The organism is Butyrivibrio sp. AC2005 (genome assembly GCF_000424145.1).
Lineage (GTDB): Bacteria > Bacillota > Clostridia > Lachnospirales > Lachnospiraceae > Butyrivibrio.
In genome coordinates this window covers 57,672-115,342 of record NZ_AUJI01000014.1, presented here as the reverse complement: position 1 = coordinate 115,342, position 57,671 = coordinate 57,672, and the positions used below count along the sequence as shown (strand labels likewise).

53 protein-coding genes (2 of these 53 cut by a window edge) are annotated in these 57,671 nt (G+C 41.9%); 44 read left to right on the top strand and 9 right to left on the bottom strand.

The genetic code is table 11. The features are described from left to right. The 6 genes from G602_RS0105265 to G602_RS25320 all read left to right on the top strand — a co-directional run. A protein-coding gene (locus tag G602_RS0105265) for a sensor histidine kinase (RefSeq protein ID WP_026658020.1) crosses the window boundary here: on the top strand, positions 1-401 show its 3' end. 925 nt of this gene lie to the left of the window's left edge; 401 of the gene's 1,326 nt are visible here — the last part of the coding sequence; its start codon lies beyond the left edge, outside the window; the stop codon is at positions 399-401. 80 nt (positions 402-481) lie between these two features. Then, the gene (locus tag G602_RS0105260) at positions 482-1,174 is read left to right on the top strand and encodes an HD domain-containing protein (protein WP_026658019.1); all 693 of its coding nucleotides are present in this window, start codon (positions 482-484) and stop codon (positions 1,172-1,174) included. 27 nt (positions 1,175-1,201) lie between these two features. Then, entirely contained in the window at positions 1,202-1,420 is a 219-nt protein-coding gene (locus tag G602_RS0105255) for a hypothetical protein (RefSeq protein WP_026658018.1), read from the top strand. 80 nt (positions 1,421-1,500) lie between these two features. Next, complete coding sequence (locus tag G602_RS0105250; RefSeq protein WP_026658017.1) at positions 1,501-1,698, top strand: helix-turn-helix domain-containing protein; 198 nt, start codon at positions 1,501-1,503, stop codon at positions 1,696-1,698. Between the two features lie 25 nt (positions 1,699-1,723). Beyond that, entirely contained in the window at positions 1,724-1,957 is a 234-nt protein-coding gene (locus G602_RS0105245; protein ID WP_242835490.1) for a hypothetical protein, read from the top strand. Positions 1,958-2,035: 78 nt separating this feature from the next. Continuing rightward, positions 2,036-2,842 (top strand): PD-(D/E)XK nuclease family transposase, encoded by an 807-nt coding sequence (locus G602_RS25320; RefSeq protein WP_044931133.1) that lies wholly within the window; start codon positions 2,036-2,038, stop codon positions 2,840-2,842. 363 nt (positions 2,843-3,205) lie between these two features. Here the strand turns inward: G602_RS25320 and G602_RS0105235 are convergent, their stop codons facing one another. Beyond that, positions 3,206-3,559 carry a helix-turn-helix domain-containing protein gene (locus G602_RS0105235; protein ID WP_026658015.1) on the bottom strand — a complete coding sequence of 118 codons (354 nt, stop codon included), beginning with the start codon at positions 3,557-3,559 and terminating at the stop codon, positions 3,206-3,208. Between the two features lie 121 nt (positions 3,560-3,680). Between G602_RS0105235 and G602_RS28605 the strand changes: the two genes are divergently transcribed. The 14 genes from G602_RS28605 to G602_RS25280 all read left to right on the top strand — a co-directional run bounded on the left by G602_RS28605 (position 3,681) and on the right by G602_RS25280 (position 17,461). Beyond that, entirely contained in the window at positions 3,681-4,793 is a 1,113-nt protein-coding gene (locus tag G602_RS28605; protein ID WP_049945069.1) for a hypothetical protein, read from the top strand. After that, a complete protein-coding gene (locus tag G602_RS32175; RefSeq protein WP_330369038.1) occupies positions 4,783-5,286 on the top strand; it encodes a Bro-N domain-containing protein in 504 nt (167 codons plus the stop codon). Before G602_RS28605 ends, G602_RS32175 begins: the two co-directional genes overlap by 11 nt. After that, a complete protein-coding gene (locus G602_RS32170) occupies positions 5,256-5,672 on the top strand; it encodes a hypothetical protein (RefSeq protein ID WP_330369037.1) in 417 nt (138 codons plus the stop codon). The genes G602_RS32175 and G602_RS32170 overlap by 31 nt, the downstream gene beginning before the upstream one ends. Before the next feature lie 14 nt (positions 5,673-5,686). Next, complete coding sequence (locus tag G602_RS0105220; RefSeq protein ID WP_026658013.1) at positions 5,687-6,445, top strand: class I SAM-dependent methyltransferase; 759 nt, start codon at positions 5,687-5,689, stop codon at positions 6,443-6,445. Between the two features lie 5 nt (positions 6,446-6,450). Further along, positions 6,451-6,906 carry a GNAT family N-acetyltransferase gene (locus tag G602_RS30870; protein WP_196808592.1) on the top strand — a complete coding sequence of 152 codons (456 nt, stop codon included), beginning with the start codon at positions 6,451-6,453 and terminating at the stop codon, positions 6,904-6,906. A gap of 546 nt (positions 6,907-7,452) precedes the next feature. Beyond that, the gene (locus tag G602_RS0105205) at positions 7,453-8,715 is read left to right on the top strand and encodes an MFS transporter (protein ID WP_026658011.1); all 1,263 of its coding nucleotides are present in this window, start codon (positions 7,453-7,455) and stop codon (positions 8,713-8,715) included. Between the two features lie 87 nt (positions 8,716-8,802). Next, positions 8,803-10,347, top strand: a complete 1,545-nt coding sequence (gene abc-f, locus G602_RS25300) for a ribosomal protection-like ABC-F family protein (RefSeq protein WP_044931166.1) — start codon at positions 8,803-8,805, stop codon at positions 10,345-10,347. Between the two features lie 31 nt (positions 10,348-10,378). After that, the gene (locus G602_RS25295; protein ID WP_044931130.1) at positions 10,379-11,029 is read left to right on the top strand and encodes a flavin reductase family protein; all 651 of its coding nucleotides are present in this window, start codon (positions 10,379-10,381) and stop codon (positions 11,027-11,029) included. Between the two features lie 77 nt (positions 11,030-11,106). Continuing rightward, positions 11,107-11,868, top strand: coding sequence for an MBL fold metallo-hydrolase (locus G602_RS25290; protein ID WP_049945068.1), 762 nt, complete (start codon positions 11,107-11,109; stop codon positions 11,866-11,868). A gap of 96 nt (positions 11,869-11,964) precedes the next feature. Continuing rightward, the gene (locus G602_RS0105180; RefSeq protein ID WP_044931127.1) at positions 11,965-13,791 is read left to right on the top strand and encodes an alpha-galactosidase; all 1,827 of its coding nucleotides are present in this window, start codon (positions 11,965-11,967) and stop codon (positions 13,789-13,791) included. A 24-nt stretch (positions 13,792-13,815) separates the two neighbouring features. Continuing rightward, positions 13,816-14,202, top strand: a complete 387-nt coding sequence (locus tag G602_RS0105175; RefSeq protein WP_026658009.1) for a hypothetical protein — start codon at positions 13,816-13,818, stop codon at positions 14,200-14,202. A gap of 94 nt (positions 14,203-14,296) precedes the next feature. Then, positions 14,297-15,457, top strand: coding sequence for a GGDEF domain-containing protein (locus G602_RS0105170; protein WP_026658008.1), 1,161 nt, complete (start codon positions 14,297-14,299; stop codon positions 15,455-15,457). Positions 15,458-15,472: 15 nt separating this feature from the next. Next, positions 15,473-16,204, top strand: coding sequence for an HD-GYP domain-containing protein (locus G602_RS25285; RefSeq protein ID WP_044931124.1), 732 nt, complete (start codon positions 15,473-15,475; stop codon positions 16,202-16,204). Between the two features lie 3 nt (positions 16,205-16,207). Further along, positions 16,208-17,461: an extracellular solute-binding protein gene (locus G602_RS25280; protein ID WP_044931121.1), complete on the top strand. Its 1,254-nt coding sequence runs from the start codon at positions 16,208-16,210 to the stop codon at positions 17,459-17,461. 46 nt (positions 17,462-17,507) lie between these two features. Here G602_RS25280 and G602_RS0105155 read toward each other — a convergent pair whose 3' ends face one another. From G602_RS0105155 to G602_RS0105135, 5 genes are all read right to left on the bottom strand, one after another. Further along, positions 17,508-19,199 carry a GGDEF domain-containing protein gene (locus G602_RS0105155; protein ID WP_026658006.1) on the bottom strand — a complete coding sequence of 564 codons (1,692 nt, stop codon included), beginning with the start codon at positions 19,197-19,199 and terminating at the stop codon, positions 17,508-17,510. Beyond that, the gene (locus G602_RS0105150; protein WP_026658005.1) at positions 19,192-20,973 is read right to left on the bottom strand and encodes a GGDEF domain-containing protein; all 1,782 of its coding nucleotides are present in this window, start codon (positions 20,971-20,973) and stop codon (positions 19,192-19,194) included. The genes G602_RS0105155 and G602_RS0105150 overlap by 8 nt, the downstream gene beginning before the upstream one ends. A 153-nt stretch (positions 20,974-21,126) precedes the next feature. Further along, positions 21,127-21,942 carry a TPM domain-containing protein gene (locus tag G602_RS25275; RefSeq protein WP_049945067.1) on the bottom strand — a complete coding sequence of 272 codons (816 nt, stop codon included), beginning with the start codon at positions 21,940-21,942 and terminating at the stop codon, positions 21,127-21,129. A gap of 16 nt (positions 21,943-21,958) precedes the next feature. Beyond that, positions 21,959-23,044 carry a zinc finger domain, LSD1 subclass gene (locus G602_RS0105140; protein ID WP_044931117.1) on the bottom strand — a complete coding sequence of 362 codons (1,086 nt, stop codon included), beginning with the start codon at positions 23,042-23,044 and terminating at the stop codon, positions 21,959-21,961. Positions 23,045-23,089: 45 nt separating this feature from the next. Then, complete coding sequence (locus G602_RS0105135) at positions 23,090-24,313, bottom strand: SPFH domain-containing protein (RefSeq protein ID WP_026658003.1); 1,224 nt, start codon at positions 24,311-24,313, stop codon at positions 23,090-23,092. A gap of 223 nt (positions 24,314-24,536) precedes the next feature. On the opposite strand from G602_RS0105135, the gene G602_RS0105130 reads away from it, so the two are divergent. The 10 genes from G602_RS0105130 (at position 24,537) to G602_RS0105085 (ending at position 36,444) form a co-directional block, all read left to right on the top strand. Beyond that, positions 24,537-26,123: an ASKHA domain-containing protein gene (locus G602_RS0105130; protein ID WP_155829695.1), complete on the top strand. Its 1,587-nt coding sequence runs from the start codon at positions 24,537-24,539 to the stop codon at positions 26,121-26,123. A gap of 117 nt (positions 26,124-26,240) precedes the next feature. Then, entirely contained in the window at positions 26,241-28,478 is a 2,238-nt protein-coding gene (ftsH, locus tag G602_RS25270; RefSeq protein ID WP_081675840.1) for an ATP-dependent zinc metalloprotease FtsH, read from the top strand. A gap of 54 nt (positions 28,479-28,532) precedes the next feature. After that, a complete protein-coding gene (gene uvrC, locus G602_RS0105120) occupies positions 28,533-30,410 on the top strand; it encodes an excinuclease ABC subunit UvrC (RefSeq protein WP_026658001.1) in 1,878 nt (625 codons plus the stop codon). Positions 30,411-30,458: 48 nt separating this feature from the next. Further along, complete coding sequence (gene hprK, locus G602_RS0105115; RefSeq protein ID WP_026657999.1) at positions 30,459-31,397, top strand: HPr(Ser) kinase/phosphatase; 939 nt, start codon at positions 30,459-30,461, stop codon at positions 31,395-31,397. 27 nt (positions 31,398-31,424) lie between these two features. Beyond that, positions 31,425-32,399, top strand: coding sequence for an ROK family glucokinase (locus G602_RS0105110; RefSeq protein ID WP_044931114.1), 975 nt, complete (start codon positions 31,425-31,427; stop codon positions 32,397-32,399). Further along, entirely contained in the window at positions 32,396-33,328 is a 933-nt protein-coding gene (gene murB / locus G602_RS0105105) for a UDP-N-acetylmuramate dehydrogenase (RefSeq protein WP_026657997.1), read from the top strand. The genes G602_RS0105110 and murB overlap by 4 nt, the downstream gene beginning before the upstream one ends. Beyond that, on the top strand, positions 33,325-34,188 hold the full coding sequence (gene rapZ, locus G602_RS0105100; RefSeq protein ID WP_026657996.1) for an RNase adapter RapZ: 864 nt from the start codon (positions 33,325-33,327) through the stop codon (positions 34,186-34,188). Before murB ends, rapZ begins: the two co-directional genes overlap by 4 nt. Before the next feature lie 5 nt (positions 34,189-34,193). Then, positions 34,194-35,138, top strand: a complete 945-nt coding sequence (gene whiA / locus G602_RS0105095; protein WP_026657995.1) for a DNA-binding protein WhiA — start codon at positions 34,194-34,196, stop codon at positions 35,136-35,138. A gap of 36 nt (positions 35,139-35,174) precedes the next feature. Continuing rightward, a complete protein-coding gene (locus G602_RS0105090; RefSeq protein WP_026657994.1) occupies positions 35,175-35,441 on the top strand; it encodes an HPr family phosphocarrier protein in 267 nt (88 codons plus the stop codon). A gap of 103 nt (positions 35,442-35,544) precedes the next feature. Further along, positions 35,545-36,444, top strand: coding sequence for a diacylglycerol/lipid kinase family protein (locus tag G602_RS0105085; RefSeq protein WP_026657992.1), 900 nt, complete (start codon positions 35,545-35,547; stop codon positions 36,442-36,444). Between the two features lie 213 nt (positions 36,445-36,657). Here G602_RS0105085 and G602_RS0105080 read toward each other — a convergent pair whose 3' ends face one another. Further along, the gene (locus tag G602_RS0105080; protein WP_026657991.1) at positions 36,658-37,188 is read right to left on the bottom strand and encodes a peptidylprolyl isomerase; all 531 of its coding nucleotides are present in this window, start codon (positions 37,186-37,188) and stop codon (positions 36,658-36,660) included. Between the two features lie 112 nt (positions 37,189-37,300). Between G602_RS0105080 and G602_RS28600 the strand changes: the two genes are divergently transcribed. The 5 genes from G602_RS28600 to pflB all read left to right on the top strand — a co-directional run bounded on the left by G602_RS28600 (position 37,301) and on the right by pflB (position 44,461). After that, a complete protein-coding gene (locus G602_RS28600; RefSeq protein ID WP_049945066.1) occupies positions 37,301-38,245 on the top strand; it encodes a GNAT family N-acetyltransferase in 945 nt (314 codons plus the stop codon). A 77-nt stretch (positions 38,246-38,322) separates the two neighbouring features. Further along, positions 38,323-40,365 (top strand): Na/Pi cotransporter family protein, encoded by a 2,043-nt coding sequence (locus G602_RS25260; RefSeq protein WP_155829694.1) that lies wholly within the window; start codon positions 38,323-38,325, stop codon positions 40,363-40,365. A 1-nt stretch (position 40,366) separates the two neighbouring features. Further along, positions 40,367-41,032 (top strand): hydrogenase nickel incorporation protein HypB, encoded by a 666-nt coding sequence (gene hypB / locus G602_RS0105065; RefSeq protein ID WP_026657990.1) that lies wholly within the window; start codon positions 40,367-40,369, stop codon positions 41,030-41,032. Further along, on the top strand, positions 41,032-41,757 hold the full coding sequence (pflA, locus tag G602_RS0105060; RefSeq protein ID WP_026657989.1) for a pyruvate formate-lyase-activating protein: 726 nt from the start codon (positions 41,032-41,034) through the stop codon (positions 41,755-41,757). The genes hypB and pflA overlap by 1 nt, the downstream gene beginning before the upstream one ends. Positions 41,758-42,196: 439 nt before the next feature. Then, on the top strand, positions 42,197-44,461 hold the full coding sequence (gene pflB / locus G602_RS0105055; protein ID WP_026657988.1) for a formate C-acetyltransferase: 2,265 nt from the start codon (positions 42,197-42,199) through the stop codon (positions 44,459-44,461). A gap of 187 nt (positions 44,462-44,648) precedes the next feature. Here the strand turns inward: pflB and mgtE are convergent, their stop codons facing one another. Then, positions 44,649-46,004: a magnesium transporter gene (gene mgtE, locus G602_RS0105050; protein ID WP_026657987.1), complete on the bottom strand. Its 1,356-nt coding sequence runs from the start codon at positions 46,002-46,004 to the stop codon at positions 44,649-44,651. A 301-nt stretch (positions 46,005-46,305) separates the two neighbouring features. Further along, positions 46,306-48,297 carry a right-handed parallel beta-helix repeat-containing protein gene (locus G602_RS0105045; RefSeq protein WP_026657986.1) on the bottom strand — a complete coding sequence of 664 codons (1,992 nt, stop codon included), beginning with the start codon at positions 48,295-48,297 and terminating at the stop codon, positions 46,306-46,308. 233 nt (positions 48,298-48,530) lie between these two features. Here G602_RS0105045 and G602_RS0105040 point away from each other — a divergent pair, with 233 nt between their 5' ends. The 9 genes from G602_RS0105040 to G602_RS0105000 form a co-directional block, all read left to right on the top strand. Then, entirely contained in the window at positions 48,531-49,439 is a 909-nt protein-coding gene (locus G602_RS0105040; RefSeq protein WP_026657984.1) for an ABC transporter permease subunit, read from the top strand. A 54-nt stretch (positions 49,440-49,493) separates the two neighbouring features. Next, positions 49,494-50,432, top strand: coding sequence for a carbohydrate ABC transporter permease (locus tag G602_RS0105035; RefSeq protein WP_026657983.1), 939 nt, complete (start codon positions 49,494-49,496; stop codon positions 50,430-50,432). 144 nt (positions 50,433-50,576) lie between these two features. Beyond that, entirely contained in the window at positions 50,577-52,382 is a 1,806-nt protein-coding gene (locus G602_RS0105030; RefSeq protein WP_026657982.1) for a sugar ABC transporter substrate-binding protein, read from the top strand. Between the two features lie 212 nt (positions 52,383-52,594). Next, on the top strand, positions 52,595-52,951 hold the full coding sequence (locus tag G602_RS31790; protein WP_049945065.1) for a type IV pilin protein: 357 nt from the start codon (positions 52,595-52,597) through the stop codon (positions 52,949-52,951). 28 nt (positions 52,952-52,979) lie between these two features. Next, positions 52,980-53,339 (top strand): hypothetical protein, encoded by a 360-nt coding sequence (locus G602_RS0105020; protein WP_155829693.1) that lies wholly within the window; start codon positions 52,980-52,982, stop codon positions 53,337-53,339. A gap of 30 nt (positions 53,340-53,369) precedes the next feature. Beyond that, positions 53,370-55,085, top strand: a complete 1,716-nt coding sequence (locus G602_RS0105015) for a GspE/PulE family protein (protein WP_026657980.1) — start codon at positions 53,370-53,372, stop codon at positions 55,083-55,085. Positions 55,086-55,115: 30 nt separating this feature from the next. Continuing rightward, positions 55,116-56,168, top strand: a complete 1,053-nt coding sequence (locus G602_RS0105010) for a type IV pilus twitching motility protein PilT (RefSeq protein WP_242835489.1) — start codon at positions 55,116-55,118, stop codon at positions 56,166-56,168. A 29-nt stretch (positions 56,169-56,197) separates the two neighbouring features. Next, complete coding sequence (locus G602_RS0105005; protein ID WP_026657977.1) at positions 56,198-57,421, top strand: type II secretion system F family protein; 1,224 nt, start codon at positions 56,198-56,200, stop codon at positions 57,419-57,421. A 1-nt stretch (position 57,422) separates the two neighbouring features. Then, a protein-coding gene (locus G602_RS0105000; RefSeq protein WP_026657976.1) for a prepilin peptidase crosses the window boundary here: on the top strand, positions 57,423-57,671 show its 5' portion. It continues 543 nt past the right edge of the window; only the first 249 of its 792 coding nucleotides appear in the window; the start codon lies at positions 57,423-57,425; its stop codon lies beyond the right edge, outside the window.

Below are 57,671 nucleotides of genomic sequence, written 5' to 3'. Positions count from 1 at the left end.
AAGCACTGTCGGTGAGTGGCGGGCAGCGAGATGTAACCATTGAACTTGAGGGTGATTCACAGATTATCCGCGGCAATAAAGATATGATAAAAGAGCTTGTGGAAAACCTTGGTCAGAATGCAATCAGATACAATAATCCCGGCGGAAAAGTGAAGATTTCAGTGGGGGTTATAGATGGTCAGACATCTCTTACAGTGAAGGATAACGGAATTGGCATTCCGGCATCCGAACAACAAAGAATCTTTGAACGTTTTTACCGCGTGGATAAGAGCAGATCCAAAGCTACAGGCGGAACAGGTCTTGGGCTTGCCATAGTGAAGCATATCGTTGAGCTCCATGATGCGAAGATTGAGCTTGACAGTGCCCCGGGAGTCGGTACAACAATAACTGTAATTTTTTGATATGATCTTAAGTAAACGACATTAGGTAAATGCTAATGTCGTTTTCGATAAATGGAGATGCAGGTAGGAAAGAGAATAATATGAACAGCAAAGTTACTTATGATGACGAGAAGAGATTTCCTCTTTTCCATAGAATTAAAAGTGATCACGATATCAGGGTATATATTGAGGAACAGAATAAATCACTCCATGCCATGGGCTTTACAGAGCATAGTTTTGCTCATATTGGAATGGTGACGAATCGGACAGCGTATATTCTTGATACACTTGGAGCCGATGATCATACCATTGATCTTGCTTTAGTGGCAGCCTGGATGCATGATCTGGGAAATGTTATAAACCGATCTGATCATAGTCAGTCTGGGGCACTTATGACTTTTTATCTACTTGATAAGATGGGAGTTCCTGCAGAGGACATTGCTCCTATCATCAGAGCTATAGGAAATCATGATGAGGGCAGTGGTATTCCTGTTAGTGATATGGCAGCTGCACTTATTCTTGCGGATAAATCAGATGTAAGAAGAAGCCGTGTTCAGGACGATGAGAAGAACTTTGATATTCATGACAGAGTTAATTACTCGGTTAAGAATGCGGAACTGAAGATAAACAGGGATCATACAGCAATAAAGTTAAAGCTGGAAATTGATACGAGATATGGAGAAATAGGTGAATACTTTGAGATATTTATGGAAAGGATGCTTTTGTGTCGCAGAGCCGCATCTTTCCTTAATCTTGAATTTCATCTTATAATAAATGAACAGACACTGCTGTAGTTGACTAATACTTATAGGAGAGCGCGGATGGGAAATACAGAATTTGAACTGGGTGACAGAGTAAAAATTGTTGGAAAGAAAGCATCTTTTTATGGAGAGACCGGCATTGTAACTTCTCTTTTACATAGGGAGCTGGATAAATATATAGGGGTCAATGTTGACGGTGACAATCTCGATCCCACACCGCATTATTATAATCCAGATGAACTTGAAATGATCGGGGGAAGTGAATTTATAGAAGAATAAACGAAATTATAATCCTGGTTTGCATTGATGCAACGCATAAATTGTGATATCATATAGTTACACGGACGAGGTGATATTTTATGGATATTGCGAATGAAGTTAGGAACCTTAGAGATGAAATGGGCATGAACCGTAAAGAGTTCTGCGAATACTATGCCATTCCATATAGAACTATGGTCGATTGGGAAGCTGGTAAACGTAAGATGCCGGAGTATCTTTTGAGGTTGATGGAATATAAGGCGAGGATTGAGCAGTTGATTACATCTGATGGGAATTGATAGTATGGATGCAGGAGATAAATCAGTGCAAAGTATATCATTTGAAAAGATGAATGCTTGTGCGGATATGATACTTACAGATGCTATTGAAGACATGGCTGATGAGGATAATATCTCAATTGAAGAGGCTAGGAACAAACTTTTGAGTTCCAACGCGTGTAAATGTCTTTATAATTTTGACTCCTGTATGTGGATGGAAGGATCTGATTATTTTCTAGATTACTACAGGAGATTTGAGCAAAATCGAAGCGTTGATTGAAGCCTCTTAAGTTCGGCTCAATGAAATTTATAGTCAGGTCGATTGTGATGAAATAATATAAAGAAGGTGGGATTGTACTTGGAAACAGAGCAGCAAAGAAAAGAACGTGAGCGGCAGGAGGATCTACAAAGACTCAGAGGATTACGACCGATAGATGATGATTTCATGAGATGCCTTTTTCGAGAGAATATTCCGCTGACGCAGCATGTACTTAGGGTATTAACCTGTAAGGATAATCTGACGATTACAAATGTAGAAACGCAGGCAGATATGAAACGGCTTGTTGGTGCGAGGTCGATTTGCCTGGATGCCTATGGGACTGATGATACCGGAAAGAAATATGATCTTGAAGTCCAAAGGGCAGATAAGGGTGCAGGAACTCACAGGGCAAGATATCATTCAAGTGCCATGGATATAGATAATCTGGATGCAGGACAGGAGTTTGATGAGCTTCCGGAGACATATACTATTTTTATTACAGAGAATGATATTTATAAGAAGGGATTACCTTTTTATCCCATTGAGCGTGTGAATATGGCAACCGGAGATTTGTTTGGTGATGGTGAGCATATTCTTTATGTAAATGGTGCATATCGCGGAGAAGATGAGATAGGAAAGCTGATGCATGATTTTTCTTGTTCTGATCCTGATGATATGATAAACAAGGATTTAGCAGATAGGACAAGATATTTCAAAGAGACAGAGGAAGGAGTGGAAGTTGTGTGTAAAGTAATGGAAGACATGAGAAATGAAACTTCAGTAAGAACATATATTGAGGCTTGTATTGACTTCGGGATCAAGGACAAAGAAGAAATTATAAAGAAGCTCCTTGAGAAATTTAAGTTCTTGACCAAGACACAGGCCGAAAAATATTTTCCTCAGTGATAAATGCTTTTGGGTACAATTTGGGTACAGTAGCATTTGAACGATACGGATGCGATATAAAAACCGTATCAAATGATACGGAAATAGAATGTAATAAAGCTATAATCATGGTATGAAAGATAAGTGTAAATGAACTTGAATAATACAAATCTGTAATAGAATGAATGATTTGATTACAAAGCAGGTTTGCGGTCAAAATTTTTGACCGCAAATATTATTGGGAAAATGAGACTGCTTGTGTATTATAAATAGTGGATGCGCTGTGGAATCTCGAGATGCCCACGGCCCAGAGAGTTCATGCGTGGACTCTCTTTTTTTATGGAAATAGAGGAAATTTCTATTCCATAAAAACGCTCCGAAGTATCATTTACTTGACGCTTTAGATAATTTGTTGGCATATGTAATTAGTCGATTGATCATGTTATTGTCGGATACTTTGCATATGCGGATTATTTCAAATAGCTCCGGGTCATCTGCTTTAGATATGGTAAATGAAATGGGAGCTGGATCATCAGACTGATCAATCAGATACTCAACAGAAGTATTCAAAACGTTTGCGATGACAGTCAGCGTTTGAAGAGATGGCGTTCTTTCTCCGGATTCATATCGCAAATATGCAGGCTGTGAAAGGTGCATTCTTTTTGCGGCTTCCATTTTGCTGATTCCTGCTGCTTCACGGCATTCTTTTAATCTGGCTTTATTTAACGAAATGTTCATGCTTTTAATCCTTCCTATACATGGTTAAGCTATTTTCTTATCTATTAGATCGATATATCTTGATTATACCAATGGTATGTGTTATCATCAATATACCATTGGTATATTCAAGAGGTTTAACATGGATAAAAACAGTAATTATGATCATAAAACTGAAAAGAGAATTCCGGCTCTTCCATTGACGCTGGCTCTGAAACTAACGGAGGCAGACTGTTACTTGCTGATAGCTGCGCTTGATCTGTATAGCCGAATTTGGATAGGACAATATGATCGGATTGATGATATTTATATTTATGATACAGGTTCTAGGTGGAACAGGGATTCGAGAAGACATAGCCTTTTTCAGGAGATTCGTAATATTCTGATTCCGTCTTTGTTGGGTATGGGCGACTATTCATCCTGTTCTTTAGGAATCTGGAGTGAAAAAACTGATATTAAGGCCATCAATGCATATGATATACAGCAGCGACTTAGATATGAGTTATCGTGGTACAGGAATCCTGAGGGAGATATAACGGTAGACTATGATACACCCATGATCCGAGGAAGTAATGGTGATTTTTCTGTATTTTGCGAGTCTACTGATGAAGGAGTATGTGCTACTTTATATTTGTCCCAGGAGCATCTGATAGTAATGCAAACTTCATTAGAAGTATATGGTTTCCTTATCAATCGCAAAATGCAGGGGGCTTTTAAGTACTATACATCTGATGAAGAGGCATTGTCTCTTGCTGAAGAACTCACAAGGGTTTATAAGGAATATGATTATCTTTCGTTTCCCAATGATGAGAATTATGGAATAGATAGGTATCGTAATCTAGTAAGCAAGACATCAAAGATTATGGAAAAGATTAAGAACGTAGATGCAGAGAAAGAATATACAGATTACATCCGAATGAACATTTCTCCTGCAAATCCTTTTTTGCAGTCAGCCGATGTGCTAAATATACTTGACCAGCCATTTGAGCATTTTAAGAAATATAGGAGGAAGTTTCCTCCCCAAAACGTATTGGAACTGCCTGGCGCAGGATTTTTGACTAAAATGTGCGGGAAAGAGCGCCCTACAACTGACTATTTGCTGGTTTGGTATGAATCTTCAACCAAAACAGAATATTATTTTACGGGAGAGGATTATATAATTAAACATGATGGTAAAATTGACCTGCCAGATGACATAATGCAATTTATTCGAAAAAAGTGCCAAGTGATGAGGAATAATAATCATGGGAAATGATAAAGTTCAGTTATTTGAAGACCAGCCGATAAGGACAGCATGGGTAGAGGATGAAGAGGAGTGGTATTTCTCTATTGTTGATGTGGTGCAGGCGCTTACGGAAAGTGTGGATGGAAGAAAATACTGGAATAAGCTAAAGCAGAGACTTAAAGACGAGGGAAGTCAGTTGGTGACAAATTGTCACCAACTGAAAATGAAGTCTCCTAAAGATGGAAAAAGATATAACACGGATGTAGCTAATGCAGAGCAGCTTCTTCGTATTATCCAGTCCATCCCATCAAAAAAAGCTGAGCCTTTCAAATTATGGCTTGCTCAGGTCGGACGTGAGAGGATGGAAGAGGTAATAGATCCGGAGCTAACAATAGAGCGCGCCCTTGAGACCTATGCTAAGAAGGGTTATTCAAGAGAATGGATCAATCAACGTTTACAGAGCATTCAGGTAAGAAAAGAGCTTACTGATGAGTGGGGCAAGCGAGGCGTAAAAAAGGCGTAGAGTATGCCATTCTGACTGATGAAATTACGAAAGCATGGTCCGGGATGACAACAAGACAGTATAAGAACCTCAAAGGTCTGAAGAAGGAAAACCTCAGGGATAACATGTCAACATTGGAGCTGGTACTTAACATGCTGGCTGAGGCAACAACTGCCGAGATTTCAAAGGAAAAGAAGCCTGAAACTTTTGAAGGAAACCGCATTGTGGCAAATGAAGGCGGAGCAGCTGCCGGAGAAGCAAGAACTGCTGTTGAAAAGAGAACCGGCAAACCTGTTATAACCAGAAAGAATGCAAATGAATTACAGAACCTGGTCACCGGTTTGATAGAGGATATCGGGAAATCCGATGATCAGGAAGAAAACAAAGAAGAATCCAAAAGAAATTGAAAAGGGGAATAAGTTTGGAAGAGTATAGTTTACAACACAAGAAAGCCTGGGAGTTTGATGCATATGATTTTTGGGTAAGGACAGCCGGGACACCGGAGGAAAGAGCAGCTAAGGATAAAGAAAATCCCAGGAAGATGCTCAAGCAATATGCGAACTATTTTGATGCTTTTGATGGCATTAAGGTTGCTAATATATGTGGATCATGCGGAAAGAAGGCGATTCCCATGGCTCTTCTAGGGGCAGAGGTTACGGTTTTTGATATTTCTGAAGCCAATAAGAAATATGCAGTTGAAACCGCTGAGGCAGCAGGTGTTAAAATAGGGTATGAAGTCTGCGATATTATGGAAATAAACATGGATAAATACGCAGGATACTTTGATGTGGTTTTCATGGAAGGCGGAGTATTGCACTATTTTCATGACATAGATGCTTTTATGAAAATAATGAAAAAACTGCTGAAACCTGAGGGGAAGATGATCTGCAGTGATTTTCATCCTTTTACAAAGATTTCGGATATTCTTGGTTTGCAACAACCCACGATGAGCTATTTTTCGACTGATATCTTTGAAGGTGAGATGGCCCATGCAAGGTTTTACGAGGAAGAGATTCGGAAGCAGATTCCAAAGTGCCACTACAGGAAGTACACAATAAGCGAGATAATCAATTCTATTATCGGAAATGGATTTACCTTGGAGAGATTTGATGAGCATCCTTCGTGGGAGAATGAGAAGCTTCCCGGAGAGTTTACTGCTATTGCAAAAAGGAGGTCATAAGACATATGCACAGATTATATGAAAATGATGACATAGTTGTTTTTTGGAATTCTGAAAAGTGTTTTCATGCAAAAAGATGTGTTCACGGTAGTCCCGGATGCTTTGATCCCAAGAGGAAACCATGGATTGACTTAAAACAGGCTGAGACTAAGGAGATATGGCAGGCTATTTCGGAGTGCCCTTCAGGAGCACTTAGCTGTTTGTACAGGCATGAGATTGATGTCAAAATGGATGCAGACAATTGCCGAAGCGTAGCATTTGATGGTGACAAAGAAATAGGAGAATGCAATTACAGGGTTAACGAAGAGGGATGGAATATCTATCATACCGGTGTGCAGGATGATTACAAGGGTAAAGGGATAGCTAAGCGTCTTGTTTATAAAATTCTGGAGGAAGCTGAACGTAATTGTGTGGAAATTTCTGCGACATGTTCCTATGCTAAGAAGGTCATAGAATCTTGAATGTTCTACTTAAAGCATGCGGATATAAGAAAGCTCTATTGATTTGCCGGGGCCAGGCATCAATATTTCAGTCAAATTTATTTTGGAAACTGTTGACAAGGATATAGTTTGGTGTTTGAATAATATTTAGCGTTTGACAAAAACTATTGGAGGTATGAGGAGATGCGGAATAGGTAATATTGATTCATAAATTTGCATTATGCAGTTTGAGAAGGTCACCTGAGGATGGCTTTTTTAATCACGGATCATATTATCTTGAACACATTTTTTCATAGAGCCGATTGGTCATAGATTATCAGTACCGGGGCCCTTGATTTATCAGGGGCGTTTTTAGTTCTGATGCACTAAGTGGAATAATATGCTGCTCAAAAATAAGTGGTGATGTTAAGAGATAATAGATCCGTCTGCATAATGCAGGCGGTTTTTTTTGTGTAGAGCACTTGCTGAGGTATTTTCGAAGCTAGTGCGAACCACTTCCGGACACTTAACGAGGTTTTCTCGAGTTTAGTGTAGCGGAAGTTACAATATTATTTTACAGGAGGACGTATGGAAACGAAAACTAAAACAAAGAATCCCTTATGGACCAGGGATTTTACAATAATAACGCTAGGCAGTGTAATTTCAATGTTCGGAAACAGCATGGCAGGTTTTGCCATGAGTCTTATGGTACTTGATTACACAGGCTCCACAATGATGTATGCGATATATCTAATGACTTATACTGTGCCTCAGCTGATAGTGCCTATAATATCAGGCGCAGTGCTGGACAGATTTTCCAGGAAAAAGATGATATATACCCTGGACTATACTATGGGCTCAATATATTTACTGGTTGGGCTTCTTCTTATGAGTGGCTGGTTCAGCTTTCCGCTGTTTGCACTTTTCAGTCTTCTTATAGGCTCAATAAGCAGTATATACATGGTGGCATATGACAGCTTTTATCCGCTTCTTATAACGGAGGGGAATTATTCAAAGGCATACTCGATAGCAAGTGTGCTTGAGACACTGGCAATGTTCATGGTACCTGTAGCAACCTTTTTATATAATCTTATTGGCCTTGGCCCCTTACTTCTTGCAAACGCCGTGTGCTTCCTTTTGGCAGCAACACTTGAGGTTAATATCAGGGCTGAGGAAAAATATATAGAAAAGCAGAGTAACAGGCTGGATACTAAGGATATGGGACGAGCTGAAAGAGTACTCTTTGATATCAAAGAAGGCTTCATATATCTTTTTTCCGAAAAAGGACTTCTTGTCATAGCTGTTTACTTTTTATTCAGCGCCATGGCAGGAGGGGCTTCAAATGTAATATGTCTCCCATATCTGAAGAGCCATTATAAAAACGGAGAGTACCTTTTCATGTGCATATTCGGGATGAGCTTCCTGGGAAGAGGTCTTGGCGGGATGTTCCACTACAGGAGAAAGCTTCCGGCACAATATAAGTTCTACATAGCTCTATTGGTGTACATAATCATAGGCGTTTTTGAGGGAATGTATTTATATGTACCCGTAAAAATAGCAATGGGACTTGGATTTATTGTGGGAGTCGGAGGAGTGACAAGCTACACGATCAGAATCTCATCGACTCAGAGCTATGTGCCTGATGAAACAAAGGGCAGATTTAACGGGGCTTTTCAGGTGCTTAGTACATCAGGTGCGCTAATCGCTGAGCTTCTTGCGGGAGTCCTTACGGTTTATATGGATCAGAGAGCGGTGCTTCTGATATTTGAGCTCCTGAGTGTGTTCGCAGCCATAGCTTTTGTGGGTACCAACAGAAAATATGTAAAGCCGATTTACAACAGAAACATGTAATTCAACAGGAATATGTAATTGAAGGTCGGAATTTAGTAAATATCAGAAAATAATGAAAGCAGAATAATACTGAGGGAAGGAGGTACTATGTCTGAAAAATTACTTTTAAAAGCAGAAAACATAGTTCATTCCTATGGAGAACAGACAATCCTGGACTTTGACAGGTTTTATTTATACGAAGGTGAAAAAGTAGGTCTTGTAGGGGTAAACGGAGCCGGGAAAAGTACTCTTCTGAAAATTCTTTCAGGGGAAATAGAACCTACAAAGGGAACAGTTTACAGAGACTGTGAGCCATTTTATTTTGAGCAGTTTGGATTGGGCATTGCGGGAAATAGGAGTGACAGGATAAGTGAGGACAGCAATGGAGTAACAGTTTCCATGGATAATTACATGTCGGCAGCTTATGACACCGATTACGAGGAAGCAGGAAAAATGGGTGTTCAGGCTCAGCTCTGGCAGGAGAACGTCAGCGGAGGCGAGAATACAAGAATCAGGCTGGCGCAGCTTTTTTCAAGTCCGCAGGCAGTAGCTTTTCTTGATGAGCCCACCTCAAACCTTGATTTCGAGGGAGTTGAGCTATTAAAAAAGAGACTGAGAGAAATAGAAACAATGGTTATCATCAGCCATGACAGAACTGTCCTTAATGAGCTCTGTGACAGAATAGTGGAGATATCCTTTGGAGGGCTGCAAAGCTTTAACGGCAATTACGATGATTATGTTGTTCAGAAGGAGGAGCAGTATAAGACTCAGCTTTCTGAATATGAAAATTATCAGTCGGAAAAGAAACGATTACAGAGTGTTTACACACAAAAGAAAGCCAAAGCCAGAAAGGTAGAGAAAAAGCCAAGGAACCTGTCTCCAAGTGAGGCAAAGGCACAGGCTCTCTGCGGAAACAGAAAACCCGAGGACAAGGCAAGAGGCATTGAGAAAAGTGCATCTAATGTTTTAAAGAGGATAGAGCACATGGAGGTCAAGGAAAAGCCAAAGGAGGAACCGACAGCAAGGCCTGACTTCAGGCTGACCAATCCACCACGTAATCCGATTGTAATAAGAGGCGAACACATTTCCTTTTCATACGACGATAAGGTGATATTAAATGATGCAGACTTCATGATAAAAAACGGAAGCAAGGTAGCACTCCTTGGGGGTAATGGTGCCGGGAAGACGACACTCCTTGACCTAATCGCAAAAAGAGACTCTGTCTATGTTGTCCCCGGAGCAAAGATCGGATATGCAAAGCAGAATATGTCGCAGATAGATTACGACAGGACTGTTCTTGAAAACATTAGAAGGGTAAGTATACAGACTGAGAGCTTATCACGTATAATATTATCCAGGTTATTACTTACCGTAAAAGACATGAACAAAAAGGCATCGCAGTTATCTGGAGGAGAGAGGATGAAGCTCTCCTTTGCAATGCTTTTTGTGTCGGATGTCAACCTGCTTATTCTCGATGAGCCCACGAATTATCTGGATATACCATCTGTTGAAGCGTTGGAAAAGCTTCTGATGGAGTATGAGGGAACACTTATTTTCACATCACACGACAAGATGTTTGTGGACAGAATTGCTACAGAGCGTCTCTATATCGAGGACGGTAAGATTGTAAGTAAAATGACAGATAGTAATTAAGAAAGATTCAAAAATAGAGAGGACAAATGATATGTCAAAGGAAGTATGGCAGCCCGGAAATATGTTATATCCCATACCTGCAGTAATGGTCAGCTGTGGAAGAAAGGATGAAAAGCCCAATATAATAACGGTCGCATGGGCAGGTAATATATGCAGTTCTCCTGCCATGCTCTCCATATCTGTGCGAAAGGACAGATTTTCACACAGCATTATTAAGGATACAGGAGAATTTGTCGTTAATCTTACAAGTGCTGAGCTGGCAAGAGCTACTGATTGGTGCGGTGTACGCTCAGGAAGAGATTATGATAAGTTCAGGGAGATGAAGCTTACGCCTCAGGAGTCTCAGAAGGTGAGCGCTCCGGGAATTGCAGAGAGCCCTGTAAATATTGAATGCAAGGTTAAGCAGGTGCTTGAACTGGGAAGTCATGACATGTTTGTGGCTGAAGTTGTCTGCGTTACTGTAGACGACAAATATCTTGATGAAAAGGGACGCTTTGATCTAAATGGTGCCGACCTTATAGCATATTCCCACGGAGAGTACTTTAAGCTGGGAAAAAAGGTTGGCAAGTTTGGATACAGTGTTGCTAAGAAGCAGGGAAAACATAAGCCTGACAAGAAAGCAAAGCATTCACCGGAAACAGGAAGTAAAAGAGTGAAGGCAAAGAAGAAAAAGAGCAAATAAGAGTAAATTAGAAGTAAGAGTAAATAGCAAATCTCGATTGAGATAAAAGATAACAATAAGAGAAAAGGGGAATCATCATGGCAGTTAAATTCATGCGTACTGGACAACAGGGAATACTTGTGTGGGATGAGGAATCGGGATATAAGTTCGGAATAGACTTATTTTTATCTGATATGGATGGCAGACAGATTGAAAATCCCTTTGATATCAAGGGGTTAAAGGATGTGTCTCTCTTTTTCGGAACGCACGACCATATTGATCATATTGACAGAGAGGCATGGTCTGAAATCTCAAAAGTAAACCCTGAGGCAAAATTTGTGGCACCCAAATTCTTTGAAAAGACTTTGCCAGGTGACCTTGGGATTGAAAAAGAACGCTTCATTTTTGTAGATGAGGGATTTGCTGCTGATGTGGACGATGTTCATATAGAAGCACTTCCTGCTGCCCATGAATTCCTTGATACAGGTGATGACGGTTTGCATCCTTATCTTATGTATATCATTACATTTAAAAATACAAAGATATGTCATATGGGAGATACCTGTCTTTATGAAGGGGTATATCAGAAACTGAGAGAAAAGGGACCTTTTGACATTATGTTTCCACCGATCAACGGAAGAGATGCAAGAAGACTTCGTGATAACTGCATCGGAAATATGACCTATCAGGAGGCAGCAGACCTGGTGGGAGTCTTAAAGCCGTCTCTTGCTGTTCCCGGACATTATGATATGTTCAAATTCAATGGTGCTGATTCAAAGGAATTTATAGATTATGTGGAAATCAAGTATCCTGAGCAGAAAGTAAGAATATTCGAGGTTGGAGAATGGTTCTCCGTATAAAATACGCAGTAATTGAAGAAATAAGGGCAAGTTCTGATAAGAGTTTTGAGAGAATATACGTTAAGGTAAGCAATATGAATTTAGTTGGAGGAAACTATGCTTACACCTGACAGATTAGAAACAAAGGGACGATACGATTCTTTTGATAACGGAGAGGTTTTTTATAACAAAAAGAAAAATCACCTGCCAGCTATGGGATGGAACAGCTGGAATGCTTTCGGAAGTGGAAACACTGAAGCTTTGACAAAAGCTATGGCAGACAAAATAGTGGAACTGGGGCTGGATAAGCTTGGCTATGAATATGTGATTTTGGATGATGGCTGCTACAAGCCGGAGAGAGTTGGTGGCAAGCTTTCAAATGAAGAAACAAAATTCCCGGGGGGCTTTAAGCAGCTTTCTGATTATATCCATAGCAAGGGCCTGAAATTCGGAATGTACAACGACATCGGAACGAATCTCTGTGCCGGAGCAGCCGTTGGAACCTGCGGCCATGAAAAAGAAGATGCAGAGAGTTACATCGAGTGGGGAGTGGATTTTCTTAAAGTAGATAACTGTTACTATCCCTTTGATAATGCAACCTTTTCAAATCCAGAAAATGCGGCTTATACCTTTGCTCCAAATATCAGGGCTATTAAGCTTATAAAGCAGGCAGATTCCGGGGCGGAGGAAAAATCAGGAGAAACTATACTGTCTGCTGTAAAGGACGGAAGAATTAACGGAAGTCGTGCAAGTGTTGAGAATGATTATGTTACAGGCCTTGGAACCTTTGACGGGACAGGACCTGAATCTTCACCTGTAGGAGTAAGAAGCAGTGAGCTTGCCTTTTCTGTGAAAAATGATGAGACCGGGACTGAATATGAACTGTCAGTAGAGTATCAGTCAGGTTGCATGGAAGGTGTGGGAAACTGGCTGCAGATTGCTGTTAACGACGAGCTTATCTTTGATGAGTTTCTAAACAAGGATTTGATTCCTTCTCTAAAGAAGCCTGAAGGAGAAGAGGAAGACAAGGAACCGGAGCTTTTGCCCTTTACATGGAGTGACCCTGTAAAAATCAGTCTCAGGCAGGGTGATAACACTATAAGGCTTATGAACCACAGACGCCAGGAAAATACCCTTAATTCCTATGCGAGGCTTCTAAAAGAGCTTAGCATAATTAATCCTGATCACGATATTATTTATTCAGCCTGTGAGTGGGGAAAGACTCATCCGCAGAACTGGGCATACAAAGTGTGTGATTCCTGGAGAATACTTAATGATATAACCTTCCGAGTCGGAAGTGACGGGGATCCCGGTCACGGAGCATGGGTGGAGGATTACACAACATCCGTAACGACTCAGTATAGCAAGGCTGTGATAATGGATGAATTTGCCGGACCGGATAAGGGGTGGAATGACCCGGATATGCTGATGATCGGTATGAACGGCCTTGATGAAACACAGTGCAGAACACATATGACTATGTGGTGCATGATGAATTCTCCTTTGATGCTGGGACTTGACCTCAGAAGAGTCGAAAAGGGTGACTGGATTTATAACATAATAGCCAATAAGGATGCTATTTCGATCAACCAGGATGAGCTTGGAATTCAGGCAAAAAGAGTATATTCAACTCTCGCAATAGAGGAACCGGATAAGGAATATATATGGGATATAGACAGGGTGGATGTCCTTGTGAAGCCCCTTAAGAATAATGAGCTTGCAATCAGCTTTATTAACGTAAGTACTGATTATAAAGCAGAGAAAGTCAGCGTTACTATAGCTGATATTGAAAAGTATTTTGACGGAAAAATTAAGACAGCGAAAGAATACAAAGTGAGGAATATCTGGACAGGCGAGACCACCGAAAATACCACAGGAGTTTTTGAGATTGATGGTATAAAGGCCTGTGATAACCTGACAATAATAGCGACTCCCATATTTTGATTATGAAATAAGCAGTTATAAAATATGAGCACAGAAGATTTTATAGATTACATAATAAACGAATATGAGATGATCGCACCGGAAGAGAGTGGTCATGATTCCGACTCTTTTTGGAAAGAAGTCATGACCTACTATTCCGATAGTATGCTAAAGGCTTCCGTGACTAAGAAGAATGCTGCCAGAATATTATATGCCTTTTTAAGACATGTAATTAAAATCCCAAATGTCGACTGGAATAATGCGAAGAGGCTACGGGATATTTACGAATGCCGGGTATGTGCGGAGGCTATTGCCCAGACATATGAGAGAGGTATTATAAATGCGTCTGCCGAAACTGCTTTTGGAATCAATGATGTTATGATGGAAGCGGATCTTCGTGATTCAGTCAGGAAAACGCTGAATTATATATAAATATTATAGTAAGTTTAGAAACTAATAAGAATTGTCTGTTAAAGTAATAATATACGTATTACTGCATCCTTTTATACAAAAAAGAGGTAAGTGCATGGCGATACACAGCACAAATTATTACGGATACGACAAAAAGACATTAGAGGACTGCTCTGAACTTATAAACAGTACCAATTGTAAAAACGTTGAGATTTTGAACGTTTGGTTTTTTGCGGTTAATGTTCTGTGCTTTATTTTTGCTACCTTAGATCTTTTCAGTGTAAATCAGAGTGAAATACATTTATATGCCATATATGCGGCTGTTGCTGCTTTTTTTATTGCGGCATGTAAGTTTGTGACGAAAAGGAAAGAGTCTACGCTAAGCGTTACCATTCTTGCTGTTGCAAATATTTTCGCCTGGATGGTTTATTCAATACAAATTTCAGTAGATCAGCCTTATATGGCTGCTACGCTTTTTATGGTAATGATGGTTGTACTTGCATTTTCCTTTATAGCCACTATGCTTAGGGCTATATTGGCACTTGGAACATGTACAGTCATTTTTTTATATTCCTCTTATTCCGTTAAGACTGCATCAATTGCAACACAGGACCTTTATAACGCAATAATCTTTATGACACTTTCCATAGGCCTTCACTTTGCATTCCAGAGGTCCCGGGTTCAGCAGTTTGTCACCTTACAGAAAAATATACAGATTCAGAGAGAACTGGAGATACAGTCCAGTTTTGACGCTCTGACTTCTCTTTTAAATCGAGGCAGATTTTTCTCTCTGGCCGGTAATATCCTTAACAAACCACATAATGAATACATGGCTATATGCCTGCTTGATCTTGATGAGTTTAAACAGATAAATGATAAGTTGGGGCATCAGATGGGAGACAAGGCTATACAGATTGCTGGGCAGACCATTATAGATACCCTTGAGATAGATATGTCGAAGAAGTGGGCATTTCAAGACAAAGTAATGACTGAAGAAATATGCTTCCCCGGAAGACTTGGCGGAGATGAGTTTATTGTATTTGTGCGCCATAAGAAAAATCGAGAGGAGGTCACTGAAGTCTTACAGAAGATGATGCAGGCGCTTAATTCTGTTGAAGTTGGTGAACTTCATGGAATTCATGCGTCCTTTGGTGTGACGGAGATTACTCCGGAAGATAACGATATTGATGTGGCTTATAAGCGGGCTGATGAGGCTTTATATGAATCCAAGAGAGCCGGTAAAAATCAGATTCGATTTATGGATGTTTCGGAATAAGGCAGGGGGCAGAATATGTTTTTGCTAAGTGCAAGGGAAATGGATCTGCTTATTCTATTTGCAATTCTGTTGCTCCTTTTAACCTCGATAACTTTTTATAAGAATTACATGGGAAAAAAGCGAGCTGCAATTTTGCTGGAGTTGCTGGTGGGAATAATAGAGGCTGATAACCCGAATTTAGGGGGACACTCTCTTTATGTCCATAATCTCACTATGCTTATATATGAGTTTTTGCCATATCCGCGCAAGCTGTTTTTAAGTGAGACAGATCTTCACTATGCATCACTTTTGCTTGATATTGGGAAGTTTGGAATTCCCTATGACATCATGGAAAAAAGTGGAAAGCTTGGGGATAAGGAGTGGGAAATTGTAAAAAAGCATCCGGATATAGGCGTGGAGATGCTGGGCAAGCTTCCGGGACTTAGAAATGCCCTCACTTACATTCTGTATCATCATGAGAGGATGGATGGTAACGGATATCATCAGCTTAAGGGATCCCAGATACCTCTTGGCGCCAGAATAATAGCTGTTGCAGATACTTATTCTGCTATTACCATGAACCGCTCTTATAAAGCATCGCTGTCTTATCCGGAGGCCATAGCAGAGCTCAGGATGGCAGCAGGCTCGCAGCTTGATGAGGAAATAGTTGACCGTTTTTGTAATATACCAAAGAGTAGATTAGAGGCATGTATGGAGGATGCTTTAAAAAAGATAGAGCTTTCATCAGAGCATAGAAAGGGGAACTGAAGCATGTGGTGGAAAAAACTGGTTTCTGTCCTGCTTGTTGTAGCAGTGATGGCAGGAACTGTTTCCTGCAGTAAAGTGAATAAAGCAGAACATGATTCAGGTGTGGATCCAAATACGGCTCCGCATATTTCTCTTGCTCTCAGATCCGGTGTGTATTCAGATGCCATAAAATCCTGCCTTGTAGAATTTGAGCGTGAAAACCAGGTTATTTGTGATGTTTATGAGCTTGGAGAAGAGGAGCTTCACGGTGGTATATTGGAGGATGCTTCAAGCGCAGAAGGAAAATATGATCTTTGCATGATAGACGGGTCATGGAAGGCTGAGATGACCACAGAGCAGGTTTTGCTCAATCTATCCGGGGAAGGATATGAACTTGATGATGACATCATCGAAGCAACCAAGACCATCTGCTACAGTGAGGGAGATGTTTATGTTGCACCATATTACGGCAATGTGACGGTGCTTCTTTTTAATAAGTCCGTTGTGGAAAAGGCCGGCTATAGTGCGGATCAGCTCAGTTCTCTTCAGGATATGTATGAAGTGTGTAAGGCAGCAAAGGAAAAGGGAAATCTTGGATTCATGTACAGAGGGGATTCTCCCAATAACTATGTAGTCGATTTTTTACCGATCCTGCGTTCATATGGTGGATGGGTTGTTGATGAAAATAACAATCCTACTGTTAATACAAGTGAATTTAAGGAGGCAATGAATTTTTATCTTGAACTTATAGCCACAGGAAAAAATGAGAGCAGAGATGATCTCATAATGGCTATAGCTAATGGCGCAGCTGCCATGGCAGTAGGGTGGCCAGGCTGGTATACACCTACTGCAAAATCATCCTCTGATTACATTGCAATTCATGGCAGAGTTACTGACTCTTCTACAGAGTATAACGCGAATGTATATGGAATATGGACCATAGGCATTCCCCGAAACAGCAGCAAAAAAGAACTGGCTGTGAAGCTTCTTAAATATCTTATGGATCCTGAGGTTCAGAAAAGTACCATCGAATATGGCGGAGTACCCTGCAGATACTCAAGTCTTAAGGATGAAGAAGTGCTTAAGGCAAATCCTCCGCTAAAGGCTGTATGCAAAGCACTTGAAAATGGCGTATACAGACCTGTTATGGAGGAGTGGCCGGATTTCTATACGATACTGGGAAATCAAATGGAGAAAATAATCTCCGGTGAGAAAAGTGTAGACGAGGGCCTTGAAGATGCCCAGCGTGAGCTTGAAGAGATGCTCTCAGGCAGATAATAAAACCTTCCTCTTATTGACAGGAGGAAGGTTTATTTTTGGCTTTTCAGATTCTTGGAGCTATACCAAGCTTTGCGTGCATTATTTTTTTACTTTCATACATTCGCTTATCTGCCAACAGATATACGCTGTGGGAATCTCTTTTATTAATTTCCGTGCTGTATGCAAAGCCTGAGGCAACGCTTCGTCTGTAGGCGGGATATAAAACATTCTTTACCTCGAGAGCATCCTTTAATCTTGTAAGAAGTGTCTCTACTTCGCTAAAATGGTCTTCCTTTAAAATGGCTACAAATTCATCACCGCCGATTCTGGCAATAAAGGCCTTTTGGTCAAAGCATTGGCGCAGTACAGAGGCAAATTCAGTCAGATATTTGTCTCCGGCAGCGTGGCCGTCTTTGTCGTTTATCTCCTTAAGACCATTTAGATCCAGGCTTACAACGCAGTATTCCTCAGTCCCTTCATCCAGATCGGACATGTATTTGTCATATCTTGAACGATTCGGTAGGTCTGTCAGTCCGTCCGCGTAGGCAAGATGGGTAAGTGAAGCGTATTCCTTACGCATAGCAAAGGACTCGGATATGTAGATGAAATAGTTGATCAGATTTGCAAAAACAAATATCAGACCGCCCATAGGAATAAGTCTTACGGTAAGGAGAGACTGAGGGATAATATGCATTACTTCAAGACTGAAGGCGATAAAGTTTACAATACAGGACATAGCAAAAAACATCAGACCGATCATCTGAATAATTTCAGCAGGAACAAGTTTTTTCTGCTTAAGATCCTTATAAAAGGTTACAGCCAGAAATAGTGCACACATGACGGAAATAGACTGGAAGTAATGGAGCGTCCGATTCATGTGCAGAATGTCTGCAAAATGAAGAATGGCAAGGAATAAGCATATTGTCGTGCTTGTTCCGGCAACAACAAGGAAAATCCAGTCCTTATAATGATCCTGAATGCATCCTATTATGGTATAGGTCAGCGGAATCATCAGATAGAGAGATATAAATTCTAATACTGATGACTTTGAATTTGTATAGACAAAAAAGTCAATCAGCCTGAAGTAGCACAGTATCCATATTCCAAGCACTATGAAAAGCAATGAGGAAAACAGCTGGGATATAACGGAGGGCAGGGTCTTATAAAAACTCAGCGTAATAATACAAAAAGCTGCACCAAAAATTATCAAAAATATTCCGGTCGCAAGAGGGAAAAGATTTCTGAATAAATGGGCTCTCTCAACATCGTGATATTCACCATATATAGGCGGCAAGAAATAGGTGTAGGAACTCTTGTCAGTAGGATAAAGCACGATTTTTAAGGATATATCAGAGTCCTTTTGGGGTATGGTGACAAAATTGTAGCTCGAGCCAATGAAGCTGTCTTTTTCCATAAGATCAAGGAAGCCTGAACTTATCAGCTCATTATCAGCATAGACCTCAAAGGCAGAATATCTGGAAAGGAATAATAATGTAGGGAATGTATATACACTGCTTTTGGGCAGGGTTCTGGACATGGTGATAATATCCCCCTTGTCAGTGGGGACTTCAATGTATTTTGGTATATAATCGAGGTCAACATCTTCATAAAGCTCTTCATCAAAAGAGATAGTCCAGCCTTCATGAAGGTTTTCCACCGTATTTATGAAAATAGGGCGGAACAGGTAATGACAGATCGCAACCAAAATTATAAAGGTGAGAAAAGCAACTATCAGGAAGTTTATACGCTTATACATTATCTTCTTCACCTCCTTTTTCCGGAAGAGAAGAGCCGAGAATATCGCTTACGAAACGGTCCAGCTTAGAGGCATGATGAATTTGTTTTTCAGCATACATGCGATTATCGGCCAGCACAAAGACGCTGTTTGCATCCTTGTCATTTACTTCGTTGCTGTAAGCATATCCGCATGAAGAGGAAAGCTTAAATTTTGTCTCGGTTTTGTTAAAGGTATCTATTCTGAAATTCAGATTATCTACAAGCTTTTCACAGGTGGTAGGGCTTGGATTTTCGATTGCTACAAGGAATTCATCACCACCGGTTCTGCCAATAAGGGCAGCACCTGCAAAGGTCTGCTTAAGAATATCTGCAAAGGAAGAAAGCATTCTGTCCCCTTCCTGATGACCAAGACTGTCGTTTACTGTTTTCAGATTATCCATATCAAGGCTTATGATTGCATAATTTCCCTGGACAGAGGCCATATACTGCATGCATTTTGCGCGGTTCATAAGACCGGTTAAGGAATCTGTGTATGCAAGGCCTTCCAGATGCTCTTTCATATAAACTGCATTAATGTGCTCTATACCGTGATAGAAGTAGAACACGAACAGGCACAAAACGAAGCAAAGGGCTCCGATAGTCATGAAATTGATATCAACAGAGACTTCGCCACCTGCCACGAAAAATTTGAAAACGTTATATTTTATAATATCTATTACTGAGCAGATGATAAAGATTAAAAGTCCGAGAACAAGGACACTGTCGGAGGTTTTTCCTGTGTACTCGGAGGTTTTTTTCTGCTCATTGTAGTGCCTTGCAACATTTAGCACAAGCTGGGGAAGAATCATTATAGCTTCCGAAAGGGCAATTACATGAAGGGTTGATACAAAATTGTTGATGTGAACGACCTTGAACAGATGCAAGGCAAGAGTGATTATCGGGAAAAGAGCATTAATTCCAATCAGAGTCTTGTTCAGACTTGAATTCAGTTCAGGGTGTGATGACACAAGGAATGTGATGATCGCAAAGGGGACGGAATAAAGCGTGATATATTCAAGCAGACAGAAATAAACTTCAAAATCGGAAATGAAGCAGAATATATCGTTAAATGCCAGATTGTAAGCGCCAAGTGTAAAGGAAATAATCGAGCTGAAAATAAGGGACAGGTCATGTCCGTGATACATGTAAAGGTATGAGGAAAGCGTGAGCAGCAGGAATGCAAAAAGAGTAAGAAAGCCTCCGATAAAGAAGGGAAGGCGTCTCTTCTGAATATATGCGAGCTCAACGTCATGACGGTTTCCGTAGTATATCTCTGAAAGGCCTGAAAAGGCATTATCCTCAAATACTCTGAAGGTAATGGTGATACGTTTTCCACCTACTTCGTTCATGTCACCGAGAGGAATATAGTTAAAATGCTTAGGGATAAGCTCGTTTTTTTCAACATATTTGTCGCCGAAGGAGTAGATGACTTTATCATCAATGGTAGCACTTACAGCGGACTGAATGGATCTGAACATAAGGCAGGCAGAGGGGACGTATTCCGTGGGTAGAATTCTTGAAATAATTACAACGTCATTTTTGTTAGCCGTCCCGATATCGAGGTTTTTAAGCCCCACATCCTCTGCATAAAAATCACCATGCTTAACAGACCATCCATCGTTTAGAATGGTCGCGTAATAAGTGCTTGGTGTGGTCATAAATGTGCTGCCAAATAAAATAAGGATAACAGGGATCAGTACAAGTAATACGGGCAGCAGCCACACATTTATGTGTAAATAATCTCGTAATCGCATGGCAGTCTCCTACGTATTAGTATAGCAACAAATATAAAGTGGATTTATTAAAAAACAGTGTATTTTTCTGAATTTTATATAATATACCCGCATGAAAAAAGCCTTGAAACTCGTATGAGCTCAAGGCTTTGATTCTGGTGTTCTTTTTGTAAATCAGAAGCTTCCGCTGCTTCCGCCATGTGATGTTCCGGAGGATCCTGAATGAGTGGAAGAGCCGGAACTCTCCTTAGGTCTTGCTGTACGTGAAACAGATTTTCTGATGAATCTGTCGGACTTATGAGTGAGCGAAAGTCCTTTCTGTGAGTAGTTCGAAGCACCTGCTTCCCTGTGAACGGTTTTTAACTGCCCAATAAAACCGATAAGTGGAATAAGTGCAAGAACCAATCCGGCTACAAGACAAAGCAGAAATTTCGGGAAGTTGAAGGTCCTGCGTTCGATTACTTTCTGCTGCCTGTTTTCGCAAGCGGTTATAAACCGGTCAAATGCATCATAGTAGTTACCTGCAGAAAGAGAGGATTTGCAGTAGCCAATTATGTCTTCCTGAGCTGAGTCTGTATAGACCTTAATGGCGCTTCCGGTAGTGGTTATATGCCACTGTCTCGATGTAATGTCTATGAGAAACAGAATTCCGTCATGGGAATCACCATAACCATAGCCATTGTAATCATAGAAATCATCGCCATATTGCTCTACGTTTCTGGAACCGAGAGAATCAACGGTCACCAGGACAATGGCGGAATTATAAGCTGCTTCCGCATTGTAAATGTGATAGGCGAGCGCGTTTTCTTCATCATCTGTAAGAAGATCGGCTGCGTCTACTACCGGAAACAAAGAACCATCAGTGCAATAGACAGGATCAACCATGCCTTCGCCATCAGCCTTTGCAGTGAAAGGTAAAAGCAGAGGCATGATCAGCATCATGCAAATCATAAGCACTGATGCATAATTAAGTTTTCTCTTGTAATTCATATGCTGATCCCTTTCACTAACTGTTGATAATGATTAAGCAAACGATAATGGCCAGAATGGTGAAACCTATAGTGGAAAGGATATACAAAATTGTTGCTTTTCCTTTGCTCACAGGAAGGTTTCCTACAAATTTACCGGTCTGTCCGTTCATGGCAAAAAGAAAGTTTTTGCCATTCCAACTGGTATTTAGGAGCCATACCGGATAAAGAGCATATTTATGTCTCAGACCATTTACATTTTGCTGCTTGGAGGTAATGTTTACGGTAGAATATCCGGAAACGGAATTCCTAAGATCGGTTTCTACCGTATGCTTCATTCTCTCAACAATATGTGTCTGGGTATCCTCAGCCTTGATATCATATCTGTTAGCCATAAAGCCCGCGAGGTATCCTCCGTTAAAGGGGACTGCTTCGCTGAAGTTAAAGGGCTCAATGGATTCCATCAAGTCATCAGGCATTTCTTTTGATGCATCGTGAGGGACGTTGGAAAACTCTTCTGAGCCGCTCCTCTGAACATCATAGTAGCTGGTCTCAGTGTAGTTATAGTCACTGTCGCTCCAGGTTCTTACCTTTGTTGCAGAAAAATCGTAATCACCACTTACTTTGGCATCATAGAGCCAGTAAGGAATGTAGATTCCACGAATTTTATCAATGTGATTCTGTGCAAAGAATACACCTGGCAAAAGAAGCTTTCCTTTTACATATCCTGAGTAGGCACTCATGGCATCCTGCTTACTTTTTTTAAAGGGGATGACATAGTCCGGACGCAGATCTCCGGAAAACTTCTCCTTGACCACTACATTGTTACTGCAGAAAGGACAGGTCAGAGAGCCTTCGTTTTCAGAGGCAACTATTTCGCCGCCACAGGACTGGCAGGAATAAACTACCATACCATCAGTCTCTCCGGGCTTCCATTCGTTGCCTTCGTTAATCCACTCATTGCTATCAGCCTTTGCATCCTTATCCTGCTCTTCCTGTCTTGGAGCAACATAATCATCAACCTTGATTTTGGTGTCGCAGTACGGGCAGGAAAGGAGCTGGCTTGCTGCATCAAAGTTCATTATCCCGCCACAGGCGGGACATTCGTATTCAGTTAATCCCATAAAATCAATTTCCTATATTATTTCCTGTCTGGTGGCAAAAGTCTGTTATGCTCTGGGCTTGCCACAGTTTGAACAGAAATTACCACTGTTTACGGTTCCGCAAGAGCATGTCCAGTCAGCACTTGGCTTAGGCTGTCCGCAATTAGAGCAGAAGTTACCGTTGTTCACGGTTCCGCAGGAGCATGTCCAGCCGCCCTGACTCTGGGGCTGCATCTGAGGTGCCGGCTGAGGAGCCGGCTGAGGTGCTGCCTGTGCCTGCTGCTGACCCATAGCGAAGAGGTTCGCTGCGTTAGCGCCGCCTGCCTGCTGAGCCATATTCATTCCTGCAAAAGCCATCATAGGGCCGGTGCTTGTGTTTTTAGCAGCATCCTGCATAGCCTGTGCCTGTGCACCGACAAGTGCTCCGGCTGCCATGTTGGGATTGGAATAAACAGCATTCTTCTGAAGCTCTTTTATCATCTTCTCATCTTCTTCAGAAGCGTTTACAGAGTTGATACCAAAGGTAGAAATCTTGATACCATAGGTCTCGCCCCACTTGGAGGAAAGAACATCGTTGAGTGCATCAGCGATTTCAGTTGTGTGGCCAGGAAGTGCGCTATAACGAACGCCGGTCTCCGAAATCTTTGCAAATGCAGGCTGAAGAGCTGTAAGAAGTTCGCTCTTAAGCTGAGATTCGATATTCTCTCTCTTGTACTCGCCCTGGAAGTTACCGCAAAGGTTTGTATAGAAAAGAATGGGGTCAATAATCTTATAGCTGTATTCACCATGGCAACGGATAGCGATATCAACATCAAGACCGATGTTTCTGTCAACTACGCGGAAAGGAACAGGGTTAGCTGTACCATACTTGTTGCCGATGATATCCTTGGTGTTGATGTAGTAAACGCGCTGATCGTTTCCTGCATCTCCGCCAAAACCGATACGCTTACCGATCTTTTTAAAGGTTTCTGCGATATTGCTTGAAAGATTTCCATAGAAGAGCGAGGGCTCTGTGCTTACGTCATAAACAAATTCGCCGGGCTCTGCACAGATTTCAGTTACCTTACCCTGATCTACGATAAGCATGCACTGTCCGTCTGCTACTGCAATGATAGAGCCGTTTGAAATGATATTGTCGTTACCTTTTGTGTTTGAACTTCCCTTGCCTGTACGCTTAGATGCTTTGATTGCAAGTGTGTCTGCAGGAAGTGCATCACAATAGAAATAGTCCCTCCAGGAATCAGCAAGAACGCTTGAAGCAGCGCCAATTCCAGCTTTTAAAATACCCATACTAATATATCCTCCTTTATTATGTATTTAACCTTAATAGTTTTTGAATATAACGTTAAAGGCTGTCTGTTGTCTGACCAATTTCAGACGCTGGAAAAATTATACCATAATAATGGCCTTTAAAATGAAAAATATATGCAAATTGATAACATTTGGCAGTTTTTTGCAAAAATTCAGACATATTTTGCAATCGCGTAGGGAATATATGAGAGTATAATAGTAATTGAGTACACAAAAACCAGTGCAGAGTGATCCGGATATTATGAAAAAATGCAAACTGAACTATTTAAATAAAGAATATGAAGTATATGAGGGAACGCTTCTGTCAGAATTTATGTTAAAAAGCGGAATAGAAGTAGAAAAGCCCTGTGGAGGAATGGGTCGGTGCGGAAAATGCAGGGTCAGATTTCTTAGTGGAGCACCAAAGGCAAACAGCCTGGATGTGAGATTTTTGTCAGAGAAAGAGATTGCTGAAGGAATAAGACTTGCCTGCAGAGCAGTAATAGCTGAGGATGCTGAGATAGAAAGCTTTTATGGTTCAGAGGAGCTGGCCGGGAATTTATCAGATGATGTTGAGAATAGGCCGGATTACAGGGATTGTGAGACGGATGTTGCGCTGGATATAGGAACTACCACCATAGCAGCCGCTCTGATACCTGTAAAAAACGGAGGGGATGCAGATAAAGCTGTTTACAGAGTGACAATCATGAATCATCAGCGAAGGTATGGGGCCGATGTAATCAGCAGGATACAGGCGGCGAACGCGGGTGAAGGAGAGAATCTCAGAAGAGCTGTCATAGAAGATATAAAAAGCATCACAAAGAATCTTAACATCAGACAAATGATGATTGCGGGAAACACCACAATGCAGCATATTTTAATGGGTGATTCCTGTGAGGGTCTTGGAAAGGCACCTTATACGCCGGTCAGATTGTCGTATCCGGTTATGGATATGACTCAGCTGCTTGGAGATAAGGAAGCCTATAGACAGGAATCGAAATGTATCCTTGCTCCCGGTATATCCGCTTTTGTAGGTGCAGATATAGTTTCGGGGATGTATGCCCTGTCCTTTGACAAAATTCCCGAGGGAAAGAAATATATGCTCATTGACCTTGGAACTAACGGAGAGATGGCACTTGCCGATTCCGAAAAAATCAGTGTGTGTTCAACGGCAGCAGGCCCGGTGTTTGAAGGCGGTGGTATATCCTGCGGAATGGCCGGAGTGAAAGGTGCCATAGAACATATAACTATAAAGGATAATGCGGAAGCGGAATTTGATGTGATTAGTGGTGCAGAGCCTCTGGGAATATGCGGAAGCGGTGTGCTGGAGCTTGTTTCCGAGCTTAGAAGAACCGGAATAATAGACGAAACCGGACTTCTTGGAGATGAGTATTTTGATGAGGGATTCATATTATATAAGGATGAAAAAAGCTCTGAAAACATTTCCTTTACCCAAAATGACATAAGGGCAGTACAGCTGGCAAAGGCTGCGATAAGGAGCGGAATAGATACACTTCTTCAAATGCATGGATGCAGGGCAGAGGATGTTGATAAGGTGTATCTGGCAGGTGGATTCAGTGAACACCTGGACACACAAAAGGTGAAATACTTAAGACTTCTTCCGGAAGAATTTCTGGAACAATCAGTCACAGAGTGTGTTGGGAATACTTCTTTAGCAGGCTGCATAAAGGCATTAAGCGATAAAAACTCTTTGGAAAAAATGGAAAAGATAGTCCGTAAATCGGCTGAAATAAAGCTTGCAGAGACAGATGTATTCGGGGATGATTTTATAGAGGCAATGAATTTCTAAAGGGTAAAGTTTATAAAAATTTTATATATTTTACACAATGTTTTCGCAGAGTCATAATTGATTTATGGTTTTGTTATACTTATAATAGAACGATAACAGTTTTTAACGAGGTAAGCAATGGATAACAATTATACAAACAACAACGGATCCGGGGGAGATAACAATCCCAAAAAGCAAAACGTCCTGCTTTTGGTTGTGGCAGCACTTATAGCGGTACTGTTCATGACATATATAATGAGGGCTGTTACTTCCACCAGTAATAAAGAGGTGACTTATTCCGAGTTTATCCAGATGATAAAGGATAAAAAGGTCGAGAGTGTAGTCATCGAGGATGACAGGATCAACATTATTCCGAAGGTAAGCTCTGATGAGCTGAAATACAATCCTTTTTATGGCTCTACAATGGTTATGACATATTATACCGGTAAAGCCGAGGACGATTCCACACTGACACAGAGACTTCTTGATGCAGGTATTCCCGTTAGCAGTGAAGTGCCTGACTCATCAAGTGCCATTATTTCTTTTGCAGTTTATTATGTACTTCCTATTTTGCTGATGTGGCTTATTTTGTCCTTTGTATTCAGGCGTATGTCAAAGGGCGGTGGTCCTCTTGGAATAGGAAAAAACAATGCAAAGGTATACATGCAGCGTGAGACCGGTGTTACCTTTAAGGACGTAGCCGGCGAGGATGAGGCTAAGGAATCACTTGTGGAAGTGGTAGATTTCCTCCACAATCCCGGAAGATATGTAAAAATCGGTGCAAAGCTTCCTAAGGGAGCGCTCCTTGTAGGACCTCCAGGAACAGGTAAGACACTTCTTGCGAAGGCGGTAGCCGGAGAGGCACATGTTCCTTTCTACTCACTTGCAGGTTCAGACTTTATTGAGCTTTATGTCGGTGTCGGCGCCAGCCGTGTGCGTGAGCTTTTTGCAGAGGCGAGTAAGAACGCACCCTGTATCATTTTCATTGATGAGATTGATGCTATAGGAAGAAGCCGTGATAACAAGTATGGCGGCGGAAATGAAGAACGTGAGCAGACACTTAACCAGCTCCTTTCCGAGATGGATGGTTTCGATTCCTCAAAGGGTGTCCTTGTACTCGGAGCTACCAACAGACCGGAGATTCTTGATAAGGCACTTTTAAGACCCGGACGTTTTGACAGACGAATCATTGTTGATAAGCCTGATCTCAAGGGACGTGAGGAGATCTTGAGGGTTCATTCCAAGGACGTAAAGATGGATGAGACCGTTGATCTTAAGGCTATTGCCCTTGCTACAAGCGGAGCTGTAGGATCAGACCTGGCTAACATGATAAATGAGGCTGCTATCAATGCAGTTAAAGCGCACAGAGAATATGTATGCCAGCAGGATCTTATGGAAGCTGTTGAGCAGGTTCTCGTAGGAAAAGAGAAAAAAGACAGAATCCTCAGTAAGGAAGAGAGAAAGATTGTCTCTTATCATGAGGTTGGACATGCCCTTATCAGTGCAGTTCAGAAGAATACAGAACCCGTTCAGAAGATTACAATTGTTCCCAGAACCATGGGGGCACTCGGTTATGTAATGCAGGTTCCGGAGGATGAGAAATATCTTCAGACCAAGGATGAGATAATTGATGATATCATCGTTTCCCTTGGCGGACGTGCAGCGGAAGAGGTTATTTTCAATACTGTTACCACAGGCGCAGAAAATGATATCGAAAAAGCGACATCGATGGCACGCAGCATGATTACAATGTTCGGAATGAGCAACAAATTCGGACTTATGCAGCTGGAGTCAATCCAGAACAGATACCTTGACGGAAACAGAGTGCTCAATTGCAGCCCTCAGACAGAGTATCTTGTTGATGAAGAGGTTAAACAGCTTCTTGCTGACTGTTATGAAAAGGCTAAGCAGATTATCCGTGATCACATTGATACAATGGACAAGATTGCTCAGTTCCTTATTGAGAAGGAAACCATTACCGGTAAGGAATTCATGAAGATTTACCGCGAGGTTGAGAACATTCCTGAGCCTACAGAGGAAGAGGTGGAAGCTTCCAAGCACGGAAGAATCTATGCTACCAGACCTGAATCTGCAGCGGTCGGAGAAAATGTACCGATCAAGGAAAAGGAGAAACCAGCTGAGGCAGCACCTGTTCAGCAGGCACCCGCACCGGAAGTGCAGGGTAATCAGCCGACTGGGACATATAATCAGCCTCAGGCACCGACCTATGCTCCGCAGAACAATCCATACAGTTATCAGCAGCAGAGTGCCCCCGGATCAATTTTTGATGAAAAGGTAGGCGATTCTGATAATGAGCAGCAGGGCGGCGGACTTTTCTCTCATGTGCCCGATGATTTTGATAACAAGAATAATTAAAAAGTGAAATTAAGGCTGTCGCATAGCGGCAGCCTTTCTGTTAATATTTTGTATATGGAAGAAAAATTCAACATTCAGGAAGAACTAAAGAAATTGCCCAAACAGCCGGGAGTATACATTATGCGTGATGAAAATGACACCATAATGTACGTTGGTAAGGCCATAAACCTCTATAACAGGGTAAGGTCATATTTCCGCAAAATAGTTGGGCGAGGACCTCAGATTGACCGTATGGTCAGCCAGATAGCCAGATTTGAGTACATAGTGACGGATTCTGAGCTTGAAGCTCTGGTACTGGAGAACAATCTTATCAAGGAAAACAGTCCCAGATATAACACCATGCTCAAGGATGATAAGACCTATCCTTACATAAAGGTTACTGTTTCGGAGGAATTCCCGCGCATCCTTTTTTCAAGGCTTATGAAAAAGGACAAGTCAAAGTATTTTGGTCCTTTTACCAGCGCTGCTGCGGTTAAGGATACAATCGAGCTTATTAATAAAATATATGGTCTCAGAACCTGTAACAGGGTACTTCCCAGAGACATTGGAGTGGACAGACCGTGCCTTAATTATCATATGAACAGGTGCTCAGCGCCCTGTGACGGCAAGATTTCCAGTGAGGAATATGCTGAGAGAATACAGGGGGCACTGGATTTCCTCGAGGGAAATTACACACCCATAATAAAAGACCTTAGCGAAAAAATGGAAGCAGCGTCGGAGGAGCTGAACTTCGAAAGAGCGGCAACCTACAGGGATCTTCTTTCCAGTGTAAGACAGATTGCACAGAAGCAGAAGATGACTGATGCAGCCATGGAGGATAAGGATATTCTTGCAATTGCATCTGATGAGAGTGATGCAGTAGTGCAGGTGTTCTTTGTTCGCGATGGCAGACTTATCGGTCGTGAGCATTTTTATATGACACACGTGTCTGAAAATCCGCAAAATGAGATTCTCCTAAACTTTGTAAAGCAGTTCTATGCGGGGACACCATTTATTCCAAGAGAACTAATGCTTCCTGAGCCTATCGAGGACATGGATATCATAGAAAAGTGGCTTACGCAGAGAAAAGGAAGCCGCGTTTATCTTAAGGTTCCGGAGAGAGGACAGAAGGAAAAACTCATGGAGCTTGCGGCTCAGAATGCAGAGCTCGTTCTCAGCAAGGACAAGGAGAGACTTAAGAGAGAAGAAGGAAGGACTATCGGAGCTGTAAAGGAGATAGAAAAGCTTCTGGGATTAAAAGGCCTTTCAAGGATGGAGGCTTTTGATATTTCCAATATCAGCGGTTTTGCCAACGTGGGATCCATGGTGGTCTATGAAAAGGGAAAGCCTAAGAGAAGCGATTACAGGAAATTCAGGATAAAATCCGTCTCGGGACCGGATGACTATGCGTGCATGAAAGAGGTTTTGACAAGAAGACTGATGCACGGACTTGAGGAGAGGCATGAGCTTGAGGTCAGGGAAATAGATGCAAGATATGGGAGCTTCACAAAGTTTCCGGATCTTATACTAATGGATGGTGGAAGAGGACAGGTAAATATTTGTCTTCAGGTCCTTGAAGAATTGGGGATTAAAATTCCGGTTTGCGGAATGGTAAAGGATGATAATCACCGCACAAGAGGACTGTATTTTAATAATGAAGAGATAGCGATCGACAGGCGTTCAGAGGGATTTAAGCTGATAACAAGAATTCAGGATGAAGCCCACAGATTTGCAATTGAGTACCACAGATCCTTAAGGAGTAAAGCACAGGTTAAAAGCTCTCTTGATGAAATTCCGGGAATCGGTCCGTCAAGAAGAAAAGCCCTGATGCGCCATTTTAAATCAATAGAAGAAATAAGAATGGCAGATGTGGAAACTCTGAAACAGGTTCCGGAAATTCCGGAGAACCAGGCAGTGAAAATATATGAATTCTTTCATTCGTCCGAATTGTAAAAGCCCAGCGGTTATGCTAAACTGTGGTAAGCTAGAGGGAGGTATCTAATGTCAACGGTAAAGCTAAAAACTGTCATTAAAAAGATGGAGCTGGAAAATCTTACACCTGAACTTGATGTTTCCAGAATCCGTATTCACCAGCCTGATATAAACAGACCGGCATTACAGCTGGCAGGCTATTTTGAACACTTTGAGGCGACAAGACTTCAGGTTATCGGATTTGTAGAATATACCTATATGGAGTCTATTCCTTCAGAGGATAAGGAACGCGTATATCGCGAATTTTTGTCTTTCGATATTCCCTGTGTGGTATTTTGCAGAAACCTGATACCGGATCCGCTTTTCGTAAGGATTGCCATTGAAGAGAAGGTTCCGATCATGGTTACCAAGAAGCCTACATCTTCATTTATGGCGGAGATTATCCGCTGGCTGAATGTTGAGCTTGCTCCATGCATTTCAATTCACGGCGTACTTGTTGATGTTTATGGTGTTGGCGTTCTTATCACAGGTGAGAGTGGAATCGGTAAATCAGAGGCTGCTCTTGAGCTTATAAAGAGAGGTCACAGACTTGTATCCGACGATGTTGTTGAGATCAGGAAGGTCAGTGATGTTACTCTTATCGGATCCGCACCTGATATCACCAGACATTTTATTGAGCTTCGCGGTATCGGAATCGTGGATGTTAAGACACTTTTTGGTGTATCGAGCGTACGTGACACCCAGAACATAGACCTTGTTATTAAGCTTGAGGAGTGGGATAAGGACAAGGAATACGACAGACTTGGACTTGAAGAGGAATACACAGAGTACCTTGGAAACAAGATTGTCTGCCACAGAATTCCGATTCGTCCCGGCAGAAACCTTGCTATTATCTGTGAGTCAGCCGCTGTTAACCACAGACAGAAGATGATGGGTTACAACGCAGCTCAGGAGCTTTATAACAGAGTTCAGAATTCGCTGGCCAAGGGTCGCGATGATGACGATTAAAAATATTAATGTAGAGGTATAGTAATAATGGAAAATCATGCTTCAAATTTATTGGAACAGTATGTATTCGGTGTTGATATCGGCGGAACTACCGTTAAGATCGGCCTTCTTGATATGGACGGTCATAAGGTAGAGGTATGGGAGATTCCTACCAGAACAGAGGATGAAGGTAAGAATGTTCTTCCCGATATTGCCGAAGCAATAAGAAAAAAGATGGAAGAGAGAGGAATCAAGGACTCTCAGGTTGTAGGTGTAGGTGCAGGTGCTCCAGGACCTTTCGGCGATGATGGTACTATTTTCAAGGCAGTTAACCTTGGATGGAGTGAGTTCAATATGAAGAATGAACTTCACGACCTTGTTAAGATTCCTGTAAAGTGCGGTAATGATGCCAATGTTGCAGCACTTGGCGAATACTGGATGGGAGGCGGCCAGGGCTACAAGGATATGCTCATGGTAACTCTCGGAACCGGTGTTGGCGGAGGAATCATCCATAAGGGAAAGATTTTCAACGGTGCCAACGGAGCAGCAGGAGAAATCGGACATATCCATATCAACGATGAAGAGACACTTGTCTGTGGATGTGGTAAGAAGGGATGTCTTGAGCAGTATGCAAGTGCTACAGGCGCTAATCTTCTTATGAGCAGAGTTCTTGAAGCAAGTGATGAAGAATGTGTTCTTCGTGGCAAGGATTACACCTGCAGAGATATTTTCGATGCAGCCAAGAAGGGTGATAAGCTTGCAAATGAAGCTCTTGCCCAGTATGGTGAGTACCTTGGAAAAGGTCTTGCAATGATTGCGTCAACAGTTAATCCTGAGATCATCGTATTTGGAGGCGGTGTATCAAAGGCAGGAGATATCCTCTTTGATCTTGTACGTCCTTCATTTGAGAAATATGTATTCCCGGGTGCCAAGAGAACAAAGTTCGCTCTTGCAAAGCTCGGAAATGATGCAGGAATTTTCGGTGCAGCAAAACTTGTTTTGGATGCGGTTGCGGAGAAATGAGATTAGATTTATATGATAGATTGTCCGGATTATTGCCGGAAGAAAACATCATAAAGAATGAGGATATGAGCAGGCACACTACGTTTCGCGTCGGTGGGCCTGCCGATTATTTTGTGAAGATAGATAATTCCGGGTCACTGAACGAGGTTTTAACTCTCTTTAGAGAAATGGGATTAAAAATGCAGGAGGATTACTATGTTCTTGGGAATGGAAGTAATCTTCTTGTTGCAGATAGCGGTTATAGAGGCGTCATAGTTTCGCTGTGCGGAGAATTTGCGGAGTGCGAAATTGAGAGCCCTTGTATTATCAGAGCGGGGGCTGCAGCCCTGAATGTGGCTGTGGCAAATCTTGCCAGGGATAACAGCCTTACGGGGGTTGAATTTGCCCATGGCATACCCGGATCCATAGGTGGTGCGCTTGTGATGAATGCAGGAGCCTATGGCGGTGAAATGAAGCAGGTGGTAAAGAGTGTAACCGCGATAGATGAAGAGGGGCAGGAGGTTGTCCTTAGCAGCGATGAGCTCGAATTTGGTTACAGGACCAGTATTTTTAAAAAGAAGAAATATGTCATAACCGGTTGTCTTATAGAGCTTAATAACGGCGACAAAGCCGAAATTGAGCGGGTTATGAATGAACTAAAGGAAAAGCGCATATCAAAGCAGCCGCTTGAATATCCAAGTGCCGGTTCAACCTTTAAAAGACCGGAGGGCTACTTTGCAGGGAAACTGATAGAGGATGCCGGACTTCGCGGATATACGGTCGGAGGCGCTCAGGTTTCTGAGAAGCATTGCGGATTTGTAGTAAATAAAGGCGGAGCAAAGGCGGATGATGTTTACAGACTGATAGCTGATGTTCAGAACAAAGTGTTTGAAGCATCCGGGGTTAAGCTGTCACCGGAAGTAATTCTTTTAGGAGATTTTGACGCATGAGAATCGTTATTGTTACGGGAATGAGTGGCGGTGGAAAGTCCACGGCAATCCATATGCTTGAGGATGCAGGATTTTACTGTGTTGATAATCTGCCCCCGGGCTTATTTGAGAAATTTGCTGAACTTATCACCCTTCCTGACAGTGAGGTGCAAAAGGTTGCACTGGGACTGGATGTAAGATCCGGACAGAAATTTGAGGAGGCTCCGAGAGTAATAGAGGAACTCCGAAAGAGGGGACTTCCTGTGGAGGTTCTTTTCCTGGAATGTTCGGATGCTGTTCTTGTTAAGAGGTACAAAGAGACAAGAAGACGCCATCCTCTGTCACCTGATGGAAGAATTGAGGACGGAATTATTAAGGAGAGAGAACTCCTTGCACAGATCAGGAGTCAGGCAGACTATATAATTGATACAACTCAGCTGCTCACCAGAGAGTTCAAGGCTGAGATGGAGAAAATTTTCGTAGCTAACGAAAAGCACAATAACCTGATGGTTACTATTTTGTCCTTTGGATTTAAGCATGGTATCCCGTCTGATGCCGATCTTGTTTTTGATGTGAGATTTTTGCCTAATCCTTTCTATATTGATGAGCTTAAGCATCTTACCGGAAATGATAAACCGGTTCAGGATTATGTGAAAAGCTTTCCTGAGTGCGGACAGTTCCTTGATAAGCTTAAGGACATGCTGGAGTTTTTGATGCCCGGATATATTAATGAGGGAAAATATCAACTGGTAGTAGCGATAGGCTGTACCGGTGGCCAGCACAGATCGGTAACTATTGCAAATGAGATTTATGAGAGATTAAAAGAAGCGGATAATTTCGGAGTGAAGAAATATCATAGAGATTTGAAGCATGCCAGGTGATGCCTATGTCATTTTCAAGTGATGTAAAAAGTGAACTTGCAAAACAGATAGCATCTCCGCGTCATTGCAGGCTTTCTGAGCTACTGGCTTTGCTACTTGGATGCGGAGCTGTATCGAGGTCGGAAGACGGCGTGTATACTGTGTTTTTACAGGCTGATGCGGAGGCTCAGGGCAGAAAGTTCTTTACAATACTAAAAAAAGCATTTAATATAGAGGCTAGCGTGCTTGATAAAGTGCCGCCCATGCACTCAGGAGGAAAGGTATATGTGCCTGTTCTTCAGGGAAAAGAAGAGATTTCTTCTATACTAAAGTCAATTAATATAGTTGATGACGATGATAATATCAGGACTGCAAATGATGGCGTAAGTCACAGAATTGTCAGACAGTCTTGCTGCAAGAGGGCATTTTTGAGAGATACGTTTTTATGTATTGGCTCAGTCAGTGATCCCAGTAAGTCATATCATCTCGAGTTCGTCTGCACATCGCAGAGGTTTGCGGATGATCTGAAACAGATGATTGAGAGCTTTGACATAGAGGCGCGCATAGTAATGCGTAAAAAATACTATGTCGTATATATTAAGGAGAGTACAGCAATTGTTGATCTTCTTAATGTCATGGAAGCTCCCGTAAGTCTGATGAATATGGAGAATGAACGCATAGTTAAGGAAATGCGCAACTCCATTAACAGACGGGTTAACTGTGAAACTGCCAATATCACAAAAACAGTCAATGCAGCATCGAGACAGACCACTGATATCTTGTATCTGAGAGATCACTATGGATTTGAGAATCTCCCTAAGGGACTTGAGGATATGGCCAGGGTCAGGCTGCAATATCCGGATGCAACATTGTTAGAGCTTGGGAGATATCTTGACCCGCCGGTTGGTAAGTCAGGTGTTAATCACAGGCTAAGAAAGCTCAGTGAACTCGCGGAGAGGTTGCGAGAATGAGTGACACTGCGATTTCTGCAGTTAGAGGAGGAAATTATGATAACAAAATCTATCGAAATCAAGCTTCCAGGTGGACTTGAGGCACGTCCGGTTGCCGAGTTGGTTCAGCTTGCAAGCCGCTATGACAGCACAGTGCACATCGAGGCACAGTCTAAGAAGGTTAATGCGAAGAGCATCATGGGTATGATGACGCTTAGCCTTAGCAGTGGCGAAGAGGTTACAGTAATTGCTGATGGCTCAGATGAGGCTGATGCAGTTGCAGGTATGGAGAGTTTTCTGATTGGAAATCTGCAGCTTTCTTAATACTAAATAAAATAAATATGTAGAAAGCCCCGGTTGCATTCATTATAATGGATGTAACCGGTTTTTATTTCGTAGATAATGCTTTTTATTTTGGGGAGGCTGTATGAACAAGAAGAGGATGCTGTTTGTCTATAACCCTAAAGCAGGCAAGGAGCGTATAAAAAGTAATTTATTGGATATAATAGATATATTTGTTAAGGCTGGCTATGAAGTAACGGTTCATCCCACACAGGAAGCCGGGGATGCCACAATGGCTGTGGAAAACAGAGAAAGCAGGTACGATATTGTGGCCTGCAGCGGTGGGGATGGTACTCTCGATGAAGTGGTTAACGGCATGTGGAAGTCAAAAAAACGCATTCCGATAGGCTATGTACCTGCGGGATCAACCAATGACTTTGCCATGAGTCTGGGGATACCTTCAACCATGTATGCCTCTGCCGAAGCACTTGTAAACGGGAAGGAATATAAATGTGATATTGGAGTTATGAATGACGAGATTTTCGTCTATATAGCGGCATTTGGCCTATTCACAGATGTTTCATATCTTACAAGACAGGACATAAAGAATGTTTTGGGACATATGGCTTACATACTTGAAGGTGCAAAAAGGCTTTCTGAGATCAGATCTTATCATCTTAAGGTAACTACTGATGAGGAAGTAATCGAGGATGACTTTGTTTTCGGAATGGTCACAAATTCAATCTCTGTGGGTGGATTTAAGGATATTACGGGAAAACATGTAAAGCTTGATGATGGCGTATTTGAGGTTACGCTGGTTAAGCTTCCTGACAACATGCTTGATATGAGTAATCTGATGGCGGCTTTTCTTAACAGAGACATAGATACAGAGCAAATGTACTGCTTTAAGACAAGGCATGTCACATTTGAATCCGATGAAAGTATAGCCTGGACAAGAGATGGAGAATTTGGCGGCGAGCATACATATGTCGACATAAGGAATGAGAATAAGGCACTGACAATACTTGTGCCGGACAAGAGGTAGGGAAATTATATGGACGATTGGCGCTATACCGGTCGTTCATTTTTTGTTCATAAAACGTTTAAAGACTATTAACGCCAGATTATTTCTTGGACAAATATTTTCGATATACTAAAGATGTCAGATGAAGAAAGGCAATACCAATTAAAATTAACTTTTTCATAATAAGCCAAGCAAGTTGTAACTTGCTTGGCTTCCTCCCTTTTTAGGGGTTCTTTAATCAATTATTTCCGGCTCGGGATAATCCACGCCAAAGGTTTCGACTGTAACTGTTTCCATAACCTGATCTGTAGTAGGTCTGTCCATCCAGTCAGTTTCTGTTTCCGCAATCTTATTTACTACGTCCATACCCTCTGTTACTTTACCGAAAGCGGCATAAGCACCATCAAGATGAGGAGCATTCTTGTGCATGATAAAGAATTGTGAGCCTGCTGAATCGGGAATCTGAGTGCGGGCCATGGAAAGGACACCCTCTGTGTGAAGAAGATTGTTCTCAAAGCCGTTCTGAGAGAATTCGCCCTTGATTGAATAGCCCGGGCCGCCCATTCCTGTGCCGTCGGGATCGCCGCCCTGAAGCATAAAGCCCTTAATTACGCGATGGAAGATAACTCCGTCGTAAAAATTGTGATTGATAAGAGAAATGAAATTGTTAACTGTGTTGGGGGCGATTTCGGGGTAAAGCTCAGCCTTGATAACACCGCCATCCTTCATTGTGATAGTTACTATCGGGTTTTTGTTTTCAGCCATTATTATCTCCTTATTATTTCTTTTGTGAAAAAATGAAATTTTGTTACTATTTACGGTTTTTCGTGGTAGAAAACCGCGATTAATTATACAATATACATGAGGTATATAAAAGTTGTTAAGGGAAATCATTTTTTGCTTAAAAAGAAGACCGGGTAAAGCCGTCGGGAAAAAAATAAATAGTGCGACAGAGTATCTGGAGGAAGAAGGCTTTATATGCGAAATCATGATGCCTCAAAATGAAGGGCAGGAGGAGAATCGCATATTCAGATGGCTATGGCCAAGGCTCGGAAACAGAAAACTCGAAGATATGCTCATTGTTTCAGACTCCACAGAGATGGCTGATGAGCTTATTAAGAGAGGCTATTATGTAGTGGGGATTTGGCATGATGAAAACCGCTCAGAGTCTTTTGCCGGGTTAAAATATGTTTTCACGGATATAGAAGAGATAGCCAGGGATTCTTACGAGAAAGCATATCAGAGATATGCCCATCTTCCATGGGAAATTCTGAAAACAAAAAGATGTCTCATACGTGAGACCACGGTTGAGGATGTGGATGATTTCTACAGGATATATGCAGATCCCGAGATGACCAGGTACATGGAGGGGCTTTTCAAAAATCCCGAGGATGAGAAAAAGTATACCAGAGACTATATCGAAAAAGTATATGGACTATTGGGCTTTGGTACATGGACTGTTATCAGAAGGGACGACGGAAGGGTTATAGGACGGGCCGGTTTCAGTGTCCGGAATGGCTTTGATGATATTGAGTTGGGATTTTTAATTGGCACGGAATTTCAAAGGCAGGGCTATGCCTACGAAGTATGTAGTGCAGTTCTTGACTACGGGAAGCAGGTTTTGCAGTTTGAAAAGGTTCAGACCTTTGTCAAAGCGGAAAATGCAGTTTCAATACACCTGTGTGAAAAGCTCGGATTTGAGAAAATTGAAGAGGTTGACATAGAGGAAAATATATATGGAGAAGAGTATCATGACGGTATGAAAGTTGCGCCTTCCGAGGCGAAGTTTGGCAAATATATCAGAATGGTGCTTGATATTTGATTTTTTTTCAGTTACCATACATTTTGTGAAGAAGAGGAAAAATATTACGTAGTACCCAGGATGTTTAGGAGGTATGGATGAATTCAATGGATTTATTTTCGCTAATTGCAGGGCTGCTCGGCGGCCTGGCTCTGTTTATGTATGGTATGAATGTAATGAGTGGCGGACTCACCAAGGCAGCCGGCGGTAAGTTGGAGGCTGCGCTGAGTAAGGTGATCAGTCATCCGATCATTGCATATCTTTTCGGTGTAGGAGTCACTGCACTGGTTCAGTCTTCGTCAGCATCAACCGTAATGGTTGTCGGTCTTGTTAATTCAGGAATCATGACATTAAAAGAGGCAGTAAATGTTATTCTCGGTGCTAACCTCGGTACAACATTTACAGCATGGCTGCTCAGCTTGAATGCCATCAGCAGTGATAATTTTCTTATCAATCTTTTAAAACCTACGTCATTTACCCCGTTTTTGGCTATTATAGGTATCGTTCTTTACATGTTTTCAAAGAGCGATAAAAAGAATAATATCGGTTTGATTCTCATTGGTTTTTCTGTGCTTATGTTCGGAATGAGCATGATGTCAGATGCTGTTTCTCCCCTTAAGAATGACAAGGACTTTCAGAATATTCTCATGACCTTCAGTAATCCTGCAATCGGATTCATGGTCGGTGTATTTTTTACAATGGTAATACAGAGCTCTGCCGGAACAATCGGTATCATGCAGGCTTTGGCGGCATCAGTTCATATACCGTACAGCGTAGCGCTCCCTGTAGTTGTAGGTGCTGAGGTTGGTACCTGTATCACAGCGATTCTTTCATCGCTTGGAGCTAATAAAAACGGTAAGAGAACCGCTCTTATGCATTTGTATTTCAATGTGATAAAAGCGGTGTCCTTCATGATAATATTCTATGCTGTACATAGTTTTGTTCATTTCGCATTTATGGATCATGAAGCCGGAATGGTTGGAATAGCTTCCATTCATACATTGATCAATCTTGTTGCGACACCTCTTATGCTTCCTTTCTCAGGACTTTTGGTTAAGATGGCACTTGCTTCCATACCGATTGACGATAAGGAAAGAGAAGAGCAGGAGGAGATGCAGGGCATCACAAAGCTGGATCCACGTTTCCTTTCAAACCCGCCCTTCGCACTTGAACAGGCGAAGCAGGTTGCCATGGATATGGCTGACTTTGCGAGAGAGGGACTTGAAAAGGCAATTCCGCTGCTTGAGGATTATGACTCCGACAAGGCTGATGAGGTTAGGCGCCTTGAGGAGAAGGTTGACCGTTATGAAGATCAGCTGGGAACTTATTTGATGCAGATTAACAATCATCATCTTGCTGAGACGGATTCAAGAACACTGTCAATAATTCTTCATTGTATGACAGATTTTGAGAGAATAAGTGATCACTCATTGAATATTGCCCAGATTGCCCGCAATATGAAGGATAAGAATGAGCACTTTTCATCAAAGGCAAGTGAGGAAATCAGGATATTCTCCAATGCGGTAAAGGAAATCGTTGATCTGGCATTTCAGTCATTCCAGAATCAGGATCTTAAGCTTGCGAAATCAGTAGAGCCTCTTGAAGAAGTAATTGACGGACTCAACATGGAGGTTAAGAGAAGACATGTAAGACGTCTTCGTAAAGGAAAATGTACCATAGATATGGGCTTTAGCCTGTCAGAGCTGGGTACGGATTATGAGAGAATAGCCGATCACTGTAGTAATATCGCAGTATGTCTTCTGGAGGTCAGTGAGGGATTGTTTGATACTCACGAATATATAGAGCATCTTAAGGAAGAGAAAAATCAGGAATTTGAGATTGCCGTTGATCTTTATGAGAGAAAGTATAGGCTTCCTGCAATGAAGAAGGGCTTCGAAGATGAGGAAGAAATAGATCTTTCATTTGTGGAAAATCATGAAACTATAGTAAGTATCATGAATGACGATGACAGGGAAATAATCGACGAGGCAATGGAAGCTGCCGGAGTATCAAAGAAGGATAAGCTTGCTGAGAAGGTTAAGGACAAGATAAAAGGAAAAGAGAAGTCCAAGGACAAGGAAAAAAGCAAAAAAGATAAAAGCAAGGAAAAAGTAAAGAAAGATAAAAAGGAAAAGGAATAATATGAGTACAAGAGTTATCGAATTAAAAAGAAGCGTATTTGAGAGTAATGATGAGAGAGCAGAGCTTCTTAGAAAAGAGCTTAAGGACAAGGGGATTTTCCTTCTGAATCTCATGTCATCACCCGGATCGGGAAAAACAACAACACTAAAGGCTACAATAGCAGCCCTTAAGGACAAATATAAGATTGGTGTCATGGAAGCAGATATCGATTCTGATGTTGATGCCAAGAAAATCGCTGAGACTGGAGTGAAGGCAATACAGCTTCACACAGGCGGAATGTGCCACCTTGATGCAGATATGACCAGACAGGGCCTTGATGCTCTTGTTGAGGGTGATGTAGAGCTTGCTATCCTTGAGAATGTCGGAAACCTTGTATGCCCGGCTGAGTTCGATACAGGAGCATCCAAGAACGCCATGATCCTTTCAGTACCTGAAGGACATGACAAGCCCCTTAAGTATCCTCTTATGTTCAGCATCTGTGATATGGTCCTTATCAACAAGATTGATGTTGCGCCTTACTTTGATTTTGATCTTGAAAAATGCAAGGAATATATTCACATGAGAAATCCCAAGGCTGAGATCATTCCGATTTGTGCAAAGACCGGCGAGGGTGTTGACAAATTTGCAGAATGGTTAAGCGCTCAGGTTGAGGACTGGAAGAAATAATGACACAAGGAAGAATTCACTCAATAGAAACCTTCGGCTCAGTAGATGGGCCGGGGGTTCGTTTTATCATATTTTTAAAAGGCTGTAATCTCAGGTGCAAATACTGCCACAACGCAGACACCTGGAATCCGGAGACGACAGATCTTCGCAGCGTAGATGAACTCCTAAATAAAGCAGAGAGATACAAAAGCTACTGGGGAGAGGAAGGCGGAATCACTGTAAGTGGTGGAGAACCGCTGCTTCAGATAGACTTCCTCCTGGAGCTTTTTAAGGAAGCGAAGGCCCGCGGTATAAATACCTGCATTGATACGGCAGCAGAACCCTTTACCAGAGAGGAGCCTTTCTTTTCAAAGTTCAAAGAGCTCATGGAGTACACGGATCTGCTTCTGGTAGACATTAAGCACATCGATAATGATGAGCACATCAAGCTTACAGGTAAGCCAAACGGGAACATTAAGGACTGCCTTAAGTTTTTATCAGAGATAAGAAAACCTGTCTGGATAAGACATGTACTGGTTCCGGGAATTACCGATAAGGATGAATATCTTGAGAAGACCAGGGAATTTATCGACACTCTGGGAAATGTACAGAGAGTAGATGTACTTCCTTATCACTCCTTGGGACAATTTAAGTGGGAAGAGCTTGGAATTCCATATCAGCTCGAAGGAGTAGAGGCTCCAAGTCCTGAGCGTGTGGAGAACGCACGGAGAATTCTGAATGATTGACTAAATATACCGTTATGAAGAATAATTAGCAACCCAATATGCCTTCCCCCTCTGGGGGCGCTCAACGTCCGGGGGACGTTGGTTTAGCGCGGACCGGAGCGGAGCGAAGACAGGTGCCCCGAAGGGGCGGATGAGGGCTATATAGAAAAAAACATACAAGTAAACATAATTTTTATGTTAAAAAATTGCCAAAGTTGACAAAAGTTATCAACTTTGGCTTTTTTTCGCGGTTTTAGGTTGAAAAGTTAAGCAGTATATGTAAGAATACCAATCGGGTGTCAATTTGCAGATATACATCTAGTGGTTTATATATCACAATATACAATATATAGTGGTTGTAAAATTTTGGCACACAATTCTTTCCTATTTTGTTGCTTTTGCAACTTTACAATAGAGTCAAGGGTGGTATCGTTTTTTCAGAAAGAGAGGAGCAGATATTATGAGAGACGAATGGAGAGGCTTTAAAGGAAATAAGTGGACTGATGAAGTTAACTTAAGAGACTTTATTCAGAACAACTATACTATGTATGACGGAGACGAGAGTTTCCTTGCTGATGCTACAGAGGCTACAGATAAGCTCTGGGGTAAACTTCAGGAGCTTCAGAAGAAGGAGCGTGAGAACGGAGGCGTTCTTGAGTGCGAGACAGAGGTTGTTTCCGGACTTACAGCTTATGGCCCCGGATATATTGATGAGTCTATGAAGGATCTTGAGACTGTTGTAGGTCTTCAGACAGACAAGCCTCTTAAGAGAGCATTTATGCCTTACGGCGGAATTAAGATGGCTGAGCAGGCTGCTGAGACATACGGCTTTAAGGTAAATGAGAAGTATCACAAGATTTTCACAGAGTATCACAAGACTCACAACCAGGCAGTTTTTGATGCTTATACACCTGAGATGATGGCAGCTCGTCACAGCCACATCGTAACAGGCCTTCCGGATACATACGGACGTGGACGTATCGTGGGCGACTATCGTAGAGTTGCTCTTTACGGTATTGATTTCCTTATTGAGCAGAAGAAGGAAGATTTCTCACTTTGCGGATGCGGCGTTATGACTGATGATGTTATCCGTCAGAGAGAAGAGATCGCTGAGCAGATGAGAGCTCTTCGCGGAATGAAGGAAATGGCAGCTGTTTACGGATTTGACATTTCACAGCCTGCTAAGAATGCAAGAGAAGCAGTTCAGTGGTTATACTTTGGTTATCTTGCAGCTATCAAGACACAGAACGGTGCTGCAATGTCAGTTGGACGTGTTTCCACATTCCTTGATATTTATATTGAGAGAGACCTTAAGGAAGGTACACTTACTGAGTCTGAGGCACAGGAGCTTATCGACCATCTTGTTATGAAATGTCGTATGGTTAAGTTTGCTCGTATCCCCAGCTACAACCAGCTCTTCTCAGGAGATCCGGTTTGGGCAACACTTGAGGTTGGCGGACTTGGCATGGATGGTCGTCACATGGTTACAAAGAACGACTACAGATTCCTTCACACACTTGAGAACATGGGACCTTCACCTGAGCCTAACCTTACAGTACTGTATTCTTCAAGACTTCCTAAGAACTTCAAGAAGTATGCTGCTAAGATTTCAGTTACAACATCTTCAATCCAGTATGAGAACGATGATGTTATGCGTCCTGTATGGGGTGATGATTACAGCATTTGCTGCTGCGTATCAGCTACACAGACAGGTAAAGAGATGCAGTTCTTCGGAGCAAGAGCAAACCTTGCTAAATGTCTTCTTTACGCTATCAACGGTGGTAAGGATGAGAAGTTCCTCGACAAGCAGGGTAACCACATGCAGGTAGGTCCTGAGTATGCACCTATCACATCTGAGTACCTTGATTATGATGAGGTTATGGCTAAGTATGATAAGATGATGGATTGGCTTGCTAGTCTCTATGTAAATATCCTCAACCTTATCCAGTACATGCATGATAAGTACTATTACGAAGCGGCTGAGATGGCTCTTATCGATACAGATGTACGTCGTACATTCGCTACAGGTATCGCAGGCTTCTCACACGTAGTTGATTCACTTTGCGCTATCAAGTATGCAAAGGTTAAGACAGTAAGAGATGAGTCAGGTCTTGTTGTAGATTACAAGATTGAGGGTGACTTCCCTAAGTATGGTAATGATGATGAGAGAGCTGATGAGATCGCTGTATGGCTCCTTAAGACTTTCCTTAAGAAGGTTAAGAAGAACCACACATACAGAAACTCAGAGCCTACAACATCAATCCTTACAATTACTTCAAACGTTGTTTATGGTAAGGCTACAGGTGCTCTTCCGGACGGAAGACCTGCATTTGCTCCTTTTGCACCCGGTGCTAACCCGGCATACGGCGCAGAGCAGAGTGGACTTCTTGCTTCACTTAACTCAGTAGCAAAGCTTCCTTACGAGTATGCACTTGATGGTATTTCAAATACACAGACCATCAATCCCGGTGCACTTGGTCACGATGACGAAGAGCGCGCTGACAAGCTTGTAAACGTTATGGATGGTTACTTTGATCAGGGAGCACACCACCTTAATGTTAACGTATTTGGCGTTGAGAAGCTTAAGGACGCTATGGAGCATCCTGAAAAGCCTGAGTATGCTAACTTCACAATCCGTGTATCAGGATATGCTGTTAAGTTCATCGACCTCACAAGAGAGCAGCAGATGGATGTAATTAACAGAACCTGCCACGAATCAATGTAATTGCTGTAAATATTACGGCGCTCCGAACATACATGTCCGGGGCGCCTGTTTTTATATATGATATTAACCCTTTTTAACCTGTAGACGTTGAGGTTAAAAAGGGTTAATATTTATGTGAATTAGATTAAAACACAGTAACTGGTATGAAAAATGCCTTTTCCAAAGCAATTATGGAAAAGGCATTTTTTTATACTGCCAGATGAAGCAGCTGTGTTGCAATTGTAAAGTACGCCAGTAGCGATATTGCATCTACAATAGTCGTAATCATTGGTGAAGCCATTACTGCAGGGTCAAATCCAAGCTTGTCAGCGCACATAGGAAGAAGGCATCCTATGCTCTTTGCGATGATGACAACAATTACAAGTGTCAGACAAACAACTGCTGCAACAGGAATTGCAAGTTTGTCAATTATAAGCAGCTTCACAAAGTTAGCAACTGAAAGTGTAACACCACAAAGTACAGCGACACGTATTTCCTTCCACCATACCTTGAAGATATCAACAAACTCTATTTCTCCCAGCGACAAACTACGTATAATTGATACACTTGCCTGTGAGCCCGCATTACCACCGGTGTCCATCAGCATTGGAATATAAGCGGTTAGCACAACATATGCAGAAAGTGCATCTGAGAACTTGGTAATAATTGCTCCTGTAAAGGTTGCACTTATCATCAAAAACAGCAGCCAGGGCATTCTGTTTTTATAGATATCAACAATACCGATTCGCGAATATGGCTTATCGGAAGGGATGATAGCTGCCATCTTCTCGATATCCTCGGTAGCCTCTTCTTCAATGATGTCGACAACGTCATCGATGGTGATGATACCGATCATTCGATTCTCGTTATCAACCACAGGCATCACGGTGAAGTCGTACTTCTTGAACATGTTGGCGGCTTCTTCCTGGTCAGTCATAGTGTTAATACTTATGACATGAGTATTCATGATGTCGCCGATTTTTTCATCGCCATCTTTAATAAGAAGATAACGAAGAGCAACTGTACCTACCAGTATTCTCTGGTTTGTTACAACGTAGCAGGTATTTACTGTTTCTGAATCAAGGCCCATTTTCCTTATTCGGGCTATGGCCTGTTCAACTGTCATGTATTCCTTGAGGTCTACATACTCCACAGTCATGATGGAACCTGCGGAATCCTCAGGGTATCTGAGCAGATGGTTTATATCCGCTCTTGTATCAGGTCTTGCATTCGCAAGAATCTTTTTTACTATACTTGCAGGCATCTCTTCCAAAAGGTCTGTAGCATCATCGGCCATCAGGTTATCGATGATGTTGCCGGCTTCTTTATCGGATAGAGATTGAATAATGTACTGCTGATCCTCAATTTCGAGGTTGGCAAATACATCCGCAGCCATGTCCTTAGGCAGGATGCGGAACATTTTTAATGAATCTTCATTTTCCATGTCGTCCATGATAGCAGCGATATCCGCAGTATTCATTTCAGCAAAAGTCTGACGAAGTTTGGTATACTGCTTGCTCTCTAGGAGTTCACGGATTACGTCAATGATTGTGTTTTCTTCCATGGAGATCTCCTTTCGGTGTGGTTTTCTATTAAGTATGTACTTCGAGGCAGAGGATTATCGCTACTTACATGTTTAATCTTCTTCATAAAACCACCACCTTTCATTTGGAGATTTCCCTCTTGGGGATTTGGAATAAGAATACCCGAAAGACAGAATGAAAGCCAGTTGAGGCTTCTATAGAAACTTCCGCGTACATTTTAGTTTAACACATTTATGTATAAAATGGCACGGTTTGTGGGAAAAATATTAAAAAAGAAGCTGTGAATGAATGATTTCTCATTTTTCACAGCTCCCTATAACATTAAAATACTTTTACTTCTGTACTATTGGCTGTTGCAAACGGTCCGGGGATTACAGAAGGATCTCTGTGGGCTCCGAAGTAATCCTTATCAAAGGTGATGGGAGTTCCATCGGGATTCTCAAAGCACTGTTCGGGTTCGAAGGCTTTGCCGAGAGTCTCTGTTGTGAGGACGTTGCAGGTGAAGTCTCCGAGTTTATCAAAGAGATCACTCTTTACATACCAGCTGCCGTCCTTTTCAGAAACAGTAACGGATACCTTTGACTTCTTATCAACAAGCTTGTTCTTTTCTTTCTTATATACAGTTGCGCCATCAAAGTATGCGTTTCCATCAATCCATACAGGAAGGTGTCCAAAGTGTGCCTTTGCAAGGCCGCCCATGTCAGGATTCTTGGTAAAGTCAAACTGATCTTCCCATTCCTCGTAGGTAGGGAAGATATCAAAAGGTGCTGTACCAACTACCTGATAATCGGCATCCTGTGCGGTCTTCTTTTTATCTGTTACCTTATACTGCTGAACGAAGATGTTGTTGTATACTCTGTCATCACCATGAAGGATGGTCATAAAGCCTGCAACCTCGGTGCGGTGACGGATGTGATAAGGAGTATAACGAGGCTCTCTCTGATCGTTAACAATGCTGTCAACGCCTGAGTTAATAAGGCTGAAGCTTCCGAGTACCAGATTGTGGATAACCGCAATGCCCTCACTGGGAATCGTGATAGATACAGGTGAAAGCAGAAGGTTATTATCAATAAGGGTAGGACCATGACCTACCTCGATGAAGACATCGGTATTGAACATAGCACCGGGAGACTGCTCTATTCCTTCAGGTCTGCAGTTATCGTGCATGAGGTTCTGAGTGACTCTTGCACCCTGTGCCTGCCAGTCAAGCCATACACCCATGATACAGTTGTGGATGTGATTTCTTCTGATGGTTACATCAATTGCGGCATGAAGCTTTATACCGGCTGTCTCTGCACCACCAAGCTGTTGTGAATTGCAAACGTGATGGATGTGACAGTCTTCGATTGTTGAGAAGACTCCGCCCATACGGCCTACAATACCGGTCTGTTCGCAATGATGAATATGGCAGCGTCTGATTATGTGATGTCCGATATTCTCCTTTAACCATCCATGATACTGACCGCGGCATACAGCGTCGCGCTCCATCTGAGTGGGACTCTTAACATGCTTGACAGTGAAGTACATGTCGTTTTCGGGATCAAGATATTTTCCCAGGGAGATACCGCAGCATCTGCTGTTGCTGATTTCGCAGTCTTCTATGATCCATCCCTTGCTCCAGTGAGGACCGATCATTCCGTCCTGGTAGGCAGCAGGCGGTGCCCAGGTTGTAGCTGCTTTTGTAATTAAAAATCCGCTGACGGTAATGTAATTAATACCATTTTCATCAGGCATGAAGCAATTTCTTCTTACGCTGATCTCAACCTTTTCCTTATTAGGATCAAAATCCTGAAAGTTTGCATAGATTACTGTTTCATCGCCGTCCTGCTCTGTGTACCAGAGATACTTGGCTTCATCCGGGTGCCAAGCATAAGGGTCAGGTTTTCCTTTTTTGCATTCCTCAAGAGAAGCTGCCTCATACATCATGAGATCATTGATGAAAACAGATCCTGTATGGCGAATGATGGGAGAGAAGTACCAGTCTCCGTAAACCCGCTCAATATAAGGATTGAAATTGCCAAAAACAGAGTTGTTAATTCTTGCGCTATAAACTCCGCCTTTTTCCTTTTTCCAGTTTGTAATTAGCTCAGCACCGGTTATAACGGCACCTAAAGGCTTCTCAGAACGATATGTAATTCTTGCGTTTTCTTCTCCCGCATTTACAGGAACAACACGTTCGCGGTATATACCGGGCTTTACGATTACTTCATCACCCGGACGAGCAATTTTTGCGGCCTCATTAATTTGTCTGAAAGGCCTGTTTTCGCTTCCGTCACCATCGCGGAAAGCATTGGCGTCTACATAATAAATCATACATTTCCTCCCAATACATTAGTAAAAATAAATGATGAATTGTATAAAATATGATTCATCGTACGATTTACGAATTGCCATGTCAATAAGTTGCATAAAAGTTTCCATCAAATAGCAAGAATTATATGCAATATGACAATAAATGAATAGCTATGCGATTTTCCCTAGGCTAGTATTTACTTGTATAAAGGATTGTTTGTCCATAGAAAGAGGATGAACTGAGGAGGTGCAATTTGACTAAGAAAAAAGCGTATTCGTATCAACTTTTCCTATTAGTACTTCCGTTTATAGTGCTGGTTTTACTGTTCAGTTATTACCCGCTATACGGTTGGCTATATGCATTCTATGATTACAAACCACCGAAGACATTGGCAAACAGTGCATTTGTCGGATTCAAGTGGTTTGCATCACTGGTTAGCACAGATGTTAAGGTAAAACAGCTTATCCAGGTATTAAAAAATACATTTGCGATGAGCGGACTTACACTCGGAACAAGCTGGCTTCCTATGCTGTTCGCAGTATTTCTCAATGAGATCAGAGGCGTAAAGTTCAGAAAGTTTGTACAGACAGTAACAACACTTCCTAACTTCGTCAGCTGGGTAATGGTTTACTCCATAGCGTTCTCACTGTTTAACAGTACAGGTATGATGAACTCTCTTCTTATGAAAATGGGAGTTATCAGCACACCGATACTTTTCCTTCAATCATCAGAGCATGTATGGTTCACACAGTGGTTATGGCTTACATGGAAAAATCTCGGATGGGCAGCAATCATGTACATAGCTGCAATATCAAGTATCGATGATGAGCTTATCCAGGCAGCTAAGGTTGATGGAGCAACAAGAATGCAGGTTATCTGGCATATCACTATTCCTAGCCTGCTTCCTACATACTTTGTTCTTTTGGTATTAAATGTTGCCAACTTCCTTAACAACGGAATGGAGCAGTACTACGTATTCCAGAATGCGTTCAACAAAGATTACATTCAGGTTCTTGACCTGTACGTTTACAACATGGCCATGGGTAGTGGCGGTTATTCAGTATCAGTTGCAATTAGTATGTTGAAGAGTCTTGTCAGCCTTGTGTTACTTTTCATAGTTAACAGAGCCTCCAAGTCGATTCGCGGCGAGAGCATTCTCTAAACGGAGGTAAGAAAAATGGCTATTACACATACAATGACAGGTTCGGTAAAAACTATGAAAGATACAAATAACTCTCAGACAAACAAAAAAAGTAAGATGCATGTAAGTGCGGGGGACCGTGCAGTTGAGATAGTCTGCTATATCATCTTCACAATAGCTGCTTTCCTGTGCCTGTATCCCTTCTATTACATAGTTATAAATACAATCAGTGCAAACGATATAAGTGCGAGAGGAGATATTCTTTTCCTCCCACAGCAGATACATTTACACAACTACATATCAGCATTCAGAATTGAGGGGCTTCCTCAGGCATTCAAGATTTCTCTTCTGAGAACAGTTCTTGGAACAGGAGCCACAGTTTTTGCATCAGCTTTTCTTGGATTCATGTTCACACAGGATAAGATGTGGAAGAGAAAGTTCTGGTACAGAGTCGTTGTTGCTACCATGTACTTCAATGCCGGAATTATTCCGTGGTATTTGGTTATGAAGCAGATGCACCTGACCAACAATTTCTGGGGATATATACTTCCTGCAATCGTATCACCCTTCAACCTGATTCTTACAAAGACCTTCGTAGAGTCGGTGCCGAAGGAGCTTCAGGAAGCTGCGGAGATGGATGGAGCAGGAGTGCTTACAGTATTCTTTAGGGTTATCATTCCGGTTATCAAGCCTATCATGGCAACAGTTGCTATTTTCTCAGCTGTCAGCCAGTGGAATGCTTTCCAGGATACACTGCTTCTTATGACAGATACTAAGCTGTATCCCTTACAGTTCGTGCTTTACCAGTACCTGAACCAGGCAAGCTCACTTGCATCACTGGCACAGAGTACATCAAGTACAGCATCACTTGCAGCAGCTGCTGCTACAGCTCAGACCACAACAAGTGTACGTATGACTATTACGGTTATCGTAGTACTTCCTATCATGCTGGTTTACCCGATCTTCCAGAAGTATTTCGTAAAGGGAATCATGATTGGCGCGGTAAAAGGTTGACATTGAACACTTGCCGAGGTTTTTTCGAGGCTAGTGTGAAAGTCGTTCTGGCGAGGGCTTTAGCCCGAGAGCAGAACTTCCTTATGAATCTAACTCCTAAGTGGGTGTAGATAGAAGGTTTTCTAGAAAAAGGAGGAATGAAAAATGAAATTGAAAAAACTTTCATCTCTGGCACTTACAGCAATCGTTACTGTAAGTATGCTGGCCGGATGTGGTGGAAGCACAGGCGCTGACACTACTACAGGCGGTGGGGACACAAGCACAGAGACAAGCACAGAGTCAGCAGGCTCCGAGAGCGCTGACAGCACAGAGGCTACAGAAGGTGGGGAAACAGCTGAGGCTGCTCCTGCAGCTAATCATGATGAGACCTACACAGTAGATTTCTACGATGTAGCAGCTAACTTCCAGGGTGTGCAGCCCGGATGGTATGGCAAGATTGTTAAGGACAAGTTCAATATGGATCTTAACATCATTGCACCTCAGGTATCAGGTGATGGTGCAGCACTTTATCAGACAAGATGCGCAGCAGGTGCTCTTGGTGATCTTATCATCCTTGATAATGCAGATGCTGCAGAGTGCGTAGATTCAGGACTTATCCATGATCTTACAGATGTACTTTCACAGTATCCTAACCTTATGAAGTATGAGAAGCAGATCAAAGAGTTCAACTCTCAGATCGGCGATGGCTCCAAGATTTATTGTATTCCGCTTGAAATGAACAACAACGGACCTACAGATTACAAGCAGCTTCACGTATATTCTTATCCTCGTATGGGATGGGATATGTACAACGAGGTTGGTGCTCCTGAGCTTAAGAACCTTGACGATCTTCTTGCTTGCCTTAAGTCAATCCAGGATGCTCATCCGACAAACGAGAACGGCGATCCCGCATATGCAATCAGCATGTGGAAGGATTGGGATTCACAGTACATGGAGAACGTAGCTCAGCTTACAAAGTGGTATGGACAGGAAGTTAACGGCTCCGTGCTTATCGGTACAGACAACAGCATCGCGCCTATCACAGACAAGGATGGTGCGTACTATAAGATGCTTAAGTTCTTCTATCAGGCAAACCAGATGGGACTTGTTGATCCCGATTCTGCAACTCAGGACTGGAACGCAATTGTTTCCAAGATGCAGGATAAGAGAGTATACCTCTACTGGTATAGCTGGCAGTATGGTTTCTGGAACAGCCCTGCAAGAGGTAACGAGGGAACCAACTACGTTGAAATCCCTGTAGCAGATACAAACCTTTATCAGCCATCAGACACCTATTACGGTGATGGACGTGTTCTCTGTGTTGGTTCACAGGTTGACGATGCTAACTTCGCAAGACTTATGGAGTTCCTTGACTGGTACGCTTCACCCGAGGGTGTTCAGATCCAGCATGCAGGTACAGAAGGTCTTACATACACAATCGAAGATGGCAAGTACACACTTACAGAGGACGGCCTTAACAGATTCTCAGCAGAAGTTCTTGTTCCTGAAGAACTCGGCGGCGGCAACTGGAACGATGGTAACAACCAGATCAACCAGTGGATCGTAGCTTCCTGTGATGTTAACCCTGAGACAGGCGAGCCTTATGCTTCAGATATGTGGTCAACAACAATCGAGATGAACAAGACAAAGACAACTAATGAGTGGTCTGAGAAGTTCGGTGCAGCAGATGACGTTGAGTACTTAAAGAACAACAACATGATGACAGTTGTTCCTTCAATCAACATTGCTCTTGCAATCGATACAACAGATGTCAGCCTTATCCGTAAGCAGTGCGGCGATGTTATCAAGGATTCCTCATGGAGAATGGTATTTGCAAAGGATGATGCAGATTTCGATGCTCAGTGGGATGATATGGTAAGTCAGCTTCAGGGTCTTGGATTTGATGATCTTGTAGCATTCGATACAGAGAAGTATCAGCCTATGCTTGATGCCAGAAAAGCAGCTCAGTAATGGAATAATAACAAGTAATGGAAGCATCCTGATAGTCAGAAGTGACTATTGGGATGCTTTTTTAAATTGTGTAAAAATATAATAAATTAATAGGAATTTTAGAAAAACTCAATACTGTATTATTGTGAAAGGAATGCTAAAGCGGTAAAATATTAATACTATAATCTATTTCATAGCTAATTATATTTTGAGTGATATAAAGGAGAGATGAAATGATCAAAACAATGAGGGAGAGATTGAAAAAAGGTTTTACGTTGGCGGAGCTTTTAATTGTAGTTGCGATCATAGCAGTTCTTGTTGCAATTGCAATCCCCACCTTTACAAATCAGTTGGAAAAGGCGAGGGAAGCTACTGATGCTGCGAATATCAGAGCGCTTTATGCTGAGGTAATGGCAGAATACCTTGAAACAGGAAAGGCAGTTGGAGCTAAGACTGCACCTGTTCAGCAGAAGAAAGAAGGTTGGCAGTCTGAGATTGCATGGCCAAGTGGAATTAACCCACCGGCAGCAAAGACTTCAGGAAGTTGGTCTGTATCTTGCAATGATGATGGCGAGCTTAGCGTAAACTGATGTTTTCTGACTATCTTACAGGGAAATAATGATGAAATTAAAAGGCAGTAAAGGATTATCCAGAGTAGTGGTTCTTATAGCGCTTATTGCACTTGCACTTGTTGCAATTATTGTTGTAAGAATTGCGCGTAATAATATTAATAATTCGTTGGAAGACATGGATAATGAGATAGTTATTGCTGCAGAACGTAAGGCATCGCTTGAGCTTGTGCAGAATGATCTGTTCACAGAGGCTGTTTATGATGCTGAAAACAAGAAGTTTGTTGATCCACTGAAAGCGAAGACAACTGTCGTGCCATATGGATCCTCAAAGGAGCATCAGGGAAAGTACCTGTTAATTACAATTGCAGAAGATCAGAGTGTAATAACCGAATGGGTTAAACCATAACATTTCTTAGTTGGTAATGCAGGGGGAAATATGCCAAAGAAGAGAATCGGTGACCTGCTCATAGAGAGAGGTCTGATCAATGAGAATGAGTTGCAGTATGCACTTGAAATGCAGAAACAAACGCATGAAAAACTTGGTGAAGTTCTTATAAATAATAAAATAGTTACTCCGGATGATATTGCACAGACTCTGGCAATTCAGTTGGAGGTCGACTATATAGATCTTGCGAAGGTAAGTATTAAGCAGGAGATGGCAAAACTTGTCCAGCGTAATACTGCTAAGCAGAATCACCTTGTTCCGGTACAAAAGGAAGGGGATACGCTTTATGTGGCTATGGATGATCCCCTTAATTATTATGCGCTTGATGAAGTGCGTAAGGCGACAAATTTAAAAATTGTACCGCTAATTTCGACGCATGTTGCCGTGGAGAGAGCCATAAATACATTGTATGGCAATGAGAATGCAAAGCAGGCAATAGCTGACTATAAGAAAGAAATCGGACATGATGGTGGGACAGAGTCACCATTATCAGGTTTTGACTATGTCATAACCTCAAATTCATTAAGTAGGGACAGTGAAAGTGCTCCCACTATTCGTCTTGTAAATTCCATTATTGAGAGAGCGGTTGCAGAACGTGCATCTGATATTCACTTTGAGCCAAGAGAAACAGATATGGATGTCAGGATGCGTATTGATGGTGTCCTAAGGGATATTCTGAAAGTGCCAAATGAAGTTACTGCAGCTGTATTGGCGAGAATAAAGACTATGTCCGGAATGGATGTGGCAGAAAAAAGAATTCCCCAGGATGGCAGATTCGCTGTCAGTGTTCTTAATAAAAGTATAGACATGCGTGTATCTACTCTACCGATAGCGTGGGGAGAGAAAATAGTATGTCGTCTTCTGGATAAATCCAATACAGAAATTGATAAAGAAATGCTGGGACTTCGCTCAGATGATATGGAGAAGTATGAGAAACTGATACACTATAAAAATGGTGTAATGCTTCTTGTAGGTCCTACAGGATCCGGTAAAACCACTACCATGTATGCGATGCTTAATGAGCTTAATACAAGGGATGTTAATCTGGTTACACTGGAGGATCCTATAGAATATAACCTTGATGGTCTTAATCAGGTTCAGGTAAATACCAAGACCAATATGACCTTTGCAAATGGACTAAGAGCGATTCTTCGTCAGGATCCCGATATAGTATCTGTAGGTGAGATACGTGACGGAGAAACAGCAGAGATATGTCTGAGAGCGGCCCTTACAGGACGTTTTGTTATGAGTACAATTCATACTAACGACGCAGTGGGTGCAATTGACAGACTTGAGGATTTGGGTGTTGAGCCATATCTGATTTCCGCCACTCTTAGAGGAGTTATTTCTCAGAGACTTGTCAGACGGGTTTGTCCGTATTGTGCAGAGGAATATGAGCCTCAAAGAGATGAAGTTGAAAGACTTGGAGTAAAAATAAAACCCGGAACAAAGTTTAAGTTCGGTAAAGGATGTCAACACTGCTTCAATACAGGATATTCCGGAAGAATTGCCATATTTGAGATAATGATGGTGACACCTCAGATTGCAGAACTTATATATCATAAAGCCGGAAGAGGCGAGATAGAAAAAGAGCTGAAAAAGGAAGACTCGGATTTCGTATCACTTAAAGAGTCGGGTGTAAAGCTTATTGAAGAAGGTGTGACTACGGTTTATGAAGTATTAAGAGTAACAAATGAAAATATGTAGCATGGGAATCGTAGTTAAGAGGTACATGCCATGATGACATTAGATGAAATGGTTGCCGGAGCAAAGGCTGAAGGTGCATCAGACATACATATTATATGTGGGATTCCGCCAAAGGTTAGGAAAAATGGTGAGCTGGAGAATATTGTAGATACCCCGGTTACCAGAGAAGAGTGCATTAGTATAGCGAAAAGCCTAACCAAAACAGAAGAGGCTTTTAATGAATTTCTAAAAGTTGGCGAATTCGATGCTGCAGATACCTTTGCAGGAAGCAGATGTCGTATACATCTTTTTAAGCAGCGTGAAGTACCTTCACTTGCGCTTAGAATATTGTCAGAGTATATACCGGAGTTGGGAACGTTAGGACTTCCTTTGGGAGTGCTTGATCTTCCGAAGCTTCATAAGGGAATTGTGCTTGTAACAGGTGAAACAGGATCCGGTAAATCCACTACACTGGCAGCAATACTTGATGATATAAATCATCATTATAAGAAACATATAGTCACTCTGGAAGACCCGATTGAGTATGTGTATACGCCGGATCTTTGCGCAATAAATCAAAGAGAAATAGGAAAAGATACAGAGAGTTTTTCGATGGGGCTTAGAGCTTCATTAAGAGAAGATCCTGATGTTATTCTTATCGGAGAAATGCGAGACAGAGATACGATAGAAACGGCTATAACAGCTGCAGAAACAGGACATCTTGTCTTTGGAACGCTTCATACAGGAAGTGCTTCGGATTCCATAGATCGTATGGTTCAGGTATTTCCTGAGGGGGCTCAGCAGCAGATAAGGCTTCAGCTCTCAATGGTACTGCAGGCGGTACTTACACAACAGCTTATCAAGAAAAAAGACGGTGGAAGAGCGCTTGCAGCAGAGTACATGATTGTTACTGATGCAATCAGAAACCTTATCAGAACAGGGAATACTCCGCAGATTGCAAATGCAGTTGCTACAAGTGCCGAAATAGGCGGACAGACAATGGATCAGTCAATAGTGATGCTGGTAAGAAAAGGACTGATATCAAGAGACAGCGCACTATATTATGCAGTAAATAAGGACTTCGTTTCCAGAAACATGAACTAACCACTTAAGACATATTCTATGGGGGAAATATGAATAGCTACAAGTATACAGCACTAACGGCTTCGGGGGAAAAAGTCAACGGAATGCTGGAAGCAATCGATCAGCTTGAAGCTACTGCTAAAATAAAACAACAGTATGATGCAGTGCTTTCTATAAAAGAATTGCATGGAAAGGGTATGGTACTTCCTGAGTTTTTAGTGGCGGATATTGGAGGTAAAAGGCTGGATTCCAAAGCTTTTACTCTTATGTGCAGCCAATTCGCGACAATTTTGTCTGCAGGAATACCCATATCAAGAGCGGTTAAGCTTATTGGTGATAAGACTGCTAATAAAGTGCTAAAAAAACTTCTTGCGAAAGTGTTCGAGGATGTAGAAGCAGGAAGATCAATTTCAACCTCTTTCCAGGACCACGGAGGCGACTTTTTACCACCGACATTCAGTGAAACATTAAGAGCCGGAGAAGAAGCAGGAGATCTTGCAGGCGCTTTTGATTCCATGTTCAGACATTTTGACAAGCAGACTAAAATGGGTGCAAAAGTAAGAAATGCAATGAGCTATCCTTTGTTTGTTCTGGCTGTGGCTGTTTTGGTTGTAATAGTGATGATGGCTAAAGTTGTTCCGACTTTTACCGCAATATTTGACGAAATTGGCGGACAATTGCCTCTTCCGACAAGGATGCTGATTGCTATCTCCAATTTTTTCAAAGACAATATAATTATTATTCTGTTGGTAATTGCAATCATTATTGTTTCTTACTACTTATACAAAAGGACGCCGGGAGGCGCCTACAAGCTTTCGCAAATTCAGCTAAAGCTTCCTGTGCTTGGAAATATTGCAGAACTTAATGCTGCAAGCCTGTTTGCAAATACAATGGCAACCATGATAGGCGCAGGAATTCCAATGACCAAGGCTGTCAGCATAACTTCAAAGGTAATGACCAATGAAGTTTACAGGAAAAAAATAGAGGGTATGGTTTCCAAAATTGAAGAAGGACGTACCGTAGTTGATTCCATGCGTGATACAGAGGTTATGCCTGACATACTTACGGATATGGTTGGTGTTGGAGAAGAGACAGGTGAAATGAAACACACCCTTGATGTAATCGCTGCTTACTACGATAACGAACTGGAGCAGGCGGTTACAAAGGCTATTGCGATGCTTGAGCCTGCGCTTTTGATATTTATAGCTGTTGTTGCAGGATTTATTGTAATAGCAATATACATGTCTATGTTCAGCATGTATCAGGGGTTGTGATTTGACAGAAGGGGTATACAACATAGCCTGTATAGCAGTATTTGGACTTATATTTGGGTCATTTCTGAATTGTATGGCTATGCGGATTGTAAGAAATGAAGATTTTGTCAAAGACAGAAGCCGCTGCAGGGATTGCGGACATAAGCTTGGGGCGATTGATCTGATTCCTGTTTTGAGTTATGTGCTAAGCAGAGGGAAGTGCAGATATTGTGGCAAAAAAATATCTGTAAGATATCCGGTTACAGAGCTT

Coding starts and splice junctions, on each gene's coding strand:
- G602_RS0105260 (WP_026658019.1), top strand. CDS start 482: ATGAACAGCAAAGTTACTTATGATGACGAGAAGAGATTTCCTCTTTTC.
- G602_RS0105255 (WP_026658018.1), top strand. CDS start 1,202: ATGGGAAATACAGAATTTGAACTGGGTGACAGAGTAAAAATTGTTGGA.
- G602_RS0105250 (WP_026658017.1), top strand. CDS start 1,501: ATGGATATTGCGAATGAAGTTAGGAACCTTAGAGATGAAATGGGCATG.
- G602_RS0105235 (WP_026658015.1), bottom strand. CDS start 3,559: ATGAACATTTCGTTAAATAAAGCCAGATTAAAAGAATGCCGTGAAGCA.
- G602_RS28605 (WP_049945069.1), top strand. CDS start 3,681: ATGGATAAAAACAGTAATTATGATCATAAAACTGAAAAGAGAATTCCG.
- G602_RS32175 (WP_330369038.1), top strand. CDS start 4,783: ATGGGAAATGATAAAGTTCAGTTATTTGAAGACCAGCCGATAAGGACA.
- G602_RS30870 (WP_196808592.1), top strand. CDS start 6,451: ATGCACAGATTATATGAAAATGATGACATAGTTGTTTTTTGGAATTCT.
- G602_RS0105205 (WP_026658011.1), top strand. CDS start 7,453: ATGGAAACGAAAACTAAAACAAAGAATCCCTTATGGACCAGGGATTTT.
- abc-f (WP_044931166.1), top strand. CDS start 8,803: ATGTCTGAAAAATTACTTTTAAAAGCAGAAAACATAGTTCATTCCTAT.
- G602_RS25295 (WP_044931130.1), top strand. CDS start 10,379: ATGTCAAAGGAAGTATGGCAGCCCGGAAATATGTTATATCCCATACCT.
- G602_RS25290 (WP_049945068.1), top strand. CDS start 11,107: ATGGCAGTTAAATTCATGCGTACTGGACAACAGGGAATACTTGTGTGG.
- G602_RS0105180 (WP_044931127.1), top strand. CDS start 11,965: ATGCTTACACCTGACAGATTAGAAACAAAGGGACGATACGATTCTTTT.
- G602_RS0105175 (WP_026658009.1), top strand. CDS start 13,816: ATGAGCACAGAAGATTTTATAGATTACATAATAAACGAATATGAGATG.
- G602_RS0105170 (WP_026658008.1), top strand. CDS start 14,297: ATGGCGATACACAGCACAAATTATTACGGATACGACAAAAAGACATTA.
- G602_RS25285 (WP_044931124.1), top strand. CDS start 15,473: ATGTTTTTGCTAAGTGCAAGGGAAATGGATCTGCTTATTCTATTTGCA.
- G602_RS25280 (WP_044931121.1), top strand. CDS start 16,208: ATGTGGTGGAAAAAACTGGTTTCTGTCCTGCTTGTTGTAGCAGTGATG.
- G602_RS0105155 (WP_026658006.1), bottom strand. CDS start 19,199: ATGTATAAGCGTATAAACTTCCTGATAGTTGCTTTTCTCACCTTTATA.
- G602_RS0105150 (WP_026658005.1), bottom strand. CDS start 20,973: ATGCGATTACGAGATTATTTACACATAAATGTGTGGCTGCTGCCCGTA.
- G602_RS25275 (WP_049945067.1), bottom strand. CDS start 21,942: ATGAATTACAAGAGAAAACTTAATTATGCATCAGTGCTTATGATTTGC.
- G602_RS0105140 (WP_044931117.1), bottom strand. CDS start 23,044: ATGGGATTAACTGAATACGAATGTCCCGCCTGTGGCGGGATAATGAAC.
- G602_RS0105135 (WP_026658003.1), bottom strand. CDS start 24,313: ATGGGTATTTTAAAAGCTGGAATTGGCGCTGCTTCAAGCGTTCTTGCT.
- ftsH (WP_081675840.1), top strand. CDS start 26,241: ATGGATAACAATTATACAAACAACAACGGATCCGGGGGAGATAACAAT.
- uvrC (WP_026658001.1), top strand. CDS start 28,533: ATGGAAGAAAAATTCAACATTCAGGAAGAACTAAAGAAATTGCCCAAA.
- hprK (WP_026657999.1), top strand. CDS start 30,459: ATGTCAACGGTAAAGCTAAAAACTGTCATTAAAAAGATGGAGCTGGAA.
- G602_RS0105110 (WP_044931114.1), top strand. CDS start 31,425: ATGGAAAATCATGCTTCAAATTTATTGGAACAGTATGTATTCGGTGTT.
- murB (WP_026657997.1), top strand. CDS start 32,396: ATGAGATTAGATTTATATGATAGATTGTCCGGATTATTGCCGGAAGAA.
- rapZ (WP_026657996.1), top strand. CDS start 33,325: ATGAGAATCGTTATTGTTACGGGAATGAGTGGCGGTGGAAAGTCCACG.
- whiA (WP_026657995.1), top strand. CDS start 34,194: ATGTCATTTTCAAGTGATGTAAAAAGTGAACTTGCAAAACAGATAGCA.
- G602_RS0105090 (WP_026657994.1), top strand. CDS start 35,175: ATGATAACAAAATCTATCGAAATCAAGCTTCCAGGTGGACTTGAGGCA.
- G602_RS0105085 (WP_026657992.1), top strand. CDS start 35,545: ATGAACAAGAAGAGGATGCTGTTTGTCTATAACCCTAAAGCAGGCAAG.
- G602_RS0105080 (WP_026657991.1), bottom strand. CDS start 37,188: ATGGCTGAAAACAAAAACCCGATAGTAACTATCACAATGAAGGATGGC.
- G602_RS25260 (WP_155829694.1), top strand. CDS start 38,323: ATGAATTCAATGGATTTATTTTCGCTAATTGCAGGGCTGCTCGGCGGC.
- hypB (WP_026657990.1), top strand. CDS start 40,367: ATGAGTACAAGAGTTATCGAATTAAAAAGAAGCGTATTTGAGAGTAAT.
- pflA (WP_026657989.1), top strand. CDS start 41,032: ATGACACAAGGAAGAATTCACTCAATAGAAACCTTCGGCTCAGTAGAT.
- pflB (WP_026657988.1), top strand. CDS start 42,197: ATGAGAGACGAATGGAGAGGCTTTAAAGGAAATAAGTGGACTGATGAA.
- mgtE (WP_026657987.1), bottom strand. CDS start 46,004: ATGGAAGAAAACACAATCATTGACGTAATCCGTGAACTCCTAGAGAGC.
- G602_RS0105045 (WP_026657986.1), bottom strand. CDS start 48,297: ATGATTTATTATGTAGACGCCAATGCTTTCCGCGATGGTGACGGAAGC.
- G602_RS0105035 (WP_026657983.1), top strand. CDS start 49,494: ATGAAAGATACAAATAACTCTCAGACAAACAAAAAAAGTAAGATGCAT.
- G602_RS0105030 (WP_026657982.1), top strand. CDS start 50,577: ATGAAATTGAAAAAACTTTCATCTCTGGCACTTACAGCAATCGTTACT.
- G602_RS31790 (WP_049945065.1), top strand. CDS start 52,595: ATGATCAAAACAATGAGGGAGAGATTGAAAAAAGGTTTTACGTTGGCG.
- G602_RS0105020 (WP_155829693.1), top strand. CDS start 52,980: ATGATGAAATTAAAAGGCAGTAAAGGATTATCCAGAGTAGTGGTTCTT.
- G602_RS0105015 (WP_026657980.1), top strand. CDS start 53,370: ATGCCAAAGAAGAGAATCGGTGACCTGCTCATAGAGAGAGGTCTGATC.
- G602_RS0105010 (WP_242835489.1), top strand. CDS start 55,116: ATGATGACATTAGATGAAATGGTTGCCGGAGCAAAGGCTGAAGGTGCA.
- G602_RS0105005 (WP_026657977.1), top strand. CDS start 56,198: ATGAATAGCTACAAGTATACAGCACTAACGGCTTCGGGGGAAAAAGTC.